Annotated in this window: 50 protein-coding genes (1 of these 50 running past the window's edge); 35 read left to right on the top strand and 15 right to left on the bottom strand. The window is 38.7% G+C overall.

Annotated elements, in window-relative coordinates; translation table 11 throughout:
* Window positions 1-1,914: the 5' portion of an OsmC domain/YcaO domain-containing protein gene (locus B9T25_RS07210; RefSeq protein ID WP_086187787.1), read on the bottom strand. Its footprint begins 291 nt before the window's first position; the window shows 1,914 of its 2,205 coding nt (coding positions 1-1,914); it begins with the start codon at window positions 1,912-1,914; the stop codon falls past the left edge of the window.
* A gap of 577 nt (window positions 1,915-2,491) precedes the next feature.
* Here B9T25_RS07210 and B9T25_RS07205 point away from each other — a divergent pair.
* A complete protein-coding gene (locus tag B9T25_RS07205; protein WP_228146864.1) occupies window positions 2,492-3,202 on the top strand; it encodes a heparin lyase I family protein in 711 nt (236 codons plus the stop codon).
* Between the two features lie 32 nt (window positions 3,203-3,234).
* Entirely contained in the window at window positions 3,235-3,450 is a 216-nt protein-coding gene (locus tag B9T25_RS14660) for a hypothetical protein (RefSeq protein ID WP_228146863.1), read from the top strand.
* Window positions 3,451-3,700: 250 nt separating this feature from the next.
* On the opposite strand, the gene B9T25_RS07200 is transcribed toward B9T25_RS14660, so the two are convergent.
* The 3 genes from B9T25_RS07200 to B9T25_RS07190 all read right to left on the bottom strand — a co-directional run bounded on the left by B9T25_RS07200 (window position 3,701) and on the right by B9T25_RS07190 (window position 7,120).
* Entirely contained in the window at window positions 3,701-4,504 is an 804-nt protein-coding gene (locus tag B9T25_RS07200; protein ID WP_086187786.1) for a thioesterase family protein, read from the bottom strand.
* 189 nt (window positions 4,505-4,693) lie between these two features.
* Entirely contained in the window at window positions 4,694-6,385 is a 1,692-nt protein-coding gene (locus B9T25_RS07195; RefSeq protein ID WP_086187785.1) for an AMP-binding protein, read from the bottom strand.
* A gap of 108 nt (window positions 6,386-6,493) precedes the next feature.
* Window positions 6,494-7,120, bottom strand: a complete 627-nt coding sequence (locus tag B9T25_RS07190; RefSeq protein WP_086187784.1) for a TetR/AcrR family transcriptional regulator — start codon at window positions 7,118-7,120, stop codon at window positions 6,494-6,496.
* 147 nt (window positions 7,121-7,267) lie between these two features.
* Between B9T25_RS07190 and B9T25_RS07185 the strand changes: the two genes are divergently transcribed.
* From B9T25_RS07185 to B9T25_RS07150, 8 genes are all read left to right on the top strand, one after another.
* Window positions 7,268-8,440, top strand: coding sequence for an isovaleryl-CoA dehydrogenase (locus B9T25_RS07185; protein ID WP_086188008.1), 1,173 nt, complete (start codon window positions 7,268-7,270; stop codon window positions 8,438-8,440).
* 31 nt (window positions 8,441-8,471) lie between these two features.
* Window positions 8,472-10,073 carry a carboxyl transferase domain-containing protein gene (locus tag B9T25_RS07180; protein WP_086187783.1) on the top strand — a complete coding sequence of 534 codons (1,602 nt, stop codon included), beginning with the start codon at window positions 8,472-8,474 and terminating at the stop codon, window positions 10,071-10,073.
* A 12-nt stretch (window positions 10,074-10,085) separates the two neighbouring features.
* On the top strand, window positions 10,086-10,880 hold the full coding sequence (locus B9T25_RS07175) for an enoyl-CoA hydratase/isomerase family protein (protein WP_086187782.1): 795 nt from the start codon (window positions 10,086-10,088) through the stop codon (window positions 10,878-10,880).
* 19 nt (window positions 10,881-10,899) lie between these two features.
* Window positions 10,900-12,891 (top strand): acetyl/propionyl/methylcrotonyl-CoA carboxylase subunit alpha, encoded by a 1,992-nt coding sequence (locus B9T25_RS07170; RefSeq protein ID WP_086187781.1) that lies wholly within the window; start codon window positions 10,900-10,902, stop codon window positions 12,889-12,891.
* Window positions 12,888-13,790: a hydroxymethylglutaryl-CoA lyase gene (locus B9T25_RS07165; protein ID WP_086187780.1), complete on the top strand. Its 903-nt coding sequence runs from the start codon at window positions 12,888-12,890 to the stop codon at window positions 13,788-13,790. Before B9T25_RS07170 ends, B9T25_RS07165 begins: the two co-directional genes overlap by 4 nt.
* A gap of 94 nt (window positions 13,791-13,884) precedes the next feature.
* Window positions 13,885-14,586, top strand: coding sequence for a CoA transferase subunit A (locus B9T25_RS07160; RefSeq protein ID WP_086187779.1), 702 nt, complete (start codon window positions 13,885-13,887; stop codon window positions 14,584-14,586).
* A gap of 3 nt (window positions 14,587-14,589) precedes the next feature.
* Window positions 14,590-15,219, top strand: coding sequence for a CoA transferase subunit B (locus tag B9T25_RS07155; RefSeq protein WP_086187778.1), 630 nt, complete (start codon window positions 14,590-14,592; stop codon window positions 15,217-15,219).
* Between the two features lie 113 nt (window positions 15,220-15,332).
* Window positions 15,333-16,742: a short-chain fatty acid transporter gene (locus tag B9T25_RS07150; RefSeq protein ID WP_086187777.1), complete on the top strand. Its 1,410-nt coding sequence runs from the start codon at window positions 15,333-15,335 to the stop codon at window positions 16,740-16,742.
* Window positions 16,743-17,326: 584 nt separating this feature from the next.
* Here the strand turns inward: B9T25_RS07150 and B9T25_RS07145 are convergent.
* The 5 genes from B9T25_RS07145 to B9T25_RS07125 all read right to left on the bottom strand — a co-directional run bounded on the left by B9T25_RS07145 (window position 17,327) and on the right by B9T25_RS07125 (window position 23,621).
* A complete protein-coding gene (locus tag B9T25_RS07145) occupies window positions 17,327-18,700 on the bottom strand; it encodes an MFS transporter (protein WP_086187776.1) in 1,374 nt (457 codons plus the stop codon).
* A 619-nt stretch (window positions 18,701-19,319) separates the two neighbouring features.
* Window positions 19,320-19,808 carry a MarR family winged helix-turn-helix transcriptional regulator gene (locus B9T25_RS07140; RefSeq protein WP_086187775.1) on the bottom strand — a complete coding sequence of 163 codons (489 nt, stop codon included), beginning with the start codon at window positions 19,806-19,808 and terminating at the stop codon, window positions 19,320-19,322.
* Window positions 19,809-19,949: 141 nt separating this feature from the next.
* Window positions 19,950-21,428: a sulfite reductase subunit alpha gene (locus B9T25_RS07135; protein ID WP_086187774.1), complete on the bottom strand. Its 1,479-nt coding sequence runs from the start codon at window positions 21,426-21,428 to the stop codon at window positions 19,950-19,952.
* Between the two features lie 13 nt (window positions 21,429-21,441).
* Window positions 21,442-22,032 carry a PepSY-associated TM helix domain-containing protein gene (locus B9T25_RS07130; RefSeq protein ID WP_086187773.1) on the bottom strand — a complete coding sequence of 197 codons (591 nt, stop codon included), beginning with the start codon at window positions 22,030-22,032 and terminating at the stop codon, window positions 21,442-21,444.
* A 32-nt stretch (window positions 22,033-22,064) separates the two neighbouring features.
* A complete protein-coding gene (locus tag B9T25_RS07125) occupies window positions 22,065-23,621 on the bottom strand; it encodes a DUF2271 domain-containing protein (RefSeq protein WP_086187772.1) in 1,557 nt (518 codons plus the stop codon).
* A gap of 104 nt (window positions 23,622-23,725) precedes the next feature.
* Here B9T25_RS07125 and B9T25_RS07120 point away from each other — a divergent pair, with 104 nt between their 5' ends.
* Window positions 23,726-24,613, top strand: a complete 888-nt coding sequence (locus tag B9T25_RS07120) for a DUF4198 domain-containing protein (RefSeq protein WP_086187771.1) — start codon at window positions 23,726-23,728, stop codon at window positions 24,611-24,613.
* Between the two features lie 88 nt (window positions 24,614-24,701).
* Here B9T25_RS07120 and B9T25_RS07115 read toward each other — a convergent pair whose 3' ends face one another.
* From B9T25_RS07115 to B9T25_RS07105, 3 genes are all read right to left on the bottom strand, one after another.
* Entirely contained in the window at window positions 24,702-26,006 is a 1,305-nt protein-coding gene (locus B9T25_RS07115; protein ID WP_086187770.1) for a DcaP family trimeric outer membrane transporter, read from the bottom strand.
* 128 nt (window positions 26,007-26,134) lie between these two features.
* Window positions 26,135-27,508, bottom strand: coding sequence for an MFS transporter (locus B9T25_RS07110; RefSeq protein WP_086187769.1), 1,374 nt, complete (start codon window positions 27,506-27,508; stop codon window positions 26,135-26,137).
* A 285-nt stretch (window positions 27,509-27,793) separates the two neighbouring features.
* Complete coding sequence (locus tag B9T25_RS07105; protein ID WP_086187768.1) at window positions 27,794-28,708, bottom strand: LysR family transcriptional regulator; 915 nt, start codon at window positions 28,706-28,708, stop codon at window positions 27,794-27,796.
* 115 nt (window positions 28,709-28,823) lie between these two features.
* Here B9T25_RS07105 and B9T25_RS07100 point away from each other — a divergent pair, with 115 nt between their 5' ends.
* The 13 genes from B9T25_RS07100 (at window position 28,824) to B9T25_RS07040 (ending at window position 41,040) form a co-directional block, all read left to right on the top strand.
* Entirely contained in the window at window positions 28,824-29,930 is a 1,107-nt protein-coding gene (locus B9T25_RS07100; protein ID WP_086187767.1) for a muconate/chloromuconate family cycloisomerase, read from the top strand.
* Between the two features lie 37 nt (window positions 29,931-29,967).
* Entirely contained in the window at window positions 29,968-30,258 is a 291-nt protein-coding gene (gene catC / locus B9T25_RS07095; RefSeq protein WP_086187766.1) for a muconolactone Delta-isomerase, read from the top strand.
* Between the two features lie 152 nt (window positions 30,259-30,410).
* A complete protein-coding gene (catA, locus tag B9T25_RS07090) occupies window positions 30,411-31,331 on the top strand; it encodes a catechol 1,2-dioxygenase (protein WP_086187765.1) in 921 nt (306 codons plus the stop codon).
* 80 nt (window positions 31,332-31,411) lie between these two features.
* Entirely contained in the window at window positions 31,412-32,797 is a 1,386-nt protein-coding gene (gene benA, locus B9T25_RS07085; RefSeq protein ID WP_086187764.1) for a benzoate 1,2-dioxygenase large subunit, read from the top strand.
* Window positions 32,794-33,303: a benzoate 1,2-dioxygenase small subunit gene (benB, locus tag B9T25_RS07080; RefSeq protein WP_086187763.1), complete on the top strand. Its 510-nt coding sequence runs from the start codon at window positions 32,794-32,796 to the stop codon at window positions 33,301-33,303. Before benA ends, benB begins: the two co-directional genes overlap by 4 nt.
* An 82-nt stretch (window positions 33,304-33,385) precedes the next feature.
* A complete protein-coding gene (benC, locus tag B9T25_RS07075; protein WP_086187762.1) occupies window positions 33,386-34,402 on the top strand; it encodes a benzoate 1,2-dioxygenase electron transfer component BenC in 1,017 nt (338 codons plus the stop codon).
* A 17-nt stretch (window positions 34,403-34,419) separates the two neighbouring features.
* Complete coding sequence (gene benD, locus B9T25_RS07070; protein WP_086187761.1) at window positions 34,420-35,205, top strand: benzoate diol dehydrogenase BenD; 786 nt, start codon at window positions 34,420-34,422, stop codon at window positions 35,203-35,205.
* A 60-nt stretch (window positions 35,206-35,265) separates the two neighbouring features.
* Window positions 35,266-36,486, top strand: coding sequence for a benzoate/H(+) symporter BenE (gene benE, locus B9T25_RS07065; protein ID WP_086187760.1), 1,221 nt, complete (start codon window positions 35,266-35,268; stop codon window positions 36,484-36,486).
* Between the two features lie 27 nt (window positions 36,487-36,513).
* Window positions 36,514-37,185, top strand: a complete 672-nt coding sequence (locus B9T25_RS07060; protein WP_086187759.1) for a 3-oxoacid CoA-transferase subunit A — start codon at window positions 36,514-36,516, stop codon at window positions 37,183-37,185.
* A 19-nt stretch (window positions 37,186-37,204) separates the two neighbouring features.
* Entirely contained in the window at window positions 37,205-37,855 is a 651-nt protein-coding gene (locus tag B9T25_RS07055; RefSeq protein ID WP_086187758.1) for a 3-oxoacid CoA-transferase subunit B, read from the top strand.
* Window positions 37,856-38,120: 265 nt separating this feature from the next.
* A complete protein-coding gene (gene pcaF / locus B9T25_RS07050) occupies window positions 38,121-39,323 on the top strand; it encodes a 3-oxoadipyl-CoA thiolase (protein WP_086187757.1) in 1,203 nt (400 codons plus the stop codon).
* A 105-nt stretch (window positions 39,324-39,428) separates the two neighbouring features.
* Window positions 39,429-40,211, top strand: coding sequence for a 3-oxoadipate enol-lactonase (gene pcaD / locus B9T25_RS07045; RefSeq protein WP_086187756.1), 783 nt, complete (start codon window positions 39,429-39,431; stop codon window positions 40,209-40,211).
* Between the two features lie 220 nt (window positions 40,212-40,431).
* Complete coding sequence (locus tag B9T25_RS07040; protein ID WP_086187755.1) at window positions 40,432-41,040, top strand: TetR/AcrR family transcriptional regulator; 609 nt, start codon at window positions 40,432-40,434, stop codon at window positions 41,038-41,040.
* A 97-nt stretch (window positions 41,041-41,137) separates the two neighbouring features.
* Here the strand turns inward: B9T25_RS07040 and B9T25_RS07035 are convergent, their stop codons facing one another.
* Complete coding sequence (locus tag B9T25_RS07035) at window positions 41,138-42,073, bottom strand: LysR family transcriptional regulator (RefSeq protein ID WP_086187754.1); 936 nt, start codon at window positions 42,071-42,073, stop codon at window positions 41,138-41,140.
* Window positions 42,074-42,336: 263 nt separating this feature from the next.
* Entirely contained in the window at window positions 42,337-43,335 is a 999-nt protein-coding gene (gene cysK, locus B9T25_RS07030; protein WP_086187753.1) for a cysteine synthase A, read from the bottom strand.
* Between the two features lie 268 nt (window positions 43,336-43,603).
* On the opposite strand from cysK, the gene plsB reads away from it, so the two are divergent.
* The 6 genes from plsB (at window position 43,604) to B9T25_RS07000 (ending at window position 51,061) form a co-directional block, all read left to right on the top strand.
* Window positions 43,604-46,102: a glycerol-3-phosphate 1-O-acyltransferase PlsB gene (gene plsB, locus B9T25_RS07025; RefSeq protein ID WP_086187752.1), complete on the top strand. Its 2,499-nt coding sequence runs from the start codon at window positions 43,604-43,606 to the stop codon at window positions 46,100-46,102.
* Window positions 46,103-46,293: 191 nt separating this feature from the next.
* Window positions 46,294-46,611: an ArsR/SmtB family transcription factor gene (locus B9T25_RS07020; RefSeq protein WP_086187751.1), complete on the top strand. Its 318-nt coding sequence runs from the start codon at window positions 46,294-46,296 to the stop codon at window positions 46,609-46,611.
* 101 nt (window positions 46,612-46,712) lie between these two features.
* Window positions 46,713-48,440, top strand: coding sequence for a SulP family inorganic anion transporter (locus B9T25_RS07015; RefSeq protein ID WP_086187750.1), 1,728 nt, complete (start codon window positions 46,713-46,715; stop codon window positions 48,438-48,440).
* Window positions 48,441-48,609: 169 nt separating this feature from the next.
* Window positions 48,610-49,803: a serine/threonine transporter SstT gene (gene sstT, locus B9T25_RS07010; RefSeq protein ID WP_086187749.1), complete on the top strand. Its 1,194-nt coding sequence runs from the start codon at window positions 48,610-48,612 to the stop codon at window positions 49,801-49,803.
* 32 nt (window positions 49,804-49,835) lie between these two features.
* Window positions 49,836-50,510: a YoaK family protein gene (locus B9T25_RS07005; RefSeq protein ID WP_086187748.1), complete on the top strand. Its 675-nt coding sequence runs from the start codon at window positions 49,836-49,838 to the stop codon at window positions 50,508-50,510.
* A gap of 14 nt (window positions 50,511-50,524) precedes the next feature.
* Complete coding sequence (locus B9T25_RS07000; RefSeq protein ID WP_086187747.1) at window positions 50,525-51,061, top strand: DUF2058 domain-containing protein; 537 nt, start codon at window positions 50,525-50,527, stop codon at window positions 51,059-51,061.
* 224 nt (window positions 51,062-51,285) lie between these two features.
* On the opposite strand, the gene B9T25_RS06995 is transcribed toward B9T25_RS07000, so the two are convergent.
* On the bottom strand, window positions 51,286-51,558 hold the full coding sequence (locus tag B9T25_RS06995; RefSeq protein ID WP_086187746.1) for a hypothetical protein: 273 nt from the start codon (window positions 51,556-51,558) through the stop codon (window positions 51,286-51,288).
* Window positions 51,559-52,197: 639 nt separating this feature from the next.
* Between B9T25_RS06995 and B9T25_RS06990 the strand changes: the two genes are divergently transcribed.
* The 5 genes from B9T25_RS06990 to B9T25_RS06970 all read left to right on the top strand — a co-directional run bounded on the left by B9T25_RS06990 (window position 52,198) and on the right by B9T25_RS06970 (window position 57,589).
* Window positions 52,198-54,051, top strand: a complete 1,854-nt coding sequence (locus B9T25_RS06990) for an ABC transporter ATP-binding protein (protein ID WP_086187745.1) — start codon at window positions 52,198-52,200, stop codon at window positions 54,049-54,051.
* Window positions 54,051-54,500 (top strand): MaoC family dehydratase, encoded by a 450-nt coding sequence (locus B9T25_RS06985; RefSeq protein WP_086187744.1) that lies wholly within the window; start codon window positions 54,051-54,053, stop codon window positions 54,498-54,500. Before B9T25_RS06990 ends, B9T25_RS06985 begins: the two co-directional genes overlap by 1 nt.
* Window positions 54,501-54,610: 110 nt before the next feature.
* A complete protein-coding gene (locus tag B9T25_RS06980) occupies window positions 54,611-55,639 on the top strand; it encodes a helix-turn-helix domain-containing protein (RefSeq protein ID WP_086187743.1) in 1,029 nt (342 codons plus the stop codon).
* A gap of 70 nt (window positions 55,640-55,709) precedes the next feature.
* Window positions 55,710-56,084, top strand: coding sequence for a glycine cleavage system protein GcvH (gene gcvH, locus B9T25_RS06975; RefSeq protein ID WP_086187742.1), 375 nt, complete (start codon window positions 55,710-55,712; stop codon window positions 56,082-56,084).
* Between the two features lie 290 nt (window positions 56,085-56,374).
* Entirely contained in the window at window positions 56,375-57,589 is a 1,215-nt protein-coding gene (locus B9T25_RS06970; RefSeq protein ID WP_086187741.1) for an MFS transporter, read from the top strand.
* Window positions 57,590-57,671: the final 82 nt, after the last annotated feature.

The raw sequence follows: 57,671 nt of genomic DNA, 5'->3' as shown, positions 1-57,671 counted from the left end.
CTGGAGGAAGGTTTCTACTAACTCTTTCGCTTCTTCAAACTCTTGTAAAGCAATATAAATAAGCAGTTTTAACTCAAGAATAGTGAGCTGTCCCCAAACCGTATTGTCGTCAAATTCAATACCAATCAATGTGGTAATGTCGGTGTAATCATCCACTTCAACTTCTTCTAGACGTTCAGCCAAAGCTTCAAGCTGTTCATCGTCCAAGCGGTGTAAGTTCAAAATATCTTCACGGAATAACAATGCTTTGTTGGTGTTATCCCAAACCAAATCTTCAACTAGATAAATTTCCGAATAACTTGGAACCAAAATACGGCAAGCCGTTGCGCCTAAATGCTTATACACCGCCATGTAGACTTCTTTGCCCATATTTTCAAGAATGCCAAATAACGCTGTAGCCTCTTCAGCGTTGGAATTTTCACCTTGATTGGTAAAGTCCCACTCGACAAACTCATATTCGGACTTCGAGCTAAAAAAGCGCCATGACACCACACCACTAGAGTCAATAAAATGTTCAACAAAGTTATTCGGTTCAGTTACGGCATTGCTGCTAAAGGTTGGTTTTGGTAAATCATTGAGACCTTCAAAACTGCGACCTTGTAATAACTCCGTCAGACTGCGCTCTAATGCCACTTCCAATTTTGGATGCGCTCCGAACGAAGCAAATACACCACCCGTACGCGGATTCATTAAAGTCACACACATGACTGGATACTTTCCGCCCAACGAGGCATCTTTCACCAATACTGGGAAACCTTGTTCTTCTAAGCCTTTAATACCTGCCAGAATACTTGGATATTTCGCCAATACTTCTTGTGGTACATCAGGTAAGGTTTTTTCACCTTCCAAAATCTCACGCTTCACGGCACGTTCAAAAATTTCTGACAAACATTGTACCTGTGCTTCAGCCAAGGTATTGCCTGCGCTCATGCCGTTACTTAAGTATAAATTTTCAATCAAGTTCGATGGGAAATAAACGACCTCGCCATCGGAATGACGTACAAATGGTAGTGAACAAATACCACGCTCAGTATTACCTGAGTTGGTATCATATAAATGCGTACCCAGCAGTTCATCGTCTGGATTGTAAATTTCTAGACAATACTCATCAAGAATTTCTTCTGGGAGTACATCTTCTGGACCAGGCTTAAACCATTTTTCATCTGGATAATGCACAAATTCAGCACTGGCAATGTCTTGACCCCAAAACTGATCGTTATAGAAGAAATTACAATTTAAACGCTCAATGAATTCACCTAGCGCCGAAGCCAAAGCACTTTCTTTGGTTGAGCCTTTGCCATTGGTAAAACACATCGGTGATTGTGCATCACGAATATGTAAAGACCACACGTTCGGCACAATGTTACGCCACGAAGATATTTCAATCTTCATGCCTAAGCCTGCCAAAATACTGGACATATTGGCAATGGTTTCTTCTAACGGCAGATCTTTACCTGCGATAAAAGTACTGTTTTCTGAAGTTAAGCTTGGCATAAGCAACGCTTGTGCATCGGCATCAATACTTTCTACTTCTTCAATGATAAACTCTGGGCCGGTTTGAATCACTTTCTTTACGGTACAGCGATCAATCGAGCGTAAAATGCCTTGGCGATCTTTTTCTGAAATATCGGCCGGCAGCTCAACTTGAATTTTAAAAATCTGCTTGTAGCGGTTTTCTGGATCAACAATATTATTCTGCGATAAGCGAATATTATCGGTCGGAATATCGCGAGCTGCGCAGTACACTTTTACAAAGTAAGCCGCACATAACGCCGATGATGCTAAAAAATAGTCGAATGGACCCGGCGCAGAACCGTCACCTTTATAGCGGATCGGCTGATCGGCAATCACCGAGAAGTCATCGAACTTGGCTTCTTGTCGAAGGTTGTCGAGATAATTAACCTTGATTTCCATGCTGGCACCTAACTATTCTTATGTGTCAGTACATACACATAAAATTCCAAATATTGAGATATAAGCCGAATCACGGAGAAGAAATTGACTTAACAAAAGAGTGACTAGAGCAATGCGTTCAGTGACCACACTTAGCAACTGACTCTAGTAATGATGGGCGATATTATAGAGTTATTTTGTGGCGTTGATAACTTTTGTCTGTCTTTCTAGCTTATTTATGAATTTTTTTAAAATAAGAACAACTTAAAGCCCAGATTTCGATCCACTTATTTTAGACAATCTGCAATTTAGATAGATTCAACTATAAAAATTTCTTGAATCATAAATACATTGACTGATTGGTTAAAAACCAAAAAATAAATTATTTGCATTATTAGTATGATACTAAGCGTAATGTTAGCAACTTTTTGTATTCCACGGGTAAAACCCTGAATCAATATAGTTATCATGATGAGCATAAATGTGAATGAAAAAAACTAAACCTTATTTAATATTCTCTATACTTTTGGGCGTTACCGCATGTGGTGGTGGGAGCGAAGAAGTTTCAAAAGAAATACCGCCAAACGAATCGAAAAATATGGCTCCTGTTGCAATCATTCAATCAAAGAATAATCCTGTACCTATAGTAGTCGGATCTGCAATTGTACTGGATGGTTCGGAGAGTACAGATGATGCTTCTAATACTCTTCAGTATAAATGGTCAGTCAAATCCAAGCCTGAAAACAGTTCTTCTTCTATTGGGTCAACCAATACTCAAACTTTTGATTTTATTCCTGACACCATTGGCAATTATGAAGTCAGCTTGGTCGTCAATGACGGCGAACTAAATAGTCCAATCAGTGTGGTATCGATACAAGTTGTTGAAAAAGAAATCACTCAACCGCCTAATGAGTTGGGTAAAGTCGTATTCCGTGATGGTTTCTGGACAGGGAAAATCAATGTAGATAAGGCAAATGTCAATGCGAATGACTACACATGGAGTGCAATGGCACTGCATATGGAAAATAGTAGTTCAGCAGAGATTGTCAAAGATCCTGCTGGTAGTGATCAAAATGTTGCCAAATTTACAGTTCCTGATGACGGTCAAGCTTATAGAGCAGAAATCCAGAGAAAGCAGTTCAAATGGGGGCATTATAATTATTCGGTTTCCCACTACATTCCCTCTACATGGCCAATCTTTAAATATGGAACAATTTTGGCTCAATGGCATGGTTATAGCTTAAACAATAAAAATCTAAACCCACCGATTGCATTAGTCCTGAATGGCAACTACATGTATATAATTTAAAGCCACTATCTTCGCCCTTAGCCGTACCAGAAATGAGCTTAACGCGTTATATCCTTGATGTACCCGTGACTTATGATCAATGGAATAATTGGAATTTTGATATTCAATGGTCGCAGCTAGATTCTAATAATCAATTGATTCCGGGCTTAATTGTGGTGAAACATAACGACAAAGAAGTGGTTAGAATTTCTGGCGAGAACAACTATCATCAAGCATGGCCGCCATTATTTCCAAATGGGCATCTATAGAGCAAGCTGGAAAGAAGGCGCTATTATGAACCGTCCAATAGGAGGACAACCTATTGTGGCTTATCATAAAGATATTGTGATCAAAGATCTTAATTAGCTATTTAGTTTTAAAAAGGAAGCTTAAGCTTCCTTTTATTTTTTTAATATAAAACCTTATATGTTTTGTTGTTGATATAGCGAGTAGTAAATTTGGATTGGTCATTGAATTTGGCTTACTCGCTATTTTTATTTCAGCAGTGTTGAGTGGCACTTAATTAGCTAATTTTCTTAATGTCAAAATTTGCTCACTCCGACCAAAAGGTCCATGCATATCATGCAAAACTGAACTGGTCATTCCTATACCGTCTGTACCAAATTGCTGAATCGCATCGATACCTAACCACTTTCCTTGTGGTAACCGATGTAGATGAACTTGTAAATCCAGATTTGGAAACGCCCAGCCATCTGTTGGTTTTTGTCTTGGAACAATACCATTGGCTGTATCGACCAAACCCATCAAAGTTACAAAATCAGTACTCTGTCGATTTTCAACCATATTCAACGGCGTAGTGAGCCAAACAACACCTTTACCAGCCCGATGCTCTGCGTTTGCACGTGTTTCAATACTTTGAATAAATCCACCCGGCCAATGCTTCATCCCCTCCCAAATCGTCAAATTTTCGGGATGCTCAACTCTTTGGTCTTCTAGCCCTTCAATGGCTTTTGTATCCTGTGTCATCATTTTCCATGCGCGTGCCACAACACAAGTCTTTCCATTGGCTTGCATTTCAGACTCAATTAACTCAATGGTTTTCCCGGCTCGAATCATCCGCGTGGTAATACTAAACTCACCAAATGCAATTAAACCAAAAATATCTAAACTGACTCGACCAATACGCATGTCATTTCGCAACTGGAATTGCTCCAATTCAGCACAAATAATACCTGTTGCAGGTGCCATATGCTGCTCATGTGGATTCCATGCACCCTGCGCATAAATATTAGAACGATAATAAGTCGTGACACTGCCATCGGCATGTTGTTCACTGTTTAATAATGAATAATAAGCTGACATATATTCCCTGTTTACGTATTGGCTTTTACTTTAGGATGCTGAATTTATTTAATTTTTCATATAATCATTTAGCTTTGCATCATGTAGATGAGAAGTGAAGACCATTTAAATTCAAGATTGAAATATCGTTTCTCCTTTATTTCTATACACTGAAATAAAAGGAGAACTCTCCAAGTCTAATGATCAGTCTCAGGCAATATCTTCAATCAGATTAAGCTCTTGACGCATAAATTCCTGCAATTTAAATTTTTGTGCCTTACCAGAAGCTGTCATCGGAAATTCACTAAAGAAACGCACATAACGTGGCACTTTATTGTGAGAAATATGCTCTGCACAATATTTACGGATTTCTTCTTCATTTGCTTGGTGATGATCGTGCAAAATAATGCATGCACAGAGTTCCTCGCCATAACGTGCATCAGGTAAGCCAATGACTTGCACATCAGAAACATCTGGGTGAGTATAAAGAAAGTCTTCAATTTCTTTAGGAAATAGGTTTTCACCGCCACGAATGACCACATCTTTAATGCGACCTTTGATTTTCACAAAGCCTTCATCATCCATTTCGGCAATATCACCCGTATGCATCCACTTGGCGACATCGATGACTTCTCCAGTTTTATCATTGTCTTCCCAATAGCCTAGCATCACTGAATAGCCACGCACGCAGAGTTCACCGAGTTTACCGCGTGGCACAACTTTACCATTTTCATCGACAATTTTGATTTCAAGGTGTGGATGAACTCGCCCGACTGTTCCGACACGGCGCTCCACAGAATCTGAAGTTGAACTTTGAGCACTCACAGGTGCTGTTTCAGTCATGCCATAACAAATGGTAATTTCTGACATATGCATCCGCTCAATCACACGCTGCATAATTTCACGTGGACACGGACTACCTGCCATAATGCCAGTACGCAAGCTAGACAGATCAAATTCATCGAACTGTTCATGTTCAAGCAGTGCAATAAACATGGTTGGAACACCATAAGCAGCGGTACATTTTTCTTGCTGAATTGCGTTGAGCGTATCAAGTGGGTTAAATACTGCCGATGGATAAATCATGGCAGAACCATGCGTAATACAGGCTAAGTTACCCATAACCATACCAAAACAGTGGAATAAAGGCACAGAAATACAGACGCGGTCTTGTGGTGTTAAATGAATTGCTTCACCGACAAAGTACCCATTATTTAAAATATTATTGTGCGTCAGCATGGTCCCTTTGGGATTGCCCGTTGTACCTGAGGTAAATTGAATATTAATGGTTTCATCAAACTGAAGATCTACGGCAATCGCCTGTAACTGGTTGAGCTGCAAGGGTGTGGGTTCAGGCAGCAAATCTGAAAAACGATGAATTCCAGCATACGCTTCATGGTCAATTTTAATGATATGTTTTAAATGCGGTAATCGTTTAATCGACAGCAGCTTATTGGCTGATTGCGTAAGTTCAGGGGCAATTTTAGTTAAAATTTCCTGATAATTACTGCTTTTAAATTGTGATGCAATAACCAATGCCTTACATGACACTTTATTGAGTACATATTCAAGTTCACTGCTTTTATATGCAGGATTTAAATTGACTAAAATAATACCTGCTTTAAATGCTGCAAATTGGGTAATCGTCCATTCCACACAATTCGGTGACCAAATTGCAATTCGATCGCCTTTCTGTAAGCCTAATTTAAGCAGACTACAGGCAAAAGAATTCACTTGAGCCTGCAACTGCTTATAGCTTAAACGTACATTTTGATGCACGCTGATGACAGCATCCTGATTCGCATATTGCTGACAGGCTTGGTCAAACTTTTCACCAATGGTCATCCCCAGTAAGGGCTGACTGCTTGTTCCATAGGCATAACTTAACCGTACTTGTGTCATTGAATCACTCTCCTTGATTCTTTGTAATTATGATTCTTTCACTTTAATTGTTCATTGTCTTGACTTAGGACGCCTTTCCCAAACAGTACTACTTTTGTGCTTAACCAATCATTTCTCCTCTAGTACACACACTCCACTAACACAAAAATCGGCAATTTGTTTGACAAAGTAATCCTTATAAGTCTGATCAAACATGACATTTTTTGATGGATTTAACGGCTCAATCACCACAAAAGTCATTGCGCCTACCACACACAGCGCTGCGGTATTTAAATCTTCAAAACCAAATTCGCCATTAATTTTTCCTTCAGCAAGAATTTGGTTAATGCTTTGTTTAATCAGCTGCTTACTACGAAAACGCTCATGCTCTATCAAAGGATCGACAGGTTCAAACATTAACGAATACGACAGTTGTGGACTGTTCAGAGCACGCTTAACAAAAGTGGTCACAGCCTTGTGTAATTTTTGCTTTGCTGAAAGTTCACTGGCAGCAATGTTATTCAGAATCTGAACTTCATACTGTATCGCTTCCGCTAAAATCTCAATTAACACCTGACTTTTGTTATCAAAATAACGATAAACCAAACCGCTCGATACGCCTGCACGTTCAGCAATCGCCTGTATTTGCGCATCCTTAAATCCACCTTGAGCAATCAGTTCACGTGCGGATTGCAAAATCGTCTGACGATTCTGTTCCATACGTTCCTGCATCAATGATGATCTTTTATAACTCATAATCTTATTCTCAACCAGATAAAATGAATTGTAAATCAATTTGTGAATTTTGGTTCACTTTTTTGTAAAATCGTTGTATGGTAAAAATCAAGCACAATAAAAATGCTTTTTGGAACAACAAATATAATCATCAGGATGAATGAAGAAATGAATCTGCAAAGTTTAAATTTCGGTTTAGATGAAACCTTACTTGCCCTTCGTGATTCAATCGCTGCATTTTGTGCAAAGGAAATTGCACCAATTGCTCAGCAAGTGGATCGAGACAATGAATTCCCTGCTTACCTATGGAAAAAATTTGGTGATATGGGTTTATTGGGTCTAACTGTTAGTGAGGAATATGGTGGTACTAACCTAGGTTATTTAGCCCATATTATTGCAATGCAGGAAATTTCCCGTGCATCCGCTTCTATTGGCTTGTCATACGGTGCACATTCTAACTTATGTATTAACCAAATTAAGCGTAATGGTTCAGAAGAACAAAAAGAACGCTATCTGCCTAAACTGGTTTCAGGTGATTTTGTTGGCGCGCTTGCTATGTCGGAACCGAACGCAGGTTCAGATGTCGTCAGTATGAAATTAAAAGCCGAAGACCACGGCGACCATTATTTGCTGAATGGTTCAAAAATGTGGATCACCAATGGTGGTGATGCGGATGTCTTGGTGGTATATGCCAAAACTGATCTTAAGGCTGGCGCAAAAGGCATGACAGCTTTTTTGGTTGAAAAAAATATGCCCGGTTTCAGTCATGGTACACATCTGGACAAATTGGGTATGCGTGGTTCAAATACTTATCCTTTATTTTTCGATAATGTTGCCGTACCTAAAGAAAATATATTGGGTGGTGTCGGCAATGGCACCAAAGTTTTAATGAGTGGTCTGGACTATGAACGTGCTGTGTTAAGTGCAGGGCCGCTTGGCATTATGGATGCCTGTCTAGATACGGTTATCCCCTACATTCATGATCGTAAACAATTCGGTCAGGCTTTGGGTGAGTTCCAGTTAATGCAAGGCAAAATTGCCGATATGTATTCGACATGGCTAGCCTGCAAAGCGCTTGTATATGCTGTAGGTGCTGAATGTGACAAAGCGGAACATAGCCGCAGCTTACGCAAAGATGCTGCCAGCGCAATTTTATATGCTGCGGAAAAAGCCACATGGATGGCGGGTGAAACCATACAAACCTTAGGTGGTAATGGTTATATCAATGAATTTGTCGCAGGTCGTTTATGGCGCGATGCCAAACTGTATGAAATTGGCGCAGGAACTTCTGAAATCCGTCGCATGTTAATTGGTCGTGAACTGTTTAACGAAACCAAATAAAACATTTTCAGCATTAATAGGGATGTTCAGAATGAATAGATTACAAAGCAAAATTAATATCCGAAGTGATGATTTTAAAAGTAATCAGGCTGCAATGCAGATACTGGTCAGTGACTTAAAACAAAAAGCGCAGCAAATTGCACTCGGTGGTGGTGAAAAAGCCCGTGAAAAACATTTAGCGCGAGGCAAGCTGTTACCCCGTGAGCGAGTCGATCATTTGATTGATGCAGGAACGGCATTTTTAGAAATTGGACAATTGGCAGCCTACCAAGTCTATGCGGATGATGTTCCTGCTGCTGGTGTCATTGCTGGCATTGGACAAGTAAATGGTGTGACCTGCATGATTGTTGCCAATGATGCAACAGTCAAAGGTGGAACTTACTATCCGCTGACGGTTAAAAAACATTTACGTGCACAGGAAATTGCAGAACAAAACCATTTGCCGTGTATTTATTTGGTCGATTCAGGCGGCGCTTACCTGCCAATGCAGGATGAAGTTTTCCCTGACCGTGATCATTTCGGACGCATTTTCTATAATCAAGCACGGATGTCGAGCCAAGGTATTGCACAAATTGCTGTGGTGATGGGCAGCTGTACAGCAGGTGGTGCTTATGTACCTGCCATGTCGGATGAAACCATTATTGTCCGCAATCAAGGTACTATTTTCTTGGGCGGCCCGCCTTTGGTTAAGGCAGCAACTGGTGAAGTGGTCAGCAGTGAAGACTTAGGCGGCGGCGATGTACATACACGCTTATCTGGTGTAGCTGATCATTTGGCTGAAAGTGATGAACATGCCCTCGCGATTGCCCGGAACATTGTGGCAAACCTGAATAAAAAAACGAATAAAACCACAGATGAAATTGAAGCGCCGTTATTTGATGCAAAAGAGTTGTACGGCATTGTACCAAGTGATGCACGTAAACCCTTTGATGTGCGTGAAGTGATTGCCCGTATTGTTGATGGTTCTCGTTTTGATGAGTTTAAAGCACGTTTTGGTACTACATTAATCACAGGTTTTGCTGAAATTTTTGGAATGAAAGTAGGCATCATTGCCAATAACGGGATTCTGTTTTCAGAGTCTGCGCAAAAAGGTGCACACTTTATTGAACTGTGTACCCAACGCAATATTCCATTGCTGTTCATTCAAAATATTACTGGCTTTATGGTTGGTCGTCAGTATGAAAATGAAGGGATTGCCAAAAATGGCGCCAAACTGGTCATGGCAGTTGCCAATGCCAACGTGCCTAAATTGACATTGGTAATCGGCGGCTCTTTTGGTGCTGGCAACTACGGCATGTGCGGCCGTGCCTATTCCCCGCGTTTTCTCTGGACTTGGCCAAATTCACGCATTTCAGTCATGGGCGGTGAACAAGCATCAAGTGTACTGTCGACTTTAAAGCGCGATCAAATTGAACAAAAAGGTGAAACGTGGTCGGCAGAACAAGAAGATCAATTTAAACAACCAATCCGTGATCAGTACGAACGTCAAGGGCATCCTTACTATGCCTCATCGCGCCTTTGGGATGATGGCGTGATCGATCCTGCACAAACACGTCAGGTATTGGGCCTGAGCTTAGCTGCGGCAATGAATGCACCTATTGTGCCGACTAAATTTGGCGTATTCCGCATGTAAGGAGGTGAAAAAATGATCTGTCAATTTTTACAACTCGAACAGGCCTATCAGGTTGCAACAGTCTGGATTAACCGTGCTGAACTACACAATGCCTTCAATACAGTCGTTATTGAAGAATTGCAGCACTGTTTTAGCTATTTAAATGCGCAGGATGATGTGCGCGTGGTGGTATTGGCTGGACGCGGCAAAAGTTTTTCCGCAGGTGCTGATCTGAACTGGATGAAACAGGCTGGGCAAGCCTCGCAGCAAGACAATGAAGCCGATGCACTGAAATTAGCGAAAATGCTGCAAAGCCTTGCTAGTTTAAAACAGCCGACCATTGCGCGCGTACATGGCATTGCTTTTGGTGGTGGCATGGGACTAGCTTCGGCTTGCGATATTTGCATTGCTAGCACTGATGCAAAATTTGCAACCTCTGAAGTTCGTTTAGGCTTAGCACCATCCACCATTAGTCCTTATGTAATCCGTGCGATTGGCGCACGTCAGGCTTCGCGTTATTTCTTAACTGCAGAGCGTATTTCAGCAGAACAGGCGAAAAATATGGGCTTAGTACATGAAGTCACCCCACCAGAACAGCTCGACAGCAAACTGGATGAAATTATACAAGCGCTGCTGCTGGGTGGCCCTCAAGCACAGGCATCTTCTAAACAACTGATTCAAATGGTGGATCAGCAGGTTTTAACAGAACAACTGCTACTGCAAACCGCACAGCATATTGCCCATGTGCGTCAAGGAGATGAGGCTAAAAATGGCTTAAATGCTTTTTTAGATAAACAAAGTCCTTCTTGGATCAAGACAACAGCATAACAACAATAAGGAAATAACGATGTTTCAAAAGATTCTCATTGCGAACCGTGGTGAAATTGCCTGCCGTGTCATCCGCAGCGCAAAAAAATTAGGTATTGCAACGGTTGCCGTATATTCAGATGCAGATGCCAATGCGCAGCACGTCAAACTAGCAGATGAAGCGATTTATATTGGCGAATCCCCTGCTGCACAAAGCTATTTACAAGGCGAACGTATTATTCAGGCGGCACTGGATACCGGTGCACAGGCAATTCATCCCGGTTATGGTTTTTTATCAGAAAATGATCAGTTTGCACTGGCATGTCAGCAAAATAACATTACCTTCATTGGCCCCCCTGTCGCGGCAATTCTTGCTATGGGGCTAAAAGCCACCTCTAAAACCTTGATGGAAAAAGCTGGTGTACCCTTAACTCCGGGTTATCATGGCACCAATCAGGACATCCATTTTTTAAAACAGCAGGCAGATGCGATTGGTTATCCAGTATTGATTAAAGCCAGTGCTGGCGGTGGTGGTAAAGGCATGCGTTTAGTGGAACGCAGCGAAGACTTCCTTAGTTCGCTCAGCTCTTGTAAAAGCGAAGCCAAATCCAGCTTCGGCAATGATGAAGTGTTGATTGAGCGCTACGTGATTAATCCGCGCCATATCGAAGTTCAAGTTTTTGGTGACTCACATGGCAACTACGTACATCTATTTGAACGTGATTGTTCGGTACAGCGCCGTCATCAAAAAGTGTTAGAAGAAGCCCCTGCACCATTGGTATCGCAAGACAAACTCGATGCCATGCGCCAAGCCGCGATTGATGCTGCTCGCGCGGTTGATTATGTCGGTGCAGGCACAGTGGAATTTATTGTTGAGCAAGATGGTACAGCGTATTTCATGGAAATGAATACCCGCTTACAAGTCGAGCATCCAGTCACTGAAATGATTACTGGTGTCGATTTAGTTGAATGGCAGCTTCGAGTAGCCTTTGGCGAGCCATTGCCTAAACAGCAGCATGAATTAAGCATTCATGGCCACGCCATTGAAGCCCGTGTGTATGCAGAAGAACCTGAAAAAGGCTTCTTACCTGCTATTGGTCAAATCAGCTATTTACATTATCCAGAGCAAAATCAGTTTGTGCGTGTCGACAGCGGCATTGTTGAAGGTGATGAAATCAGCACCTATTATGACCCGATGATCGCCAAACTCATTGTCTGGGGTGAAAACCGTGAAGCAGCACTGGTACAGATGCACCATGCTTTAGGTCAGTTTCATGTCGAAGGTTTGGGCAATAATATTGCTTTTCTTGACCGCATTGTGCGCTGTGACTCCTTTAAGCATGCGCAATTAGATACCAATCTGATTCAGCGTGAAGATGCCTTTTTATTTCCAACAATACACAGTATTCCACCCCAACTAGTAATCACTGCTGCATTTACTGAGCTGCTATCCCCTTTTAGCCAAAATAAAACTGCTAGCAATCCAGTTTGGCAGACTGAGTCGCTTTGGCGTATCAATATTAACAGTAACTATTGCTTAAAACTGATGCAGGATGATCAACCACTTCAGGTGCGCTTCACGGCTGAAAATGATGCATTTATTGCCGAATATCAGGGTGATAAATATCGTATTTCTGGGGAAATTCTCAGCAGAAATAGCATTCAAATTAAAATGGATGGTAAACATGATAAATTTGCCTTTAGCCGAAATCATCAGGGTTTAACACTTTTTAAAGACAGTCAAAGTTATAAGTTTGCTTATCCTAGCCAAAAATTCTCAGCAGATGAGACACAAAGTACCGAAGCGAATTTAAAAGCGCCCATGCCGGGCGTGATTACCCAAGTTTTGGTAGCTTTAAATGAACAGGTCAAAAAGGATGATGTGCTGATGACGCTTGAAGCCATGAAAATGGAATATGCCATCCGCGCGCCGCATGATGGCATGATCAGTTCTTGGTATTTTCAGGTCGGTGATCAGGTCAAAGCCGGTGACGAACTTGTGGAATTTCAGTCTTTGGAGCAAGTTGCATGAGTGAATTTGTCAAGATAGTGGAAGTTGGCCCACGTGATGGTTTGCAAAATGAAAAGACCCCGCTCACGCTGGAACAACGTAAAGCCTTTATTTTAGATTTGATGAAAACTGGCCTAAAGTCGATTGAAGTCGGTTCCTGTGTTTCGGCAAAATGGGTACCACAAATGGCAGAAAGCGATGTGCTTTTTGCCCAATTGCCCAAAGACCCCAATATTCAGTTCAGCCTTCTTACCCCGAATTTAAAAGGTTTTGAATCTGCACGTGCTGTGGGCTGTCAAGAAGTTGCGGTATTTACCGCAACTTCTGAAAGTTTTACCCAAAAAAATATTAATTGCTCGATTGACGAAAGCTTGGAGAAATTTACAGATGTTATGGCAGCTGCTAAAGCCAGTAACATTAAAGTCCGTGGCTATGTCTCTTGTATGGTCGATTGCCCTTATGAAGGTGCGATTGATCCTCAGCGCGTTGCCAAAGTCAGCAAACGTTTATTAGATATGGGCTGCTATGAAGTTTCCTTAGGTGAAACGATTGGCACAGCTACACCAGATCGAGTCAAAAAGGTTTGGGACGTTTGTTTGGCTGAAATGGACAGTCGCGTTTTAGCTGGTCATTTTCATAATACCTATGGCATGGCGATTGCCAACATCTATCAATCATTAACGCAAGGCATTCGGGTTTTTGATTCATCCCTTGCTGGTTTAGGCGGTTGTCCTTATGCCAAAGGTGCATCGGGCAATGTGGCAACCGAAGACTTGTATTACCTGCTGTCTAAGATGGGTTTTGAAACGGGTATTCACTTAGATACTTTAATGCATGCTAGTCAAAATATCAGTCAAGTATTGAATCGTACCAATCCATCCAACTATGCCAATGCTTATTGGGCAAACATTCCTGATTAATTAGTTTTTCTTATTACACATTAGAAAAATTCAATTTATAAAAAACTCGGCACAATGCTAATAATAACGATGCAATGGAAAAAGGATTTTAAGGATGAATAAAGTTGTAGCAAGTGCACATGATGCGTTGGCGGATATTGCGGTCAATAATCAAACCTTTGCTGTTGGTGGCTTTGGTTTGTGTGGTATTCCTGAAGCACTCATTCAAGCTTTAAAAGACACAGGTGTTACAGGCTTAACATGCATTTCCAATAATGCTGGTATCGATGGTTTTGGTTTAGGATTGTTACTAGAAACGAAACAAATTAAAAAAATGATTTCCTCTTATGTCGGGGAAAATAAAGAATTTGAACGTCAGTATTTGAATGGTGAACTTGAAGTAGAACTTACACCGCAAGGTACTTTAGCCGAAAAACTTCGTGCAGGCGGTGCAGGTATTCCAGCATTTTTCACCCAAACAGGCGTTGGAACCCTCATTGCTGAAGGTAAAGAATTACGTGAGTTTGATGGTAAAGAATATATTTTAGAAAAATCGTTAACTGCAGATATTGCGCTGGTTAAAGCTTATAAAGCAGATAAAGCAGGTAATTTAATTTTTCGTAAAACAGCACAAAACTTTAACCCAGTTTGTGCTATGGCAGGAAAAATCAGCATAGCTGAAGTGGAAGAAATTGTTGAAATTGGTGATTTAGATCCAGATGAAATTCATTTACCGGGCATTTACATCAACCGTATTGTCTTAAATGCGCACCCTGAAAAACGTATTGAACAAATGACATTGAAAACGGAGGTGTAAATAATGGCTTGGACACGTAATGAAATGGCGCAACGCGCCGCTTTGGAACTACAAGATGGTTTTTATGTCAATTTAGGTATTGGCTTACCAACTCTAGTTGCCAATTATATTCCTGAACATATTAATGTCTGGTTGCAGTCTGAAAATGGTTTACTGGGGATAGGTGAATTCCCAACTATTGATACCGTAGATGCCGATTTAATCAACGCAGGCAAGCAAACCGTCACGGCACGTAAAGGTGCAGCATTTTTTTCTAGTGCAGAATCCTTTGCGATGATTCGTGGTGGGCATGTCAATATTGCCATTTTGGGTGCTATGGAAGTATCCCAAACTGGCGATCTTGCCAATTGGATGATTCCGGGTAAAAAAGTTAAAGGCATGGGCGGTGCTATGGATCTGGTTGCTGGTGTGCAAAAAGTGGTGGTACTGATGGAGCACTGCGCAAAAGATGGCACACCAAAAATTGTCGCGCAATGTAGCCTGCCTTTAACAGGTAAAGGCGTGGTTAATCGTGTAATTACAGATTTAGCCGTTATGGATATTACTGAACACGGCATTAAATTAGTTGAACTGGCCCAAGGTGTAAGTTTTGAAGATCTTCAAAAAGTTACAGGTGTGAGCTTGATTCAATAATTGATTTGAACGACCCACCTATACTTCCCCCTTCAATTTGGTCAAAATTTTAAAAGTCATTTGTGGCACGGATATGCCAGTAAAAATTGTTTAAAATAAAAGGATGCTTAAGTATGGATAATTCTCAAAATATATTACAAAGATTTGCTTTGAAAGTCAGTGATTGGTCAGAAAAATGGTTTCCTGATTCCTATATTTTTGCCCTTTTAGGGGTCATTATTGTTTCTATCGCAGCCATAGGTATCGGTGCACCAGTCCAGGATGTTGCCATTTCATTTGGTAATGGTTTCTGGAGCCTAATTCCGTTTACCATGCAAATGTGTATGCTCATTGTGGTGGGCTATGTGGTCTCAGTATCTAAACCTGTGGAAATGCTGATTCAAAAAATAGCGATGATTCCAACCTCAGGTCGCAATGCCATTGTGATGGTTGCAACAGTCAGCTTATTTGTTTCTTTAATTAACTGGGCAATGAGTACTGTTTTAACAGCTCTTTTGGTTATTGCCCTGTCAAAACGTAAAGAACTGAATATGGATTATCGTGCTGCTGCTGCTGCCGCCATTATTGGTATGGGCGCAACATGGGCACTAGGAATCAGTTCTTCAGCCGCACAGTTACAAGCCAATAAAGCCAGTTTACCTGAACCCCTTTATAACTTAACGGGTGTTATTCCTTTTACTGAAACCATTTTCTTACCACAATCCATGATTATGACTGGGGTATTGATTATTGCCTCTATTGCAATCGCATTCTGGTCTGCACCCAAAGGCAATGGCATTAAAACCATTGATGATTTTAATATTCGCTTTGAATCAGAAAAAACTGAGGTTCAAAGCAAAAAACGCCCCGGTGACTGGCTAGAAAACTCCCCAATCCTCAGTATCTTTATTGTTACTTTAGGTTTGATCTGGATGTTTAACGAATTCACCAAAAGCAACCCGATTCTTGCGATTTCCAGTCTAAATACTTACAACTTTATCTTCCTCATGCTTGGTATTGCATTACATGGCACGCCGCGTAATTTTCTAAATGCTGTATCTAAAGCCGTTCCTGCGGTATCAGGTGTACTGATTCAATTTCCACTTTATGGCAGTATTGCGTTCATTATGACCACCGCCATAAATAGTCAAGATTTATCTCTATCTCACTATATTGCAGAGTTTTTTGTCTCGATTGCTTCAAAAGAAACTTTTGCTATTGTGATGGGACTCTACTCGGCCATTCTAGGATTTTTCATTCCATCTGGCGGCGGTAAATGGATTATTGAGGCCCCTTATGTGATGCAAGCAGCACATGATTTAAAAATACATTTAGGCTGGTCGGTGCAAATTTACAATGCAGCTGAGGCACTTCCTAACTTAATTAATCCTTTCTTTATGTTGCCAATGCTTGGTATTTTGAAATTGAAAGCCAAAGATGTGATTGGTTTTACCGTGACACAGCTTGTTTTCCACCTTCCATTAGTCTTATTTTTATTATGGATCTTAGGTCGAACCTTAACCTATACCGCTCCTACTTTTTAAGCAGATAGTATAAAGCATTATAAAAATGGCATGTTAATCATGCCATTTTTATATTTTATCATTTGTCTCACTCAAGAGCATTCAACGCTCTTATCTTTTAAAATTACTACAGTCTTATCTGATCGATATTTTTTAATGATTTTAGTTGATATTAAACACTTTTTCTATTCAAAAAACTATTCATATCCGAAATCTATTACGCATATCAGGCTAACAATTTTTGTTTGTATTATTCATGCCTATTAGCCCAGTTAATATCTTCCCTATCATCTATCGTAAAACAATTCAGATAAAGCCGAGAATTGATCATCCATATTTAAAACTAAACTTACCTTCATAAAACATCATAAATAAAAGATGGATCGCTTAATTCTAACTTGATTCGACAGACCAATATTTTGAACAATGAAATATAAAAACAATGTTTTTATTAGGATGAAAAAGGAATAGATAAATTATAAACAGCAATATTTTTTAATAAAATCAACCAATTTATATTCAATAAAAAACCTGAAACTTATTTTTAATGATTGATGAATATCATTTATAAAATAAGTTTCAGGCTATAGAGCTATTTAACTGATTTATTGTTTAAGTGGTTGTTCTATATAATTTTCACCTTCTGATGGTGTGGTTTTAAGGCTACTTAATACCGCATCAGAACGATTATGATTAATAAACGATAATGCCACTGCGCCAATTAAACCTGCTGCTGCAATCACCATGAAGTTTTGTTCAATTGGTAGGTTTAACGCAACAATGAAACCAATCAGTACTGGGGAAAGAATCGCTCCCATTCGCCCAATACCTGCCGCCATGCCAATGCCTGTAGCACGAATCCCACTTGGGTAGAATTGACCACAATAAGCATACGCCACAATTTGAGCACCTGTTGTACATGCACCCACCATCGCAATATTGAAATACAATACTTCAATAGGCATTGGCATCGTCATCATATACAAGAACACACTGCCCAATGAATACATAGAAACCAGAACCCATTTAATATGGAAACGGTCTGCTAGCCAGCCACCGACAATACAGCCAGCAACTGCACCGATATTCAATGCAATCACAAAACTTAAGGCAGAACCTAAGGTATAACCTGACATTGCCATCAATTTGGTTAGCCATGTGCTTAAGGCATAAACCATGAATAGACCGGTAAAATATGCACCCCAGAACATTAAAGTGCTGAATGAACGACCTTCCTTAAACAATTGAACCATCGGGGTATTTTCAGTATCCGCTTTTATGGTTTGGGTAAATTCAACCGAAGCATTCATTTGAATATTTGGGTTGATGTCCTTGACTACTTTTTGTAAATCTTGCTGATTTTGACGTTTTAATAAATAGGCCAAAGATTCAGGCATTGATTTCATAATAAATGGCAGTAGCAAAACAGGAACACCCGCAGCAAAAAATACCACTTGCCAGCCAAATTCAACAATAAATTGTTTACCAATCACCGCTGCTAAAATACCGCCAATTGCATAACCAGAGAACATAAATGTCGTCATTAAACTGCGGATTTTTTTAGGAGAATATTCTGTCATTTGAGCAACAATATTCGGCATTACCCCTCCAATGCCTAATCCAGCGATAAAACGTAAAATACTAAAGGTCACTGGATCATTGGCTAAACCGGCAGCAGCAGTAAAAACACTGAATAAAAATACACAAATTGCGATGGTCAGTCGGCGGCCAATTTTATCTGACAATGCACCTAGAAATATGGCGCCAAACATCATACCGAAAAGTGCTGAACTGGCCATAAAACCAGCCGTCGAAGCAGTCACGCCCATTTCGGTCATAATAGAGGGCAATGCAGCTCCAGCAACTGCTATATCATATCCGTCGATAATAATAATGATAAAACACCAAGCTAGAACTTTTGCATGAAACTTATTAAATTTCGCTTCATCTGCAACTTTATGTACATCTATGTACTGCATAATCATTTCCTTGATATTTATGATCATTAGTTGTTCTAAATATTTTTAGAAAAATCAAATTGTTGAGTTTTCCTAATTTTCATCCAATTTTTTTAAAACTTTACTTATTCTTATCAGAGATTTTTCGATTTAAATCTCTTCAAACTGTTTTAATCAGGCAATCAATTTCTATTTTATTTTTTGGTGTGACCCACCCCTATCTAAAACGCTGCTTAATTAAACAAACTAGTTATAAAGCTAATATATGTCAACAGCATTACATATATATTTTATGTTTATTTTTTATTCAATAAAATTCAATAAGATATAAATATGGTTTGGACTTTAAATATCATCTAACTGACCTATTTGTAGATTTTACTTGATAAGTAATGATAAGTTAAATAGATTATATTTACTAATAAATTATTTTAGATAAATTTAATAATTAAAATTTCACGTGACTATATTTCGATAGATTTAATATGTAATTGTTATAATTGAATAAAATAATGATTTGCCCGATGAGAGATTTTATCTGCAGATGGTCGTAAATTTGCTCAAATAAAAAGCTAAATCTAAAAAGATTTAGCTGATATGAAAAAGAATAAATATATTTGGGGCTGTAGTAGATAAAATTTTATTTTATATCTGCATCCGTCAGATTCACTTTCGCAATACTATCCTTTAGTTTATTAATTAAATGAGCAAGGGTCACCATGTCATCAAATAAAAAACCTTCGAAAGTTTGTTGATAAAAATCAGCAACTTTAAGTTGTAATTGTAACCATGCTTGTTGACCATTTTCAGTGAGGGCTACATTTTTAACCCGACGATCCTGTGTATCGCTCACACGTTGAACTTCTCCATCACGTTCAAGACGCTTTAATACGCCATCCAAACTTTGTCGGCTGACCCCTAAATAGTTGGTTAAGTCAGAAAAAGACATGCCTGTCTTAACTGATGGACGCGATAAAGCCCCCAGAACTGCCCAATGTATAGTTGAAATACCTAATTCTTTTTGACATTGGCGATCTAAAGTATTACTTGCCTGAAATAAACGAAAAAAAAGTCGGTTATGAATTGGAGCTACTGAATTCTGATAGACATTTGGGTCTACTTGACTCATTTTTTTAAACCTATCGTCATTATTTAAATTAGTATTGCCTTAATTAGCATAGATCAATGAATACGCAAAGTGCTTAATTCATATTTAACAAATCAAATATATTTAGTTTCGCTGTATTGGATACTACTTTATTTAAGTTCCTTAATAAATATCCATTTGATAACGTTTGGTTTTTCTAAGCTGTTCTAGTTGTTCAGCACCTAAAATATTGAGCAAAGTTTTCTCTACTTCCTGTGCCATTCCTTTTAAGCTACCACAAACATAAATTGCGGCACCTACTTCTATCCAATTTAAAAGCTGTTCCGATTTTTGTTGTAAAATATGCTGCACATACACTTTTTCAGCTTGATCTCTGGAAAAAGCATAGTCCACATCAGCTAAAAAACCTTGTGCTTGCCACAGCTCAATCTGTTGTTTATAAAGATGATCAAATTGCTGTTGACGCTCACCAAAAATAAGCCAGTTCTGCTGATTACCGTCTTGTTGTCGTTGCGAAAGATGAGCAACTAAGCCAGCAATACCCGTTCCATTACCAATCAAAATTAAAGGCTTATGGTTCGGTTTTAAATGAAATGAAGGATTAGAGCGAATTTTTGCACTCATCAATTGTCCAAGTACGGCATGTTCAGTTAACCACCCCGAACCTAAACCGAGACCTGTTGCTGTTTTTTCCTGACGCACCACCAATTCCACTATTTTTTGTTCAGGAATACTGGCAATAGAATATTCACGTATCGCTAAATCATCAAAACCTAAAATCCAATCTTGAAAGGATTCATTGGGACGTTGCTCTGGTAATTGTCTTAAGTTTTTAAACTGCAATATCGCAACTGAGTTTTCACTGATGAGTTGTTGCTGTGCTGCTAAAAAGCACTGTATCTCTTTAAGTGAGTTTCCACATTGAATTTCAAGAATATCTCCAGACGACCAGCTTAGAGCATCGTCATAAGATAACTGAATTTGGTAAATTGGATTGCCTTGGCTGCCGCTATTGAGACAAGTTCGATCTTTTAGAATCAATGAAGTCCAATCATTTTGTTGTGCTATGCGAGATAATTTTTGCGCGCTTAACTGTTCTAAATTTTTTACCCAGCAATCTAAATCTGCCTGTTTTAAATAATCGACACAGACCATTTCAAATAGGGCTTGAGCTTGGTACTGCTGTAAATGTTGCTTTAAAACCTGACCAAATTGACAAAAATGTGTGTAGCGTTTATCACCCAAAGCTAAAATTGCATAAGACTGATGTGACAAATCTAAATTTGCATGGTTGAAGATCTGCTTGATTGCGAACTGTGCAGTGTCAGGTGCATCGCCTTCGCCATAGGTACTCACACACCACAGAACTTTGTTGGCTTGGCGCAATTGTTCTACTGCCAAATATTGCATATCGACAAGGCTGACATTTTGCCCCACGGCGTGTAACTGTTGTGCAGTCTGTTGAGCAATATTCTCTGCTTGACCAGACTGACTTGCAAAAATAATTAAACAATCATTTTGATTAAAGGTCGCTATCCGCTTTTGCTTACGATGACTTAAAATCAAGTAAGCAATGATCACGGCATAAATTACCAATAAAATCACTAATGCAATGAAAACAACAGCCACAGAATATGTCATTAAATGATATTACCTATACCGCAGACCAAATCAGCAAAATAATCAACGCTAAACTTATAGCGCTAAGTACAAGATGAGTAACCAAGCGCGTTTTAATGCTTAAAAATAGAATATAGCCGACTAAGGACAACGCAATAAAAATAATGGCGCTGATATCAATGAGCCAGCTCCAAGCCAAACCTGAATTTTTACCGCGGTGTAAATCATTCAACATAGAAACTGTTGAAGCTGGTTTTTGGGTAATTTCCGTTTCACCCGTATCTGCCATGACCCAAATATCAGTTGCGCCTGCTGGACTTTCTAAGCGAATCATCACTTCATTGTCCATGACTTCGCTACTTTGATAACGTCCCACCACATTTTGCTGTTGGCGAACATAGCTTAAAATAGTGTCACTGGGGTTTTCTTGCTGCTTGATCGACTTTAAAACGGACTCAGGCAAAATCAATTGAGTGGTTTTTTCTGTTTTAGCGGGTTCAAACCACTCAGGATGATTTAACAATAATCCTGTCACAGAAAAAAATAATAAAGTTAAAAATGCGAAAGCAGAAAGCCAGCCATGCACATAACGTGAATGGCGGTAAAAATCACGACGTTGATACACGTATTAAGCCTCGATGAACTCTAGATTCAACATTAGTTCACTTTTTGAAAATGAAGTTTGACTGTACCAATTTCTCTTTGCGCAGGCAGCGTTTGGTTTGAGCCTTTGGCTTTGACATCCAAATCAAAAGTTTGATAAGAATGATCACCGTGCTCACGAGATGTTTCAATATGAATCAGGTACTTGCCTGCTGCTACCGCTTTGCCTGTTTCATCTTTACCGTCCCAAGCCAACTTATATTGACCGGGCTGACGTGATGGTTTAGCCACAGCATCTAAGTTTGGCATTTGACGACCGTAACGGCGCCACCATACATAGTTAGAGTTAATCCATTTTTCATCTTTACCCCAAACTGCCAATGTACGAACAATTTGTTTATTGGCGTCAGTGACCCATACCGAAACATAAGGCGCACGATATTTTTCAACGGCAATTTTAGGAATGCTTAAGTCAATAACCGCTTGATAACCCGCGGGCCATTTTGCAGAGGATTGGCTTGCTACAGTTCGCATTTCTACATTTTGCGGCATTTGAACTAGACTGTTCCAACCCGAACTTTGATGAACCTGACCATTGCTTAAAGTCACTTTTGCTTCATAACCAATGAGAGTCTCAATTAACTCTAAACCTTCTGATGGTGTCATTGCAGCTAAAGCGGTGGCTAATGCATCGGCATCTGCGGCACAGGTTCCGACCACAACACATTGTTCAACTTGCTGCACAGGCATGCCCGTTTTCGGGTCAAGTAAATGGCTTTGTCCTGCCAATGTACGATAGCCCTGTCCACTAAATGCAATCGCTTGATCATTTAAGTTCAGGACTTGTTGTGGCGCGCTATTGTCATTATGTACAAAGGCATCTTGCACACCAATTTTCCAGCCCTCTTTTTGTGGTGCATTGCCCCAAACACGGATGTCACCACCAATATCAACTAACAAACCTTCAATGCTTGGTACAGCTTTACGTGCCGCAACTAGTGCGCGGTCAATAATATAACCTTTCGCATAGGCATCAGGTGCAAATTTCACTGCTGAATCCATGGTTATGCTGTGCTGTTCTACATCTAATTTGACACTGTCAGATTGCAACTGATTTAAAACGTGTGTACGCATCGCTTCATCAAGTTTGACTACACCTTGTGACTGCTCCCACAAAGTAATCAGTTGTCCTAATCGTGCATCAAAAGCACCACAGGTTTTATCACGCCAAGTTTCACAAGCTGCAATCACTTCAAAAAGTTCTGCTGAAACCTTGCCCTGTTTATTGTTATTTAAAGCCGTAATTTCACTGTCATTCCGCCAAGTTGATAACACCTGATCTAATTGGCTAATTTCTTTTTGAATGACCTCTAAAGCAAGTTTTGCATCTTGTTTAGAAACCCCTTGAACCACCACATCTAAAGACGTACCCAATATATGGTCACGATGGAAGCGATGCGTTTGTGTGGCAACATTTTCAGACTGTTCTATTTTTTCACTTTGCTCAGCAGCATTTGTGTGAAAAGGAGAAATCAGTGCCAACGCTATAACCAATGGTGAGAGACGAAATGCCTTACGAATAGGATAAAAATTTCTTAAAGCAGATGACATACTGATTCTCCGGAATATTTTTATGAATATTATTGATAATGATAGTAGTTATCAAGTAGATTACGCACATTCTATTAAATAAAGTTGATCTGGAGTAGCCAACAATGAATAACTGGTTAAAAATTGCTTTACTCACGTCATTACCTGTACTTAGTCACGCACATACCATGAGTCCATTTCTGCTTCCTGAAGTGTTTGATACCAAAGCCGCGCAAAGTATTAGTTTCCAAAGCGGTATTACAATAGAAAAATTCTTTGTTGCGGGAAATAATTTTAAAACCACTTATGTCATTACTGAACCTGATGGTCAACTAAAACCAATAAATGCAGCAGCAACATTAAAACGCTTTAATATTGCGGAATTTGATTTGCCTAAAGAAGGTACTTACCGTATCCGTACTCAAGATGCGCTCGGTAATAGCGGAAAATATGCATTGGTTGATGGTCGCTGGTTACGTGTTCGTCCAGCTCGCGCTCCAATGCAAGCGCCAGCAGCTAAACCAACTGAAACAGCAACCACTCAAAAAGCACCTGTCAACACTCAACCACCACGTGTTATTGCTGCGGATCAAGTTCCTGCAAATGCACAAACGCTGGAAGTCGCGAATCATTTTATTGCTGAAAGTTATGTCACTAAGGGCAAACCTACTGCTATTCCTGCGCCAAGTAAAAAAGGCTTTGAGTTCAAATTATTGACTCATCCAAACGAGTTATATGCAGGTGAATCACTCAAAGCTCAAGTGTTGATAAATGGGAAACCTGTTCCAAACCTTGAAATAGATGTATTTAAAGGTGCAGGCAGTTATGAGCCAAATGTAAAACGTGAACAGCCGCATGTAAAAACCAATGCTAAAGGCGAAGTAGAAATTAAATTCGATCAAGCAGGTATTTATTTAATTACCACGGCTTACCCAGAAGCAAATCCTGATGCGACAAAAAAACCGGCAACTGAAAACTTTACTTATGGCTTAACTGTAGAAGTCACAGAATAATTTTTATGAATCGATAAAATCTAAAAAATGAGCCATATAAAAAAGCCTCTATTTTCAAATAGAGGCTTTTTTTAACAGTTATAGAAGATTAAAAATTATAGATAGCAACTGCATTTATACGATTATCTTCACCAGTCTTACTACCATTTGGTGCAGCAGCAAAAGCTTCACGTTCACCATAGACGTATTCCAGACCAAAACTTAAAGGTTTGGTTGGGCTATAAAAAACATTTGCCCAAGCTTGCCATAAGTCTTTATTGGCTTTGGTCTTATCCGCTAATGCATTGATATAGTCTGGATCTTCATCAAAAGTCATATAACCATAACCTACAGTACCACGTAGTTTTTCATTAAATTGCTGAGTAAGACCTATAGTAATCGAATCAAACTCACTTTGTACAAGGCTACCATCCGTTTGTGTCACCACACCACTATTGGCAAAGGACACAAAGCTGCTGTCGCCTTTCACATGATAGTAGTCTGCTTTTAAAGTTGTTCCCGGAACTACCTCATATTTAGCCCCTAAACCGACACCCCATGCCATTTCTTCATCTATATTGGTTCTTTTTTCATGCCCCATGGCACGTGCACTGACATTTAAGTTGTTGGCAAATTGATGATTTAAACGCGCAGTTAAAGCAGGCAAACGTTGCGTAATTGAAGCATCTTTCGGATCTTCAAGCGCCATAACCAGATTTGTTTGTGGAGTGAATTTAGTGGTATGACGAACCTGTGCAGTACGTTTCACAGCCCCACCAACATATGCCAATGCATCAATGGTTTCAGGCATATAATCGGGCACTGCAAAATTTGACCAAGTCTGACCAATCAGCCAATCGGCATACGCTAAGTAAGCATGACGAATACGTAAATTATCGAGGTTTGCTCCCCCCAGAAAATCCACCTCAATTTTACCTTTTACTTCTTGATCAGCCACTTGGCTTTTAAAATCAAGACCTAAACGAGTGGCAGCCAATGTCGATTTTAAGCGATCACTGTTCTCTGCATTTCCTTTAAGTGGTACCGAATTAATTTGATTGTACGGTATATTTACATTACCACCGCCTTCAGATTGATAGGATGCATCTATACGAACATTTCCGTAAAAATTAAACTCTGCCCCTTGTGCCGTTTTAAGCACAGATTTTGGAGTTGCAGTAACTTGCTGAGTTTGAACGGGTGCAATTGACGTTGCAGACTGTACGTTTTGTTGTTCAATAAGCGTACGTAAAGCTTGGACTTCTTGTCTGAGCTGTTCAACCTCTTGAGACTGCTTGTTTGGTACTTGGGTTTGCGCTTGAGTGGACAAGCTCATACCGCCCATACTTAAAGCAATCATGCTCATCATAAGGTTACGTTTTATTGTTGGTTCGGTTAATTGCGTGCTGTTCATCCTAAACTCACTTATGATTATTCGACAATATTTATGATTGTTCGACAAGATTCTAGCAATAGATCACCAGTGCTACGATGGCGATCTATATCACTTAGACTATTGTCTTTATTGGGAAAGATAGAAAATTATTGAGTCACTTTTCTCGTTATTGGTGACGTGTTAACACTATGCTGTACATGGGTTTGACCATCTACAGAAGCTTTAAGATTCACGAGAAATATAGCGATTGCTGCCAATACACCAGGAATGGCAATGACCAAAAAGTTCATTTGATGCGGAAGTTCAAAAGTTAATAAAGCACCGGTCAGAACAGGTCCAACAATTGCACCTATACGACCAATACCTGAAGCCCAGCCCATACCTGTAGAACGGACGGCTGTTGGGTAAAACTGTGCGACAAAGGTATAAAGTAGAATTTGAGATCCAATTGTTGCAGCACCAGCAATTGCAATCAGGGTATAAAGCACAGCTTGCGGACTATTGAAGCCAAGTAAAATAAGCGCAATTGCACCGACAGTAAACATAATGGTGAGCACTGGTTTTAAATGGAATTTATCCGCGAGAACACCGCCACCGATTGCACCCACCATGCCACCAATATTTAATGCAAATAGGAACATCAAGCTTGCACCTAACGAATACCCTGCCTGAATCATGAGTTTTGGTAACCAGCTGCCTAATGCATACACCATAAGCAAGCACATAAAAAATGCAGCCCAGAACATTAAGGTACTGAACATACGACCTTGCTGAAATAAAGCATGTAACGGTGCATCATCACCAACAGTTGCTTCGTTTAAAACAAATGTTGTTTCCGCGGTCATTACTTGTTGTGGTGCAATTTTTTGCACAATTGCACGAGTCCGTTCTGTTTCGCCCTTTTTGGTCAAAAACATGAGGGATTCTGGTAAAAACTTCCAAATGATTGGTAAGGTCAACAATGGAATGCTGGCAATATAGAACATGATTTTCCAGCCATAAGTGGGTACTAACCAAGCACCCAATAATGCTGAGGCCATACCACCAATGGCATAACCACTAAACATAATGGCAACCAAAGTACTGCGAATACGTTTGGGTGCATATTCAGTCATGAGCGCCACGACGTTTGGCATGACCCCACCAATTCCTAAACCCGCTAGAAATCTTAAAGTTCCAAATTCAGTTGGTGTAGTTGCAAATGCACCTAGAAAAGTAAAGCCACTGAAAATAGTAATACAAATCATGATGGTCTTTTTACGACCAAGTTTATCTGATAGCGTACCAAAACTCATGGCACCAAACATCATGCCAAATAATGCTGTACTGGCAAGTAATCCAGCTTGTACTGTCGTTAATGCCCACTCTTGCATAAGAATCGGTAAAACTACGCCATAAATGACTAAGTCATAGCCATCGAAAATAATAATCATTAAACACCAAATAAGTACGCCCCAATGAAAAGGGGTAAATTTGGCTTCATCCACTAATGTATTAATGTTCAGTTTATTGGTATTCACTTTGCGCTCCTGCATATGAATCACTAGATTTGTGCAAACAATGAGGCAAAGCATTTTTTTTGTCCAAAACCGATTACATATATCTTCATACCTTAAAAGTTTGTGTTTAATTTTCTCATTAGAAAAACAATACTTTAAAAATATCAAAACAATAAAATCGGGCTTTATTTGGTATAAAAAAGACCTGCTCATCAAATCAGGTAACTTGATGAGCAGGTCTTTTTTTAAATTATGCTTTCAATTTGCCTAATACTGAACTAAAGCTGAAAAGAATTCCTTTATAGTTTAAATAACAGCACGATCATATTTAATCGCTTCTAGGTCATAAACCTGATAAATACAATCAAATAATGAGCGAATATCTTCACTCTCATCCATGCTGCGAATTGCCAAAAAAATCGGGCTGACAGCAGCGTCATCCAGTAATGGAATATAGTGCAAATGTGATAGCTGAATGGTTTTAGCACTTTCAGGAACAATACAAATCCCCTCACCGGCTGCAACCAAGCCTAGTGCAAGCTGGATTTCACGCACTTCTTTTAAGTTTTTTGGATCTAAACTATATTCAGAAAAAAGTGATCTGACTTGAGTAGAAAAATTGGGTTTAGGATGACTCGGATATAAAAATAATTTTTCATCCACAATATCGGTTAGATATACCCCTGCCTTTTGTAAAGCAAGTGGATGGCTTGAATGTACCGCAACCATTAAAGGTTCTTCTCGTAAAAGTATACGCCTTATTGCTGGGTCTGAAATACGCAGTCGACCAAAACCAACATCAATACGACCTTCTTTAAGTGCTTGTATTTGTTCTTTGGTACTCATTTCAATCAGCTCAATTTTTAAATGCGGCTGCTGTTGGCGGAATAAATAGACAATTTTTGGCAACAAACCATACAGCAAAGAGCCGACAAAACCCATGGTCACGGTTTTTTCAACCATTCCTACGCGCTTAGTCATCGCTTTAATTTCTTCTGCATTAGACAAAAGTTTAACAGCGTGTTGATAAAAAAATTGACCTGCTTCCGTGGTTAATAATGGGCGGCTACCACGTTCAAAAAGTTGTATTCCTAGCTCTGCTTCAAGGTTTTGTATCTGGCGGCTTAAAGGCGGTTGAGCAATAAACAGTTTTTCGGCTGCTTTAGTAAAACTCTGCTCTTCTACAACCGCCACGAAATAACGTAAATGTCTCAGTTCCATAACAACCCATACCTTTTAAGCATAATAAAATGCAAATTTGATCTTCGACAGTAAATCTTTATTCTTTTAAGGTATATCACAAGAGATACACAAAGCAAGATTGAGAAAGCTAAAAATGTATAAATCCATAGAAACATTGTTAGTCGAAATTCCAACCATCCGCCCACATAAAATGGCGGTTGCAACCATGCAAACCCAAACATTGGTATTGGTAAAGATTGTCACAGAAGATGGTTTTATCGGCTGGGGCGAAGCGACCACAATTGGTGGATTGGGATATGGTGATGAAAGCCCAGAAAGTGTAAAAACGAATATCGAGACCTATTTCGCGCCTTTATTGAAATCACTTTCAGGCTTAAATTTTGCTCAGACAATTCAAACCATTAAACGTAACATTAATGGTAACCGCTTTGCTAAGTGTGCGATTCAAACGGCTTTACTGGATATTCAAGCACAGCGTTTAGACCTACCGTTAAGCGAAATTTTGGGTGGACGTTTACGTGACAGCGTTCCAGTTTTATGGGTACTCGCTTCAGGTAATACTGAAAAAGATATTGCTGAAGCAAAAAAAATGATCGAGTTGAAACGTCATAACGTATTCAAACTTAAAATTGGTTCACGTCCAGTTGAAGCAGATGTAGAACATGTCCTTGCGATTAAAAAAGCTTTAGGTGCTGATATTTCAATTCGTGTAGATGTTAACCGTGCATGGTCAGAACTTGAAGCCATTAAAGGTATTCAAGCGTTACAAGATGGTGGGGTTGATTTAATTGAACAGCCTTGTGCCATTGAAAACCTTGATGCAATGCAACGTTTAACCCACCGTTTTGATATTGCCATTATGGCGGATGAATCATTGAACGGTCCACACAGTGCTTACCAAATAGCACGAAACAATGGTGCATCTGTATTTGCGGTTAAGGTCGCTCAATCTGGCGGTCTGATTGAAGGCTGTGAAGTTGGAAAAATTGCCAAGCTTGCAGGCATCGAGCTTTATGGTGGCACCATGCTTGAAGGTCCTGTGGGAACCATTGCTTCAGCACATGTTTTTTCAACATTTGACAACTTAGCGTATGGCACAGAATTATTTGGTCCATTACTACTAACTGAAGAAATTTTAAAAACACCACTTCAATATCAAAACTATGAGTTGGTGCTACCAACTGTATCTGGTTTGGGTATCGAACTGGATTTAGACAAAATTGAAAACTTACGTCGTTAATACAGATCGTTATATACCTTATTAGTAGGAGCTGAATATGCTTTTCCAAGTACACATGGATGTGAACATCCCTCGTGATATGCCAGCCGAACAAGTCAATGAAATTAAGGCAGTTGAAAAGGCCTATTCACAAGACTTACAGCAGCAAGGCAAATGGCGTCACATTTGGCGCGTTACAGGTCAATATTCAAACATCAGTATTTTTGATGTTGAAAGCAATGAAGAACTACACAATATTTTGCAAGGTCTGCCCCTCTATCCTTATATGAATATTGAAGTTATGGCATTGAATCGCCACCCATCTTCAGTGCGTAGTGATGACAGTTAATTGAAAAATTGAAATGGGTGAAATGATTCGCCCGCTTTAGAAATAAGATCCAAATTGGTATTAAACAAGGAGATGTGGCAAGCAAAAGAGCTAGCAAGATGCCAGCATCGCAAGCCACTTAAAAAAACTTCTCATACTTCAGGAGCATTAGTATGAACCGTCAAGAAATCGATAAATTAGTAAAACAAATGAATGTGGATACGGCAACAGGATCTGTTGATGCACGCGTTCAACAAATTGTGGTTCGTTTAGTCGGTGATCTATTTCAAGCGATTGAAGATTTAGATATTTCACAAACTGAATTGTGGAAAGGTCTAGAGTATTTCACTGATGCAGGTCAAGCCAATGAATTAGGCCTTTTGGCTGCTGGTTTAGGTCTTGAACATTATCTAGATTTACGTGCCGATGAAGCTGATGCTAAAGCAGGCATTACGGGTGGTACGCCACGTACAATTGAGGGTCCATTATATGTTGCGGGTGCGCCTGAATCAGTTGGCTTTGCACGTATGGATGATGGTTCAGAATCTGACAAAATCGCCACTTTAATTATTGAAGGTACAGTGACTGATACTGAAGGCAATATCATTCCAAATGCTAAAGTTGAAATTTGGCATGCTAACAGCCTAGGCAACTATTCCTTCTTTGATAAATCGCAGTCTGAGTTCAACTTACGTCGTACTATTTTAACCGATGCTGATGGTCAATATACCGCTTTAACCACCATGCCAGTAGGCTATGGTTGCCCACCTGAGGGTACGACACAATTTGTTCTGAACAAATTAGGTCGTCACGGTAACCGTCCTTCTCATGTGCATTACTTCATCTCTGCACCGGGCTACCGCAAATTAACAACTCAATTTAACATCGAAGGTGACAAATACCTTTGGGACGACTTTGCTTTCGCTACACGTGATGGTCTGGTTGCGACTGCTGAAGATGTCACTGATGAAGCTGAAATTGCACGTCGTAATTTGGATAAAGCATTCAAGCACATTTCGTTCAATGTTGAACTTGTGAAAGATGTTGCTGCTGCACCAACCACTGAAATTGATCGTCGTCGCGTAAGCGCTTAATTATTTAGCAATAGAAACCAAGATGTACCTTGCGTTGACATCTTGGTGACTTCCTCACATTGGAAAGTCGGAGAACGGACATGCCACGTATTCCTGTTATCAATACCAGCCATCTAGATCGAATTGATGAATTACTTGTAGACAATTTTGAAACGGGTGAATTTAAACTTCATCGTTCAGTTTTTACTGACCAAGCCCTTTTTGACCTAGAAATGAAATATATCTTCGAAGGTAACTGGGTCTACTTGGCACATGAAAGTCAAATTCCAAATAATAACGATTTTTACACCACACACATTGGTCGCCAACCAATCATTATTGCGCGTAACCGCAATGGCGAACTCAATGCCATGATTAATGCGTGCTCACACCGTGGCGCACAGCTTTGTCGTCATAAACGTGGTAATAAAGCGACTTATACTTGCCCATTCCATGGTTGGACATTCAACAACTCGGGTAAATTATTAAAAGTTAAAGATCCTTCTGATGCCGGTTATTCAGATTGCTTTAACAAAGAAGGTTCACACGACCTTAAAAAAGTTGCACGTTTTGAAAGCTATAAAGGTTTCTTGTTTGGTAGTTTAAATCCTGACGTACCTACACTTGAAGAATTCTTGGGTGAAACGACAAAAATCATTGATATGATTGTCGATCAGTCAGAACAAGGTCTAGAAATTTTACGTGGTGCATCAACCTATACTTACGATGGTAACTGGAAACTCACTGCTGAAAATGGCGCAGATGGTTATCACGTTTCTGCCGTACATTGGAACTATGCAGCAACCACTCAACAGCGTAAAGAAAAAGAAGCTGCTGACAATGTTCGTGCAATGAGCGCAGGTTCATGGGGCAAACAAGGCGGTGGTTCTTACGGTTTTGACAATGGTCACATGTTGCTTTGGACACAATGGGCAAACCCAGAAGACCGTCCAAACTTCCCGAAAGCTGAAGAATATACCGAAAAATTCGGTGCTCCAATGTCAAAATGGATGATCGAACGCTCACGTAATTTGTGCCTGTATCCAAACGTTTATTTTATGGATCAGTTCGGTTCACAAATTCGTGTCCTCCGCCCTATTTCAGTCAACAAAACTGAAGTCACCATTTACTGTATCGCTCCAGTTGGTGAAGATAAAGAATCGCGTACACGTCGTATTCGTCAATATGAAGACTTTTTCAATGCCTCAGGTATGGCAACCCCAGATGACTTAGAAGAATTCCGTGCATGCCAAGCAGGCTATGCAGGGATTGAGCTTGAGTGGAACGACATGTGCCGTGGTTCTAAGCATTGGATTCATGGTCCAGATGAAGCAGCAGATGAAATTGGTTTAAAACCATTGCTTTCAGGTATTAAAACTGAAGATGAAGGTCTATACCTCGCTCAACATCAATATTGGCTCAAAACCATGAAACATGCGATTGCAGCTGAAAAGGAATTGGCAGCATCTGAAGGAGAAGTTGCATGAATACAGTCGTGACTTTAAATAAAACATCTTTAGAAAATATTGCGCAATTTCTCTATAAAGAAGCACGTTTTTTAGATGATGAACAATGGGATGACTGGTTGCAGTGCTATGCACCGACCGCATCATTTTGGATGCCTGCTTGGGATGATGATGACAAACTGGTTGAAGATCCTGAAACCGAAATTTCGCTGATTTACTATCCAAATCGTCAAGGTTTAGAAGATCGCGTGTTCCGTATTAAGACAGAACGTTCTTCTGCAACCATGCCAGATACTCGCACTAGCCACAATATTTCTAATGTTGAAGTTGTCGAGCGTAATGGTGATCAAGTCACTGTACGCTTTAACTGGCACACATTGAGTTTCCGTTATAAAACTAGTTATAGCTATTTTGGTATGTCGCGTTACATTATCGATTTTTCTGGTGCAGAACCGAAAATCGTCAGTAAATATGTGGTACTGAAAAACGATTATATCAACCAAGTAATTGATATCTACCACTTGTAAAAAAACAAACAAAAACTCTTCAGCCAAATGGAAGATTGGCTGAAGAAGAACATCAGTTTTAAATATTTATAGGATTCTAGCCATGTCAAACCTTAATGTTGCACTTCAATTTGAAGATGGCGTTACACGTTTTATCAGCGTCGCTCAAGGCGAAACTTTATCTGATGCTGCCTACCGTCAAAAAATCAATATTCCTTTGGACTGTCGAGATGGGGCTTGTGGAACGTGCCGTGCTTTTTGTGAATCGGGTTCGTTTGACATGCCTGAAGAAACTTATATTGAAGATGCATTAACACCAGAAGAAGCTGCGGAAGGTTATATTTTAGCATGTCAGTGTCGCCCAACTTCTGATGCTGTATTTCAAATTCAAGCCTCTTCTGAATTATGTAAAACAGAAATTCACCAATTTCAAGGTACGCTTGAGCGTGTTGAAAAGTTATCAGACTCCACCATCACTTTTGATATTCAGCTTGATGAAGGTCAACCTGACATTCACTTCCTAGCCGGTCAATATGTAAATGTAGGACTACCTAATACTGCCGAAACACGTTCTTATTCTTTCAGTTCTAAACCAGGTAATCGCTTAACCAGTTTTGTGGTACGTAACGTGCCAAATGGCAAAATGAGTGATTTTTTAAGTGCCACTGCCCAAGTGGGTGACAAAATGACTTTCGCGGGTCCATTTGGCAGTTTCTATTTACGTCCAGTGACGCGTCCTGTACTTATGTTGGCAGGCGGTACAGGTATTGCACCTTTTATGTCGATGCTACAAGTTCTAGAAGAAAAAGGTTCAGAGCACCCAGTACGCTTAGTTTTTGGTGTCACCAATGACTTTGACTTAGTGGCGATTGAAAAATTAAATGAACTTCAAAACAAATTCCCTTGGTTTGAATATCGTACTGTTGTTGCAAATCCAGAATCTGCTCATGAACGCAAAGGCTATGTGACCGGTCATATTGACAATGATTGGTTAAACTGTGGCGATGTTGATGTTTATCTCTGCGGTCCAGTTCCAATGGTTGAAGCTGTTCGTGGTTGGTTAGACACTGAAGGCGTAAAACCTACGAGTTTCTTATTTGAAAAATTCTCTGCAAATTAATTAAGGGAAGAAATCAAATGTCTGATCGTCAAAGATTTAAAAACAAAGTCGTGATTGTAACTGGCGCTGCTCAAGGCATCGGTCGTGGTGTTGCACTACAAGTGGCATCGGAAGGTGCACAAGTGGTCATGGCGGATTTATCCGAGTATGTTGCAGAAGTGCTTGCTGAAATTCAAGCCACAGGTGGCGATGCTGTCAGCATTAATGCTGACTTAGAAACTTTTGCAGGTGCACAATCGGTAGTTGAAAAAAGCATTGCAACTTATGGTCGTGTCGATGTACTTATTAACAATGTTGGTGGTGCAATCTGGATGAAACCTTTTCAAGAGTTTTCTGAACAAGAAATTATCAAGGAAGTAAATCGTTCACTGTTCCCAACGATGTGGTGTTGCCGCGCAGTTTTACCTGAAATGATTAAAAATCAGAAAGGTACGATTGTAAATGTATCCTCTATTGCAATACGTGGTATTAACCGTGTGCCATATTCAGCATCAAAAGGTGGGGTAAATGGTTTAACCGCCTCCCTTGCCTTTGAACATGCCAAAGATGGCATCCGTGTCAATGCCGTTGCAACGGGTGGAACTGAAGCACCACCGCGAAAAGTACCGCGTAATGCCAACCCACTTTCTGAAAATGAACAACAATGGATGCAAGAAGTGGTTGATCAAACCATTGATCGTACGTTCTTAGGTCGTTACGGCAGCATTCAAGAACAGGTCAATGCCATTGTATTCCTTGCTTCAGATGAGTCTTCATATATGACAGGAACTGTGGTTCCTGTGGGTGGTGGTGATCAGGGTTAAACCTGATTTCATCAAAGATCAACAGGTGCATTGAATTCTAAGCATGGAGGCAATAGCCCAATGGCAACCCTGTTTAAAACGTTAAAAAATGATTGGTCAATTTCAGCCATTGTTGCAGGATTTTTGGCAGTACTGATTTCCTACGCTGGTCCTTTAATTATCTTTTTCCAAGCTGCCCAAAAAGCAGAAGTCTCAAATGCCATGATGATTTCATGGATTTGGGGAATTTCAATTGGAGCTGCGGCGGCTGGTATTTTTCTATCGATTAAATACAAAGTTCCAGTGATTACCGCTTGGTCTGCCCCCGGAACAGCCTTACTGGTCACGCTATTTCCGCATATTTCTTTAAATGAAGCCGTGGCTGCTTATATCACTTCTGCTGTGGTCATTTTTCTGATCGGGATTACAGGCTGTTTTGACAAACTCTTGAAATGGATTCCTCAAGATGTCGCAGCTGGCATGATGGCAGGAATTCTTCTTCAGTTTGGTTTAGGGCTTTTTACTGCCACTGACACCATGCCGATGATTGTCTTCGGTATGTTAATAGTATTTCTGATTGCAAAACGTTTGGTGCCACGCTATGCAATGGTTTGGGTGCTTATTTCAGGCGTAGTGTTGAGTCTATTTTTTGGCAAGATGAATCCTGTTAATGTCAATTTCACCCTTGCTATTCCGCAATTTATTGCACCCGAATGGACTTGGAATTCAACCCTCAATCTTACCATTCCACTTATTTTAGTCAGCCTTTCTGGACAGTTTTTACCAGGTATGGCAATCATGAAATTGAGTGGTTACGACACCCCTGCTAAACCAATTATCACTGCGACCAGTATTGCATCTCTTGCGGTCGCTTGTGTTGGCGGTATTACCATTGTTCTTGCTTCAATTACTGCTGCATTATGCATGGGTAAAGATGCACACGAACTCAAAGAAAAGCGTTATATCGCAGGCATTGCCAACGGTATTTTTTATATCCTAGGTGGTTTATTTGCAGGCAGCATTGTCATGTTGTTTAGCTTACTGCCTAAAGAACTCGTTGCAGCATTAGCTGGACTTGCTCTGCTCGGTGCAATTGCAACCAATATTTCAGTTGCGATGAAAAATGAATCTCATCGTGATGCAGCCCTAATTACATTCCTTGCTACCGCATCTGGTATGCATTTTTTAGGGCTTAGTTCAGTCTTTTGGGGCATTTGTATCGGTGTTATTGCACATTTATTTTTGACTAAACGTGAACCGAATACCACTGCTCTGCCTTCAACTCAAAGTTCAAAAAGTTAATGGGCAAATACTTGTCTAGGAAACATTATGATTGATAAAAGCACATCATCTTTAACAGAAGCCTTATCCCAAATCAAAGATGCTTCCACCATCATGATTGGCGGCTTCGGTACCGCAGGACAACCCGCAGAACTGATTGATGGTCTCATCGAACTTGGAATTAAAGATTTGATCATTGTCAATAACAACGCAGGCAATGGCGATTACGGTTTGGCTAAGCTGCTCAAGACAGGCGCTGTACGTAAAATCATTTGTTCTTTCCCGCGCCAATCTGACTCTTATGTATTCGATGAAATCTACCGTGCGGGTAAAATTGAATTAGAACTGGTGCCTCAAGGCAACTTGGCTTGTCGTATTCAAGCTGCGGGTATGGGACTGGGTCCGATTTATACCCCAACAGGTTTTGGTACTTTGCTGGCTGAAGGCAAACCAACCCTGAACTATGAAGATAAAGACTACGTGTTGGAAAACCCTATCCGTGCTGACTTTGCCCTCATTAAAGCCCATCAAGGCGACTGTTGGGGTAACTTGGTCTACAACAAATCTGCACGTAACTTTGGCCCGATCATGGCCATGGCAGCGGATATTACCATTGCACAAGTGGCTGAAGTGGTTGAACTTGGTGTTTTAGATCCAGAACATATCATCACCCCAGGTATTTTTGTCCAACACGTGGTTCAGGTGAAACCTGCCCAATAATTGGCATCGGAGATAAGAAATGAGCTATACCAAATTAACCCGTGACCAAATTGCAGAACGTGTGGCACAAGATATTCCAGATGGTGCTTATGTCAACCTCGGTATTGGTTTGCCGACCAAGATTTCCAACTATTTACCCTCAGACAAAGATGTGTTTTTACATTCTGAAAATGGCTTATTGGCCTTTGGTCCACCACCTGCCAAAGGTGAAGAAGATCCTGAATTGATTAATGCTGGTAAAGAATTCGTGACTTTGCTTAAAGGCGGTTCTTACTTCCATCATGGCGATTCATTCGCGATGATGCGTGGTGGTCATCTTGATATTTGTGTTTTGGGTGCATTCCAAGTAGCTGAAAATGGTGATTTGGCCAATTGGCATACCGGTGCCCCAGATGCGATTCCCGCAGTCGGTGGCGCGATGGATTTAGCGGTGGGTTCGAAAAAAGTCTTTGTCACCACCGATCACGTGACTAAAAAAGGCGAACCCAAAATTGTCGCTGAACTGGCATATCCTGCCACAGGTTTAAAATGTGTGGATCGTATTTATACCGATCTGTGTGTGATTGATATCACGCCAGAGGGCATGAAAGTCACTGAAAAAGTAGCTGGTCTAACATTTGATGAACTTCAGGCTTTGACTGGTGCAACTTTAATCGATGCAACGAACTAAGTTTCAGATTTGCTGAGGCACGACGGAGTCTTACTGGATGGAGTCGAATACAAGGAGCTCGTTCTTGTTACTTTTTTAAAAAAGTAACCAAAAACCCAGTCATCAACAAAACCTGTTCACTGTAAACATCTATCCAATTGGATTGCAAAAACAATCCTTATAAAAATTTGGATAGGTTGTTGATGACATCCAGCACAAGCAAATTCTGAATATCTGAGTGGTTGTAAACAACAAGCTCAGAAGAAATTTAAAGGATAAAAATAGAATGAAAAATGCTTATATCGTAGATGCAATTCGTACCCCATTTGGACGTTATGCCGGTGGTTTATCTCCCATCCGTGCCGATGACTTGGGTGCCATTCCAATTCAAGCCTTGATGCAACGTAACCCATCCGTCAATTGGGCGGCGGTGGATGACATCATCTATGGTTGTGCCAATCAAGCCGGTGAAGACAACCGTAATGTCGGTCGGATGTCGGCCTTACTCGCAGGTGTACCGTATCAAGTGCCTGCCACGACAGTCAATCGTCTGTGTGGTTCATCCCTTGATGCTGTGGCGATGGCAGCACGTGCAATTAAAGCAGGTGAAGCAGACTTAATTATTGCTGGCGGTGTGGAAAGCATGAGTCGTGCACCTTTGGTAATGGGTAAATCAGATTCCGCTTTTGGTCGTGCTCAAAAGCTGGAAGACACCACCATGGGCTGGCGTTTTATCAATCCTAAATTGAAAGAGCTGCATGGTGTCGAAACCATGCCGCAAACCGCTGAAAATGTGGCAGCACAGTTCAATGTTAACCGTGCCGATCAAGATCAATTTGCATTGACCAGTCAACAACGTACTGCGGCAGCGCAAGCACGTGGTTTCTTTGATAAAGAAATTGTACCTGTAAGTATTCCACAGCGTAAAGGCGAGCCTGTTGTCATCTCTCAAGATGAACATCCACGTGCTACCACACTTGAAGTCTTAACCAAACTAAAACCTGTGGTGAAAGCTGACGGTACAGTGACAGCAGGCAACGCCTCAGGCATTAACGATGGTGCAGCAGCCTTGTTGATTGCTTCGGATGATGCGATTGCAAAATACAGTTTGAAAGCCCGTGCCAAAATCATTGGTGCAACCACAGTCGGTGTTGAACCGCGCATCATGGGCTTTGCACCTGCACCTGCGATCAAAAAACTACTGGCTCAAACGGGTTTAACCCTTGAGCAAATGGATGTGATTGAACTCAATGAAGCCTTTGCAGCACAAGCTTTGGCGGTGACGCGCGATTTAGGCATTGTCGATGGTTCAGAGAAAGTGAATCCGAATGGTGGAGCGATTGCACTTGGTCATCCACTGGGTGCATCGGGTGCACGTTTGGTGACGACAGCGCTGAACCAACTTGAAGCGATAGGCGGACAATATGCACTGTGTTCAATGTGTATCGGTGTCGGTCAAGGCATCGCGCTCATTATTCAACGGGTTTAAAAATTTACTTCTCTAATTTAACTTCTTCTTGTCACGAGGAGTTTTAATAAAGAGGATGCTCAGCTATTTCTCCTCCCTTTTTAAAGGGAGGTCGGGAGGGATTTTATGCCAACATTTATTTCAAATGATGCAACCATCAATTACGCAACTTTTGGTGATGCGAGTAAACCTGCGATTATTTTTTCCAATTCTTTGGGAACAAACTATCAAATGTGGCAACTACAAATTGATGCACTGCAAAATGATTTTTTTGTGATTTGTTATGATACCCGTGGTCACGGTGCATCCACCGCCCCTCAAGGCCCCTATAGCATCGAGCAATTAGGGCAAGATGTGGTGAATTTACTTGATCATCTCAATATTGAAAAAGCTGTTTTTTGTGGTATTTCAATGGGTGGTTTAACAGGTCAATGGCTTGCAATTCATCATCCACAACGTTTTAACCATGTGATTGTCTGTAACACTGCTGCAAAAATTGGTCAGGAACAAGCTTGGCAAGAACGTGCAGCATTGGTTCGTGAGCAAGGTCTAGCACCAATTGCATCAACAGCAGCATCACGTTGGTTTACCCTTCCCTTTATCCAAAGCCAAGCAACCATTGTGGAAACGCTGAGTAACGACCTCGCAGCTAGCAGCGCAGAAGGTTATGCAAATTGTTGTGAAGCTTTGGCTAAAGCGGACCTCCGTGAACAACTCAAAGACATTACTGTTCCAGTCTTGATTATTGCGGGTATTCAAGACCCTGTCACCACGGTTACAGATGGTCAATTTATGTTAGATCGTATTCCTAATGCTCAAATATTTGAAATCAATGCTTCACATATTTCAAATATTGAATGTCCGAATGAGTTCAATCAAGCAGTTCAGCGCTTTATTGCTAAATACTAAATACTTAGGCCTCACTTATTTGTGGGGCGTTTGTTTTAAGGGCATCAAATTATTTTAATGTGCTTTTAATTATGGCTATATAGTTGATTAAATTTGTCAAAATAAAATATTTATTTAAAATCTTAATTCTTGCTCATAATCGATAATAGTGGAATAGTTATTGCTATTTTATGTAGTATATGGGGAATTCGCTTTTTGATGTCTTTTTGGGACGGTTGCAATGAATACAGTACGCCAACAAAATTTTCTATTACGTAAAGAGAAAATTTTAGCCATGGCAGAAACGCTGTTGCTGGATAATAATCAAGATATTACGCTTGGAGAACTTGCCTCTGAACTTGATATTGCCAAGGGTACAATTTATAAGCATTTTAAAAGTAAAAATCAGCTTTATTTAGAACTGATTATTTTAAATGAAAGAAGATTATTAGAAATTTCAAAAAATTATAAAAACAATATTAAAACCTATGTTGCTCAATACATGCTTTACAACATGCTAAATTCTAACCGCACAATTTTATTACATGTGATTGAAGACCGATTAACCAATAATGAAAAAAAATTAAAAGAATTATTTGAAGAATTATATCAAATACGGGAAGAACGGATTATTGAAATCAAAGATATGACTGATGAATATCTAAAATCTTTAGATAGTGCTATGTCTATACGCGATTATTTATCTTATGTCTGGACGGTGACTTATGGTGCGTCTTTATTACTCAATTCAACCCATTATCAAAAATCAATTGGTTCACGAGAACGCTTAATCAAACTTTATATTAATCAAGCGCTCATGACACCAGATAAAATATCTTCCATAGATTAACTATTTTTCGATTCATCAGTGATTGGGCATGGATGCCACACATTTCCATCACTATATTAAGTGATGGAAATGATCGAACATCTATCTTATGGTTTAATTATTGCTGAATAATTCCATGGCTTGAACCATCTGAATCATTCATTTGACTGAATAACTCATAACACATCTGACGCAACCATTGATGGCTGGTTTTATGATGACATGACATGTGCCAATATTGTTTTACTGCATAAGTTGGAAAGGTAATTGGAGCATCAAAAATTTGCAAATTACCACGTGACAATAAAACTTCGCTCAAATAATAAGGCACTGTCGCAATTGCATCGGTTTCCTGAACCACTAGCCCTACCCCTAAATAGCTCGGCAGTCGCATTAAAATATTACGTTTTAATTCTAAATTTAATAGCTCATTTTCAATATGGTAATGCCCAAAGCCCGCATCAATATCGATATGTGGTTCATTTAAATATTGTTCAATGGTCAAATTATTACTATTGAGTCGAGGATGGTTTTTTGAAGCGATGACTACATAATATTGTTCAAATAATTTTTGTTGATAAAAACCATTTTCCAAATTCGGTAAAAAGCCAATGGCTAAATCAATTTCACCATTGGCCATTTGATAACTGGTTTCAGAGGTAATACCGCGAACATTTAGGCGAATATGTGAAGCATGTTTTTTTAAATACTGGGAAATTTTAGGCAATAAAACTAAATGTGAAACATCGGTCATCGCAATGGTAAACTTCTGCTGTGAAGTTGACTGGTCAAAATTAATAGTAAAATTATTAATGATCTCAACTTTACTGAGCGCCTCACTGACCAAAGGAAAAAGTTGTTTAGAAAGTTCGGTTGGAACCATTTCATTACCAATCCTTAAAAAAAGAGGATCGTTATAATGCTGTCTGATTTTATTCAGAATATTACTTACTGTCGGTTGACTCATCGACAGATATTCTGCTGCAAGCGAAACACTTTTATATTTATAAATATAGAGAAAAACACTGAGTAATTTACAGTCAAGCTCAAACACTAATCAAAATCCTACTATTTTCTATATGTAACGGTGATACATCATCTACTTTTTTAGATATATTTCCTATATCTATTTATTTCGAATATGCTGTTTCATCGAAATTAAATGATGTTTCATATTATAAATGAATAAGGAAAGACAAGAATAGACTTTTTGTATCAAGCATTACGATTAAAAATAATGATGGAACCTGTTTGACTTAAAACTGAGTTTTTCATATTTAAGTCAAACATTTGATCGATTAGCTAAAAAGCTAAAAACTATTCAGCAGAGATATCTTCAAATAATACAGAAGACAAATAACGCTCACCTGCATCAGGTAAAATTACCACAATGGTTTTTCCAGCATTTTCAGGACGTGCTGCCAATTCAGCCGCAGCTGCCATTGCTGCGCCACTTGAAATTCCCACCAAAATACCTTCCTGCGTTGCAGTTTTACGTGCCCATTCAACGGCTTTAGCACTTTCAATGGCAATCACTTCATCAACTAAATCTAGGTCTAAATTTTTAGGAATAAAGTTTGCACCAATCCCTTGGATTTTATGCGGTCCGGGGGTCAATGCTTCGCCACGTTTGGTTTGCCCAATAATTGGCGATTCCGCAGGTTCAACTGCAACTGAATAAAGTGGTTGATTTCTCACTTGCTCAAAATAGCGAGAAATACCTGTAATCGTACCGCCTGTACCTACGCCAGAAACTAAAATATCAACCTTACCACCTGTGGCTTCCCAAATTTCTGGGCCAGTGGTTTGCTCATGAATTTTAGGATTGGCTGGGTTTTCAAATTGTTGCGGTAAATAATATAAATCAGGTTGTTCAGTAGCTAAACGAACAGCTTCATCAACAGCCCCCTTCATCCCTTTTGCAGGTTCTGTCAGCACCAAATTTGCACCAAAGGCTTTTAATACTTTACGACGCTCAATACTCATACTTGCAGGCATGGTTAAAGTAATAGCATAACCCTTTGCAGCAGCAACAAATGCAAGCGCAATACCCGTATTACCACTGGTGGGTTCTACAATATGCATACCCGGTTTAAGTAAACCTTTTTCTTCAGCATCTGCAATTAAAGCTGTACCGATACGGCATTTCACAGAAAAAGCAGGATTACGGCTTTCAATTTTAGCCAAGACTGTAGCAGGTGAAGAAATTGAACGATTAATACGAATCAATGGCGTGTTGCCAATCGCTTCAGCATTATTGCTATAAACCGCTATACCTAAATTTTTTGGTGTTGGAAAAGCAGAATCTGTTGTCATTTTAACTCCCTTGAGCGATTTTTGATTTTAAGGTCATGGATTCATCATAAGCCATTTATACATTGAAGATAAGCTTTTCTAATTCAATTTTTATGCAACTTTAATTGCCTATTTAAAACTAAAAAATAGAAAATTTTGTCGATAATTACCGTTCAAATTTTCTTAAATAGTTACAACTTAAATGACCTATTTGTCATCAATAAAGTTTGTATTTATTCATGTTATTGCACACAATATCAATCAAATGAAAACTAATTTAGGGAATACGATGTCTAATAAGGGTTATAGCCGATTCTATCGCCAATTTACGCAAAAAATTCTAGATAAGATCGTCACGCCTCAAGTCTTAGGCAACACCACCGAATTAGAAAAAAACATAGAAAATCAATTCGATAAAAAATTAATTTGTTATGTATTACAAGATTCATCGCTAAGCAATACGGTATTAATCGACAGCGAAGCCAAAACACGTAAACTGCCTTCTGTTTTTGCCCCTTTAATGATTCAAGAATTTCAAGAAGAAGATTCTATACTCGCCTTAAATATGCCCAGCTCAAAAAGTGAGGCTTATCATTATTCGGCTAAATTGATTCGAATGATTGAAGTGTTAGAAAAATATCCTGAATACGATATTGAACTGGTGCCTGTGACTGTTTTATGGGGACGTTCGCCTGAATATGAAGATTCTTGGTTTAAGGCTTTATTTTCCGATGCTTGGTCTACCCCATCCAAATTAAAACAAGCCCTCAATATTTCTATATATGGTCGTGAAAACTACATTGAGTTTCATAAACCGATTTCACTTAAAGCCGCGATTGAAGAAGCGAAAATTGAACGTCCAAACTTTTCTCCAGCGCATTCAATTGTCAAAGAACTCAATTCAAATTTTAATAAATACAAAGAAGCAATTTTAGGTCCAGATTTATCAGACCGTCGCAATCTCATTAATAAATTAATGAAAACTGAAACAATTCAAGATGCGATTCGAAAAGAAAGTATTGATCATAAAATTAGTATGTTTGAAGCAGAAAATCGAGCCAAAGGTTATTTAACCGAAGTGGTTTCTGATTTCTCATATTCAACTTTACGTTTTGCTGAAATTGCGCTCACCAAGTTATGGACGCAGCTTTATGATGGTATTGAAGTCCATAATTTCGATACCGTTCGCGAGTTAGCCAAGGATTATGAGATTGTCTATACGCCTTGTCATCGCAGCCATATCGACTATTTGCTGCTCTCTTATGTGATTTTCAATCGTGGCTTAATGGTTCCGCATATTGCAGCAGGTATTAACTTAAACCTACCTGTGGTCGGGCAAATCATGCGCGGTGCTGGCGCTTATTTTATTCGTCGAACCTTTAGTGGAAATGATTTATATACTTCTGTTTTTAAAGAGTATTTACACAGCCTATTATCACGAAACACACCGTTAGAATATTTTATTGAAGGTGGACGTTCACGTACTGGTCTGCTGTTACCACCGAAAAAAGGTATGCTTTCGATGACTGTGCAAAGTCATTTACGTGGTGCAACCAAACCAATTGCCTTTATTCCAACCTATTTCGGCTATGAAAAGCTGATCGAAGGTACATCTTACTTAAATGAACTAAATGGTAAACCGAAGGAAGCCGAATCCATTTGGGGGATTTTAAGTTCAGCACGTAAAATTGAAAAAATCTTTGGGCAAGTGCATGTTAATTTTGGTGAACCCATTTTTCTAGATCAAGTGTTAGCAGCCAACCAAGCAGATCAGATTGAATTAAATATTCATGATGAGTTGCCACAACCCGTGATTCAAACCGTGGATCAAGTAGCAAATTCAATTTTAGAAAATATTAATAAAGCCGTTGTGGTCAACCCTATTTCCTTAATCTCACTTATTTTATTAAATTCTGAAAATCATATTTTAAATGAAAATGATTTAATCTCGCAGATTGATCAATACCGTTATTTACTCAATGAGGTAAAATATGATGCAAGAATGATGATGACCGAGCTGTCCAATGTTGAAATTATTCAATATGCTATCAAGTTAAAACAAGTTGAAGTTTTTAGCCAAAATCATGAAAATTGGATTCGCGTTGCTGAAAGTCAAAAAATACTATTAAGTTATTTTAGTAACAATATTCTGCACTGTTTTATTCTTCCTGCATTAGTTGCAATGATTATTCAATCTCATCAAAAAATATCATGCCATTATTTAATAGATACCATTAAAAATATGTATCCTTCTTTTAAAGAAGAGTTTTTCTTAAAATGGAATCTAGATGAATTAGAAAATGAAATTACTTCAATTATAAATAGCTTAGAAAATTTAGGCTGGATTGTTTTTCAGGATAATACTGTTTCAGTAACATTAGATGAACACATGCAAAGTAAGCTTTTATCACTAGCACATTTATCGAGTGCTAGTCTGAATAATATGCTGATTATCTCAGCATTACTGCAACAATACGCACCAACTCAATCGTTAACGCTCAAAGCGTTAGAAAATATGAGTAAAGCTGTACTGCAAAAACTTTCTCAAATGCAAAAAATTCAATCTGGTTATTATTTTGATAGTGCGACCTTAAAAAGTTTTATTTCAGTACTTAAACAAAATAGCGTATTGAGTGTTAAAGATGATCATTTTGTTATAAGCGATGATTTTGAAGAAAAAATATCAGTTAGTTTTAGTTGGTATAGTTCTGAAATGCATCAAGCAATCATCGAAGTAGTTAATTTTACTGAAAAAGAATTAAAAGGATTTAAACAACCAAGTAAATAATCATCAGTTCATAATATTGTGCACCAGCATAAGGCATTTATCTTAAATTAAATGTCTTATTTAAATTTATATCAGAATATTTGATATTTGTGTTCATTAAAAAGAATTGAAAATATGAACTTTTTCTAATTTATTCAATTATTGAAGCATTATACTGCGTATATTAGTGTTAATTAGTATGAGAAATTCGTATGAACACCGATCTTGAAATTGCTTCTATGCATGATTCTGTGGATATTGTTGTCACCATATTAAAATCATTGGCCAATACAGATCGTTTACTTATTTTATGTCACCTTGCCAAACAAGAGTTAAATGTTTCACAAATAGAAGAGTTGACACAAATTAATCAGCCTACTTTATCTCAACAGTTGATGATGTTACGCAAAAGTGATGTGGTTTCTACTCGCCGTGATGGTAAGCAAATTTTTTATTCCATTAAAGATGAAAAATTGGTGCAAGTATTAAATACGTTATATCAATTATATTGCCCTAAAAATCTAATTTAATCAGACAAATAACATTAAATTAAATAAAGAAATTCATTGAATTAAGACTTCTTAGCATTTTTTATGCATAATATATCTAAAATAGTGATTTAGCTTTAGATATGTCAGATTTAAATTCTCGCTTAATGACATTATTGCCTGCTTGGCAATGGCTTCGTAAATATAACCAAGCTAAATTTAAATCAGATATTCTTTCTGCACTTATTGTAATCGCTATGCTGGTTCCACAAGGTATGGCTTATGCCATGCTTGCAGGCTTGCCACCTATTATGGGTTTGTATGCCAGTATCCTCCCCATGATTATTTATGCCATGGTGGGTGGTAGTCCTACGCTTTCTATTGGTCCAGTTGCTATTATTTCCATGATGACCTTTGCGACTTTAAATCCATTGTTTGAAGTCGGCTCTCCAGTCTATATACAAGCGGCTTGTTTACTGGCTTTTATGGTTGGTGTCATTTCATTATTGTTAGGCCTGTTAAAATTTGGCTTTCTGATTCAATTGATTAGCCACCCTGTCATTCAGAGTTTTATTATTGCTTCGGCATTACTCATCGCTTTAGGGCAATTCAAATTTCTGGTCGATGTACCGTTAGAAGCCAATAATATTCCTGAATTTTTACTCAGTTTTTGGCAATACATCCGTTATAGCAATATTGAAACCTTTATTTTTGGCATGCTAGCTTTGTGCTTTCTCATTTATATGCCAAAAATATTAAGCTCAAATGCCATTCAAAGCCGAATGGGTTCTACCGCTTTTATTTCAAAAGCACTGCCTTTAGTCCTCGTGGTGGCTTCAATTGCCGCTGTCTATTTTCTAAACTTAAAAGAAGTCGGAATTAAAACCGTCGGGGAAATACCTTCAGGATTTCCACCCATTAGCATGCCATACTGGAATATGGACTTGGTCATTACCTTATTACCCGGTGCGACCATGATTGCCATGGTTAGCTTTGTCGAATCATTGTCAATTGCTCAGGCAACAGCTTTACAACAACGAAGTGACTTAAATAGCAATCAAGAGTTAGTCGCTTTAGGTTTGGCCAATTTAAGTGCAGGTTTAAGCTCTGCATTTCCAGTCACAGGAAGTTTATCTCGAACGGTTGTTAATGCAGACTCTGGGGCTAAAACCCCAATGGCAGGTGTTTTTTCATCGTTTCTAATTGTTTTGGTCAGTCTTTATTTCACAGGGTTTTTTCGTGATTTGCCTTTAGCGATTCTGGCAGCCACCATTATTGTTTCCATTTGGAAATTAGTCGATTTCAAACCTTTTATCGAAACGTGGCGTTATTCCAAAGCAGATGGAATTGCCATGTGGATTACCTTCTTCGGGGTGGTCTGTATTGATATTTCCACAGGTTTAATGATCGGGATTATCTCAACCTTTATACTTTTATTGTGGCGAATTAGTCGCCCACATATTGCGGTTATTGGCTTACTTGAAGGTACGCAACATTTTAGGAATGTCCAACGTCATCATGTGCTGACTTCATCTAAATTACTTTCAATGCGTATTGATGAAAATTTAAACTTTTTAAATACCCATATTTTCAAAGGTTTTTTAATTAATGCTGTCAGTCAGTATATTGATTTAGAACATGTGGTGATTAATTGTTCAAGTATCAGTTCAATTGATCTCAGTGCCTTAGAAATGTTGGAGGACGTAAATGCTGAATTAAACAAGTTGAATATTAAATTACATTTATCCGAAATTAAGGGTCCTGTTATGGATAAATTACAGCATTCCAAATTATTAAAACATTTAACTGGGCAAATTTATCTGACTCATTTTCAAGCAATGCAGCAACTTGCACCAGAAGTTTTTAAATAATTTAAGCATTCCTTGATGATAAAAATATTCAAAAACAAAAATATCAACTTTAAAAATAAAGAGTTAATTTTTCTATAAAAATTAATTTTTAGCAGCTCCTCTTTTAAGTATAAAATGGCGGGCATATATGTAAATTTTTTAGTCCTCGTCTTTCTAACAAGGCACCCTTATGTTTTCTGCTTTAATGCGTTTGAGTTTAGTCTCCAGAATTATTATCGCCATTATTTTAGGTATTGGCGTTGCTGTTGTGTTCCCGAATATCGCTCCATATTTAAGTTTATTGGGTGACTTGTTTATTAAAGCGCTTAAATCTGTTGCACCTATTTTAGTTTTTGTCCTTGTTTTATCCTCGATTGCTAATTTTAAAGTTGGGCATAGCGCTAAAATTAAGCCAATTATGATGATGTATGCAATTGGTATGCTCCTAGCTGCCTTAAGTGCTGTCATTGTCAGTATTGTATTTCCTAGTACATTGTTTCTGGACATTTCTACACAAGCCGATTTACAACCGCCAGGTAGCTTAAGTGAAATTTTCAAAAACCTACTTTTAAGCTTTGTGGCTAATCCTGTTACTGCAATTAGTGAAGCAAACTTCATTGGTATTTTGGCATGGGCTGTTGCTTTAGGTGCTGCATTCCGTCATGCAAGTGACACCACCAAAGTGGTGTTGACTGATGCTGCAACGGCAGTCAACCATGTTATCCGTTTAGTGATTAATTTTGCTCCTATTGGTATTTTCGGTCTGGTTGCTGTCACATTTGCTGAAGCAGGTTTAAGTACGCTTGAAAGCTATGCTCACTTATTAGCCGTGCTGCTTGGTACTATGTTTTTTGTGGCATTGGTGGTCAACCCAATTCTGGTGGCAATTGTTACCCGCTCAAATCCATATCCATTGGTTTTTCAATGTTTACGAGAAAGTGGGATTACCGCATTCTTTACCCGTAGTTCAGCAGCAAATATTCCAGTGAACTTGGATTTAGCAAAACGCTTAGGAATCAATGAGTCCACCGCAAATGTCGCTATTCCATTAGGTGCAACCATTAATATGGCCGGTGCAGCTGTCACCATCACCGTACTGACCTTAGCAACCGTCAATACTTTGGGTATTTCAACTGATTTTACAACAATGTTGATTTTATCTGTGATCGCAACTGTTTCAGCATGTGGTGCATCTGGCGTTGCAGGTGGTTCTTTACTGCTCATTCCTGTGGCCTGTGGCTTATTTGGAATTAGTTCAGATATCGCCATGCAAGTGGTTGCCATTGGTATGGTGATTAGTGTGTTACAGGATTCGACTGAAACTGCATTAAATTCTTCCACAGATGTGCTATTTACTGCTGCTGTTGACCGCGGTTTAGATTAAGATAGTCATTACTAAGTATTTTTTATGACGTTATGCCTCTTCAAACTTTACCGCTTTGGGTTCAATTAGGTGCTTTTTTTCTTGCAGTGAATGCAGGAATGATTAACGTCCTTGGACTGGTGACCGTTTTACATCAGTCCGTTTCACATATGACTGGTAATGTCAGTATATTGGCGATGGCTTTGCTACATTGGCAACCAAACACCATCATCTACTTAACCTTAGTTGTTCTATGTTATGTGATCGGTTCATTTTATAGCGGATTTATTCTTGGAAATAGTCACTTTAGTTTAGGGCGCCGTTATGGTTTACCTTTAAACTTAGTGGCTTTTTTTATTGTACTGTGTTGGGCTTTATTGCCCTATTTCCCTCGTTATGCCTTACTTTGGGCATGTGTGGCGATGGGCGTACAAAATGCGATGGTTAGCCATTACAAAGGCACGATTATTCGCACCACCCATTTATCTGGTGTTTTGACTGATTTAGGTTTAGCGTTAGGTTATTGCTTACGTGGCTTAGATGTAGATCGAAGACGAATTATTCTATATTTAGTTATTTTATTTGGATTTCTCTTGGGTGGTTTGGTTGCCAGCATGATTTATCCCTATTTAAAATTAAATTCATTCCTTGTCCCTGCGTTGTTAAGTTGGATACTGAGCATCGTATATTGGGTTATTTATTTTCGTTATCGACGTATTCAAGAGTAGTTTCGGAATTTATTATGGTCAAAAATGCATTACAGGCTCAATTACTAAAAGCCGGTTTAGTCGATAATAAAAAGGCTAAAAAACTGTCTAAACAGGCGGTTCATGAGCAACGTACTGGGCAAAGCGATGAAGCTGAATTAAAAGCAAAAATTGCGCAAGATAAGCAAGAGAAACTTGAAAAAGACCAAGCTTTAGATTTAGAAAAAAAACGTCTGTTGCAAGGTAAAGAACTTAAAGCTGCCATTATTCAAATGATCAATCAGCATAAAATTCGTGATATAGATGGCGAAGTGTCATATCAATTTATTGATGAGAGTAAAGTCAAAAAGATTTATCTTAATCAACAAATTTATAATGCACTCGTTTCTGGTTCATTGGTGGTTGCTAAAGAAAGTGATAGCTATGCCGTTTTACCAAAAGCCTTAGCAGATCGTATTAATGACAAAATGGAAGGCTTCATTATTGTCAATAATTCTGAAAAGAATGAACAAACCACTGATGAAGAAGATCCATATGCAGCATATATTATTCCTGATGATTTAATGTGGTAAGTTCAGTGTATTGATCATTAAAAATGAGTACAGCCTATATTCATATACGTTGTACTCACAACAACATTCAAAAAAATTAGCTTAATTTCGATACATTTAAAAAAATGGCACATACTGGGGTTCATCCTATAAAAGGATCTATTTTTATTGATCAGAGTGGCGTGTATTTCATGAGTCTAAGTAAACAAAAAACCACCCGAAGGTGGTTTTTTTCAGACTAGTTACTATTGCTCTAATTGATTACTAATCCAATGTAAAAATTCATTTTTTTGCATAAAAATTGGAGCTGCATGAGCCAATATGGTTTGCTGCTTGCCATTAAACACCCCTTTATAATTATAAGGTTTTACAGCCTCAAATGTAGATTTATCACACTCATGCAACTCACTCAAAAAAGTCTTCAATTGCATAAATTGACTTTGAGAGTCTATTGTTGGTCTTTCAACAATGAAATTGTAAATCTGTTCTAATATGAATTTAGGATTATTTTGAGGCATTATTATGTTCCATAACATTTTATTAATTAATACTTAATTTTAATGTATATTCCACACAGTGCATTGTCATATTATTACATTTTCATATTTAGGCAACATAATTTTTTAATAAACAAAATAACAAAACAGTGTTTTAAGTTTAACTAAACAAAATATAATTAAACATATTCAACTTTACAGAATTAATTATCTTTACTACATTTGTGGTATTCCACAGTATTGACTCTCATCGAGATTAGAGTCATCAAATTAAGCTATTTTTATGTATAACTTGTCGCTATTTTATTGATGTGATCTGACTGGCTTTGTTGCACAACCCTATCCGTAAGTGCTTATTCAGTCATATATATCTCAGATGAATGAGCCTGCACCTAAAATATATCGAACAACTCATTGGTCAGTCTATAACAAGTCCCATCTAAAAGTGTTCAGGTAAAGATTAACCCCCATAAATTTACCCCTTTTCCGTTTTTTCCATTATGGCGTAAACTAGAGCCTAAATATAAACGCATTAGTACAGCAAAATCGGTGTTTACATAGGTTTAAACATGTTCTAAGCTATCAATCAAATTATTGTTTTTAATACAAAAAATGTAATTTACTGAAATTTAATATTATTAAGGTTTGAAGGTACAACTTATGTTGAAGTGGTTTGAAAAACGCGTCGATCCTTATCCATCAAAAGACTTAAATAAACCACTCCCAACCCGTTTTTTCCCTTTTGTCTGGCAAGCTGCAACAGGTGTTCGCCCCTATTTATTGTTATTGGTATTATGTACTGCAGGAGCTGCGAGTTTTGAAGCGGTACTCTATGCAAAAATTGGCGATTTAGTAAATTGGTTAAGTAAAAGCCAACCCGAAACATTCTTAGCTGAACATACTCAAAATTTAACACTGCTGACGTGCATTCTTTTTGCCAATATTGTTTTTGCAAGTTTCCAATCAATTATTAAACATCAGATTCTTTACAGTACCTTTCCAATGCGCCTACGTTGGCGTTTTCACAACTTACTCTTACAACAAAGTTTAGATTTTTTCCATAATGATTTTGCTGGTCGTTTATCCGCTAAAGTTATGCAGACTTCGCTCGCAGTACGTGAGTTTTGGGTAATTTTAGGTGACATGCTGGCCTATGTGGTCATTTATTTCATAACAATCAGCTTTGTATTGGGTGCAATTTCCCCAATGTTGATTTTACCTCTGATGCTCTGGTTGGTTCTGTTTATTGCTGCTGCTTGTTTTTTCATTCCGCGTTTGAGCCGAATTTCTAATAAACAAGCCGATGCTCGTGCAATCATGACGGGTCGTGTAACAGATGCTTATACCAATATTCAAACCGTTAAATTATTTGCCCATGCAGGTCATGAAAGTCAGTATGCCAAAGAATCCATGCAGGGGTTTATGACTACGGTTTATCAACAAATGCGTTTAGGCGTGCAATATGAAATCAGCATTAACTTATTAAGTGTGGTGTTATACGTTGGGGTTTTAGGTACAGCTATTTGGCTTTGGATCAATGGGCAAGCAGAATTGGGTATTATTGCTGCAACGACAGCCATGATTTTAAAACTCAATAGTATTGCTGAATTTATGATGTGGCAAACCTCTGCACTTTTTGAAAATGTCGGAACGATTCAAGATGGCATGAAAACACTGGGTCGTCCTATTCACATTCAAGACAAAAAAGATGCTTTCCCATTACAAGTGCCACAAGGTGAAATCAAGTTTGAAGATGTCAGTTTTGCTTATAACAATAAAAATGTGATTGATCATTTAAATTTAACCATCAAACCTGGTGAAAAAATTGGTATTGTGGGGCGTTCTGGTGCAGGAAAATCGACTTTAATTCAACTGTTATTGCATTTCTATGAGATCAACCAAGGTCGTATTTCGATTGATGGTCAAAACATTCAAGATGTAACCCAAGACAGTTTACGAAAAAGTATTGCATTGGTAACCCAAGATACCTCTTTATTACATCGTACTGTGGCTGAAAATATTAAATATGGCCGTCCAAATGCAACAGATGAACAAATGTTTGATGCAGTTCGTAAAGCCAAAGCAGAAGATTTTATTCCTCAACTTACCGACTTACGTGGTAAATCGGGTTATGAAGCCTATGTCGGTGAACGCGGTGTAAAACTCTCTGGTGGGCAACGTCAACGCATTGCAATAGCACGAGTATTTTTAAAAGATGCACCTATTTTAATTTTAGATGAAGCAACCAGTGCTTTAGATTCAGAAGTTGAAGCTGCAATTCAATCTAGTTTAGACGAATTAATGCAAGGTAAAACCGTCATCGCGATTGCGCATCGACTTTCAACAATTGCACAAATGGATCGTTTGATTGTATTAGATCAAGGATGCATTGCAGAACAAGGTACGCATGATGAACTGGTGGCATTGGGTGGGATTTATGCGCATTTATGGCAAAGACAAACTGGTAGTTTTTTAATAGAGCAACAAGCATTGAAAAAAAAGGAATTGGATTAATGTTGTATTTAGAAGATATAAAATTGGGTGATCGTTTCATTAGTCGTGAATATGAAATGACATTAGAAGAAATTAAACAATTTGCCCATGCTTATGATCCACAAATTTTCCATACCGATGAGGATCAAGCCAAAGCGCATCCTATTTTTCAAGGTATTGCTGCAAGTGGATGGCATACTTCTGCGGTGACCATGCGCTTATGGACAGAATGTTTTCCCGTGGCGTATGGACTAATTGGTTCAGAATCCAGTATTCGTTGGCCAAGACCGACTCGTCCTAATGATAACATTCATGTTGAAGTTGAAATTGTTGCGATTACACCATCAAAAACTAAAACTGACCGCGCTATAGTGACCTATGTAACGCAAACATTGAATCAACATAATGATGTTTTATTAATTTCTACGACAAAAATTGTGGTCTTTAAAAAAGAATTTAAGCCTGCTTAATTTAAAGACTTTAAAATAATTGTCGAACAATTTTAATAGAATACGGTTTCTTTTCATGCCAATATGAAAATCAACAAATAGAAAAACGACTAAAGTGCAATGGATGGCGCATGAAAACGATTTCTCCAAAACAAGATCAAGGAATCCCCGGTGTTTACGGTCTACTCCTCTTAGATGTGGTGTCTCGTTGGGGCTACAATGCAGAAGCATTGTTTACACCTTTTCATTTAACCAGTGAGCTATTAGCAGATCCAAATTTTCGTATTCCGACACCGGTTGCAAATGAGCTGGTTAAACATGCGTTACGTTTAACTGGAGAGCCGACTTTAGGTTTTCATTTGGGTACGCAAATGCGAATTTCAATTCATGGTTTTATTGGCTATGCCATTATGACAGCGCATGATATTACCGATGCTTTGGTCTTGGCTAACCGCTTTATTCAGTTACGCATGCCCTTTTTACAGCTTTATTTTTCCACTTTTGGCGAAAAAGCAACGCTGCAATTACAATGCGATTTTGATATTGAGCCTTTACGGACTGAAATTACCATTGCCTTGACTTTCGGCATCATCACTATGGCGAAAGCTTTAACAGGGAGTGATGATTTATCGGGTGATATTGATTTTGATTTTGCTCAACCTTCTGGTTTTGAACGCTATATCAATAAGTTTCCATCACATAATTTCCGTTTTGAACAACCGCATTTATTGTCTAGTTTTGATAAAAAATACCTTGGTTTTAAAATGGTGAATGCCGACCCTATTGCCAGTCAAATTGCGATTAATCAATGTGAAGCTGAATTGTCTGCATTAGGTGAACGCCGCCGTCTAGCCATGCGTGTACGTGATATTTTGACCAATTCGGAACAGCATTATTTAAGTATTGAAAATGTCGCAGACCGTTTACATATGTCTGATCGAACTTTAAAACGCCAGTTGGCTGCCGAAGGGACTTCTTTTTCAACCTTAGTCGATGAAGTTCGCTATCGTCATGCAACATCGCTCCTTTCACGAACAGATTACACCTTAGAACTAATTGCAGATGAACTAGGCTATAGTGATGTCGCCAATTTTAGTCGTGCATTTAAGCGTTGGAGTGGTCGTAGCCCAAGCAATTGGCGTAAAGATCCTTATTTATAAACTTTTGTTTTGATCAAAAAACATGTATAAAACATGGCAAAATGATTTGAATATTTTAAAGGAGTCATCAATGAATCATCCTTCAGATTTGAAGTATGCAAGCACCCATGAATGGGTCAAAATTGAAGGTGATCTGGTCATTACAGGTATTTCTGACCATGCACAAGACGCATTAGGCGATTTAGTTTATGTGGAAACCCCTGAACTAGGTCAGCAAATTACTGCAGGTCAGCAAACTGGTGTGGTTGAATCGGTTAAAACAGCCTCCGACATTCATGCGCCTATTTCAGGTGAAGTGGTTGAAGTGAATACAGCTTTAGATGATGATCCAGATTTTGTCAATGATGATCCCTATGGCAAAGGTTGGATTTATAAAATTAAGCCAAACAATATGGCTGATATAGAACAACTACTCTCAAGCAGTGAATATGAAGCAGGCTTATAATTCTGTCTGTATCATCAAAAAATCAGTCTTTATGGCTGATTTTTATTTAAGCAAAAAACACAATATATTAAAAGAATAATCACAATGTGATATTAATGATAAATAAAAATATAAAATTGATATACAGATTATCAATAAGATGTACTTTTCAACAAAAACAATTTAGAATTTATAGCGTCTAACGACTATTTGACTTATCTCTAATCATTACAACAATATATCCCTAGCTTTAAAATAATTGCTTGATAAGCCTCATCAGCCGTATTCACTTATGATTATCTAGGTAAATTATGTCTTCAGAGAATGCCGAACAATTGTGGAATAAATCTTTTATTCTATGTCTAGCCAATAACCTTTTTTTGTTTGTGTTTTATTTTGCACAAACGACAATTTTGCCGATTTATATTTTAAATGAATTACATGGCACTTTAGCGCAAGCGGGTTTAGCTATGACTTTGTTTATGGCATCATCAATTGCGGTTCGTCCCTTTAGTGGATTAATCATTGAAAAATTTGGACGTAAAAAAACACTTTATATTTCTGAAGCCTTATTTTGTCTATTCTCTTTTGCTTACTTACTCGCAGATAATCTGACCATCCTCTTGCTGATTCGATTCTTGCATGGAATTTGGTTTAGTATTTTAACCACCGTAACCGTCCCGATTGCCAATGACTTTATTCCTGCAAAACGTAAAGGTGAAGGCATGGGATATTTCATCATGTCTATTAATTTAGGTGTTGTCCTTGGGCCGTTACTCGGTCTTACTTTAATTCAAACTCTTTCATACACCACAGTTGCAGGAATTCTTGCTGCAATTATTTGCCTCGGTTTTATTTTTTGCTTCATGATTCCAATTCAAGCAGAAACTAAATCAGCAATCACTCAAATAAAGCGCCGTTTAACGCTGCAAGATTTTGTCGAGAAAAAAGCGCTACCTGTTTCAATTATGGCAATGCTCGTTTCTTTTTCTTACGCTAGTATTATGTCGTTTATTTCAACATTTGCGGAATCAAAAAATTTACTGCCCTACGCCAGTTTATTTTTTGTGATCTTTGCAATTTCAATGATGAGTTTACGCCCCATTACAGGGAAAATTTATGATCGAAAAGGAGCAAACTATGTGGTTTATCCTGCAATTGCATTGTTCTCAATTGGGCTAATCATTTTAAGTCAAATCAATTCAGTTGCTGGTTTGATGATTGCTGCAATATTTGTCGGAATGGGTTTTGGCTCAGCCCAACCTTGTTTACAAACCCTCTCTATTCAGCACTCACCGAAAGATCGTATTGGACATGCAACATCCACTTTTTTTACCTGTTACGACTTAGGCATTGCACTTGGATCAATTTTATTGGGTCTTGTCATTGCTCAGCAAGGCTATAGCTTTGCATATTTGCTGTGTGCATTCATTACTGCATTAAGCTTAGTATTTTATAAATTATATCTTTGTACACGACAAAAATCATATTTCGATTTTAGTAATCGATTACAGCATCGCAATTGATCAATGATATTTAGTATTTTTGAATCATCTTGATGGAAAAGTGCATACTTCAATCCCTCAACAATTAAATCAAAACCAAGTC

It is taken from the genome of Acinetobacter sp. ANC 4470, from assembly GCF_002135335.1.
In the GTDB taxonomy this organism is placed as follows: Bacteria; Pseudomonadota; Gammaproteobacteria; order Pseudomonadales; family Moraxellaceae; genus Acinetobacter.
Note: the sequence above shows the minus strand (reverse complement) of the source record. Positions and strands in the feature narration are given on the sequence as shown.

Excerpts from the sequence above, each read along its gene's own strand:
- B9T25_RS07205 (WP_228146864.1), top strand. The coding sequence starts at position 2,492 with ATGGCTCCTGTTGCAATCATTCAATCAAAGAATAATCCTGTACCTATA.
- B9T25_RS14660 (WP_228146863.1), top strand. The coding sequence starts at position 3,235 with ATGAGCTTAACGCGTTATATCCTTGATGTACCCGTGACTTATGATCAA.
- B9T25_RS07200 (WP_086187786.1), bottom strand. The coding sequence starts at position 4,504 with ATGTCAGCTTATTATTCATTATTAAACAGTGAACAACATGCCGATGGC.
- B9T25_RS07195 (WP_086187785.1), bottom strand. The coding sequence starts at position 6,385 with ATGACACAAGTACGGTTAAGTTATGCCTATGGAACAAGCAGTCAGCCC.
- B9T25_RS07190 (WP_086187784.1), bottom strand. The coding sequence starts at position 7,120 with ATGAGTTATAAAAGATCATCATTGATGCAGGAACGTATGGAACAGAAT.
- B9T25_RS07185 (WP_086188008.1), top strand. The coding sequence starts at position 7,268 with ATGAATCTGCAAAGTTTAAATTTCGGTTTAGATGAAACCTTACTTGCC.
- B9T25_RS07180 (WP_086187783.1), top strand. The coding sequence starts at position 8,472 with ATGAATAGATTACAAAGCAAAATTAATATCCGAAGTGATGATTTTAAA.
- B9T25_RS07175 (WP_086187782.1), top strand. The coding sequence starts at position 10,086 with ATGATCTGTCAATTTTTACAACTCGAACAGGCCTATCAGGTTGCAACA.
- B9T25_RS07170 (WP_086187781.1), top strand. The coding sequence starts at position 10,900 with ATGTTTCAAAAGATTCTCATTGCGAACCGTGGTGAAATTGCCTGCCGT.
- B9T25_RS07165 (WP_086187780.1), top strand. The coding sequence starts at position 12,888 with ATGAGTGAATTTGTCAAGATAGTGGAAGTTGGCCCACGTGATGGTTTG.
- B9T25_RS07160 (WP_086187779.1), top strand. The coding sequence starts at position 13,885 with ATGAATAAAGTTGTAGCAAGTGCACATGATGCGTTGGCGGATATTGCG.
- B9T25_RS07155 (WP_086187778.1), top strand. The coding sequence starts at position 14,590 with ATGGCTTGGACACGTAATGAAATGGCGCAACGCGCCGCTTTGGAACTA.
- B9T25_RS07150 (WP_086187777.1), top strand. The coding sequence starts at position 15,333 with ATGGATAATTCTCAAAATATATTACAAAGATTTGCTTTGAAAGTCAGT.
- B9T25_RS07145 (WP_086187776.1), bottom strand. The coding sequence starts at position 18,700 with ATGCAGTACATAGATGTACATAAAGTTGCAGATGAAGCGAAATTTAAT.
- B9T25_RS07140 (WP_086187775.1), bottom strand. The coding sequence starts at position 19,808 with ATGAGTCAAGTAGACCCAAATGTCTATCAGAATTCAGTAGCTCCAATT.
- B9T25_RS07135 (WP_086187774.1), bottom strand. The coding sequence starts at position 21,428 with ATGACATATTCTGTGGCTGTTGTTTTCATTGCATTAGTGATTTTATTG.
- B9T25_RS07125 (WP_086187772.1), bottom strand. The coding sequence starts at position 23,621 with ATGTCATCTGCTTTAAGAAATTTTTATCCTATTCGTAAGGCATTTCGT.
- B9T25_RS07120 (WP_086187771.1), top strand. The coding sequence starts at position 23,726 with ATGAATAACTGGTTAAAAATTGCTTTACTCACGTCATTACCTGTACTT.
- B9T25_RS07115 (WP_086187770.1), bottom strand. The coding sequence starts at position 26,006 with ATGAACAGCACGCAATTAACCGAACCAACAATAAAACGTAACCTTATG.
- B9T25_RS07105 (WP_086187768.1), bottom strand. The coding sequence starts at position 28,708 with ATGGAACTGAGACATTTACGTTATTTCGTGGCGGTTGTAGAAGAGCAG.
- B9T25_RS07100 (WP_086187767.1), top strand. The coding sequence starts at position 28,824 with ATGTATAAATCCATAGAAACATTGTTAGTCGAAATTCCAACCATCCGC.
- catC (WP_086187766.1), top strand. The coding sequence starts at position 29,968 with ATGCTTTTCCAAGTACACATGGATGTGAACATCCCTCGTGATATGCCA.
- catA (WP_086187765.1), top strand. The coding sequence starts at position 30,411 with ATGAACCGTCAAGAAATCGATAAATTAGTAAAACAAATGAATGTGGAT.
- benA (WP_086187764.1), top strand. The coding sequence starts at position 31,412 with ATGCCACGTATTCCTGTTATCAATACCAGCCATCTAGATCGAATTGAT.
- benB (WP_086187763.1), top strand. The coding sequence starts at position 32,794 with ATGAATACAGTCGTGACTTTAAATAAAACATCTTTAGAAAATATTGCG.
- benC (WP_086187762.1), top strand. The coding sequence starts at position 33,386 with ATGTCAAACCTTAATGTTGCACTTCAATTTGAAGATGGCGTTACACGT.
- benD (WP_086187761.1), top strand. The coding sequence starts at position 34,420 with ATGTCTGATCGTCAAAGATTTAAAAACAAAGTCGTGATTGTAACTGGC.
- benE (WP_086187760.1), top strand. The coding sequence starts at position 35,266 with ATGGCAACCCTGTTTAAAACGTTAAAAAATGATTGGTCAATTTCAGCC.
- B9T25_RS07060 (WP_086187759.1), top strand. The coding sequence starts at position 36,514 with ATGATTGATAAAAGCACATCATCTTTAACAGAAGCCTTATCCCAAATC.
- B9T25_RS07055 (WP_086187758.1), top strand. The coding sequence starts at position 37,205 with ATGAGCTATACCAAATTAACCCGTGACCAAATTGCAGAACGTGTGGCA.
- pcaF (WP_086187757.1), top strand. The coding sequence starts at position 38,121 with ATGAAAAATGCTTATATCGTAGATGCAATTCGTACCCCATTTGGACGT.
- pcaD (WP_086187756.1), top strand. The coding sequence starts at position 39,429 with ATGCCAACATTTATTTCAAATGATGCAACCATCAATTACGCAACTTTT.
- B9T25_RS07040 (WP_086187755.1), top strand. The coding sequence starts at position 40,432 with ATGAATACAGTACGCCAACAAAATTTTCTATTACGTAAAGAGAAAATT.
- cysK (WP_086187753.1), bottom strand. The coding sequence starts at position 43,335 with ATGACAACAGATTCTGCTTTTCCAACACCAAAAAATTTAGGTATAGCG.
- plsB (WP_086187752.1), top strand. The coding sequence starts at position 43,604 with ATGTCTAATAAGGGTTATAGCCGATTCTATCGCCAATTTACGCAAAAA.
- B9T25_RS07020 (WP_086187751.1), top strand. The coding sequence starts at position 46,294 with ATGAACACCGATCTTGAAATTGCTTCTATGCATGATTCTGTGGATATT.
- B9T25_RS07015 (WP_086187750.1), top strand. The coding sequence starts at position 46,713 with ATGTCAGATTTAAATTCTCGCTTAATGACATTATTGCCTGCTTGGCAA.
- sstT (WP_086187749.1), top strand. The coding sequence starts at position 48,610 with ATGTTTTCTGCTTTAATGCGTTTGAGTTTAGTCTCCAGAATTATTATC.
- B9T25_RS07005 (WP_086187748.1), top strand. The coding sequence starts at position 49,836 with ATGCCTCTTCAAACTTTACCGCTTTGGGTTCAATTAGGTGCTTTTTTT.
- B9T25_RS07000 (WP_086187747.1), top strand. The coding sequence starts at position 50,525 with ATGGTCAAAAATGCATTACAGGCTCAATTACTAAAAGCCGGTTTAGTC.
- B9T25_RS06995 (WP_086187746.1), bottom strand. The coding sequence starts at position 51,558 with ATGCCTCAAAATAATCCTAAATTCATATTAGAACAGATTTACAATTTC.
- B9T25_RS06990 (WP_086187745.1), top strand. The coding sequence starts at position 52,198 with ATGTTGAAGTGGTTTGAAAAACGCGTCGATCCTTATCCATCAAAAGAC.
- B9T25_RS06985 (WP_086187744.1), top strand. The coding sequence starts at position 54,051 with ATGTTGTATTTAGAAGATATAAAATTGGGTGATCGTTTCATTAGTCGT.
- B9T25_RS06980 (WP_086187743.1), top strand. The coding sequence starts at position 54,611 with ATGAAAACGATTTCTCCAAAACAAGATCAAGGAATCCCCGGTGTTTAC.
- gcvH (WP_086187742.1), top strand. The coding sequence starts at position 55,710 with ATGAATCATCCTTCAGATTTGAAGTATGCAAGCACCCATGAATGGGTC.
- B9T25_RS06970 (WP_086187741.1), top strand. The coding sequence starts at position 56,375 with ATGTCTTCAGAGAATGCCGAACAATTGTGGAATAAATCTTTTATTCTA.